Source organism: Microvirga aerophila (assembly GCF_003332305.1).
GTDB lineage: Bacteria > Pseudomonadota > Alphaproteobacteria > Rhizobiales > Beijerinckiaceae > Microvirga > Microvirga aerophila.
The window spans coordinates 1-41,666 of record NZ_QOIO01000050.1 but is presented as its reverse complement, the minus strand read 5'-3'; the positions used below and the strand labels follow the sequence as shown (position 1 = coordinate 41,666).

At 62.6% G+C, this 41,666-nt stretch carries 42 protein-coding genes and 2 pseudogenes; 16 read left to right on the top strand and 28 right to left on the bottom strand.

Annotated features, from left to right (window positions below; translation table 11 throughout):
- The 5 genes and pseudogenes from DRB19_RS22490 to ribA all read right to left on the bottom strand — a co-directional run.
- Positions 1-345, bottom strand: a pseudogene (locus DRB19_RS22490) (transposase); the annotation flags it as partial.
- 16 nt (positions 346-361) lie between these two features.
- The gene (locus DRB19_RS22485; protein ID WP_245439747.1) at positions 362-493 is read right to left on the bottom strand and encodes an IS630 transposase-related protein; all 132 of its coding nucleotides are present in this window, start codon (positions 491-493) and stop codon (positions 362-364) included.
- A 500-nt stretch (positions 494-993) separates the two neighbouring features.
- On the bottom strand, positions 994-1,932 hold the full coding sequence (locus DRB19_RS22480) for a hypothetical protein (RefSeq protein ID WP_114188265.1): 939 nt from the start codon (positions 1,930-1,932) through the stop codon (positions 994-996).
- A gap of 14 nt (positions 1,933-1,946) precedes the next feature.
- On the bottom strand, positions 1,947-4,352 hold the full coding sequence (locus tag DRB19_RS22475) for a hypothetical protein (protein WP_174799958.1): 2,406 nt from the start codon (positions 4,350-4,352) through the stop codon (positions 1,947-1,949).
- Positions 4,353-4,374: 22 nt separating this feature from the next.
- Positions 4,375-5,457 carry a GTP cyclohydrolase II RibA gene (gene ribA, locus DRB19_RS22470; RefSeq protein ID WP_245439746.1) on the bottom strand — a complete coding sequence of 361 codons (1,083 nt, stop codon included), beginning with the start codon at positions 5,455-5,457 and terminating at the stop codon, positions 4,375-4,377.
- Positions 5,458-5,648: 191 nt separating this feature from the next.
- On the opposite strand from ribA, the gene DRB19_RS22465 reads away from it, so the two are divergent.
- Together DRB19_RS22465 and DRB19_RS22460 are read left to right on the top strand one after the other, a co-directional pair.
- Entirely contained in the window at positions 5,649-6,362 is a 714-nt protein-coding gene (locus DRB19_RS22465; RefSeq protein WP_114188263.1) for a RibD family protein, read from the top strand.
- The gene (locus DRB19_RS22460) at positions 6,359-6,898 is read left to right on the top strand and encodes a cytochrome b (RefSeq protein ID WP_114188262.1); all 540 of its coding nucleotides are present in this window, start codon (positions 6,359-6,361) and stop codon (positions 6,896-6,898) included. The genes DRB19_RS22465 and DRB19_RS22460 overlap by 4 nt, the downstream gene beginning before the upstream one ends.
- A gap of 7 nt (positions 6,899-6,905) precedes the next feature.
- On the opposite strand, the gene DRB19_RS22455 is transcribed toward DRB19_RS22460, so the two are convergent.
- The 4 genes from DRB19_RS22455 to DRB19_RS22440 are packed head-to-tail and all read right to left on the bottom strand — an operon-like array spanning position 6,906 to position 10,197.
- Positions 6,906-7,745, bottom strand: coding sequence for an SAM-dependent methyltransferase (locus DRB19_RS22455; RefSeq protein WP_114188261.1), 840 nt, complete (start codon positions 7,743-7,745; stop codon positions 6,906-6,908).
- On the bottom strand, positions 7,742-8,782 hold the full coding sequence (locus tag DRB19_RS22450; RefSeq protein ID WP_114188260.1) for a glycosyltransferase family 4 protein: 1,041 nt from the start codon (positions 8,780-8,782) through the stop codon (positions 7,742-7,744). The genes DRB19_RS22455 and DRB19_RS22450 overlap by 4 nt, the downstream gene beginning before the upstream one ends.
- Complete coding sequence (locus tag DRB19_RS22445; protein WP_114188259.1) at positions 8,775-9,182, bottom strand: 6-pyruvoyl trahydropterin synthase family protein; 408 nt, start codon at positions 9,180-9,182, stop codon at positions 8,775-8,777. Before DRB19_RS22445 ends, DRB19_RS22450 begins: the two co-directional genes overlap by 8 nt.
- Before the next feature lie 19 nt (positions 9,183-9,201).
- Positions 9,202-10,197: a zinc-dependent alcohol dehydrogenase gene (locus tag DRB19_RS22440; protein ID WP_114188258.1), complete on the bottom strand. Its 996-nt coding sequence runs from the start codon at positions 10,195-10,197 to the stop codon at positions 9,202-9,204.
- 47 nt (positions 10,198-10,244) lie between these two features.
- Here DRB19_RS22440 and mdoH point away from each other — a divergent pair, with 47 nt between their 5' ends.
- Together mdoH and DRB19_RS22430 are read left to right on the top strand one after the other, a co-directional pair.
- On the top strand, positions 10,245-12,089 hold the full coding sequence (gene mdoH / locus DRB19_RS22435) for a glucans biosynthesis glucosyltransferase MdoH (RefSeq protein ID WP_147021776.1): 1,845 nt from the start codon (positions 10,245-10,247) through the stop codon (positions 12,087-12,089).
- Positions 12,086-12,838: an FkbM family methyltransferase gene (locus tag DRB19_RS22430; RefSeq protein ID WP_114188256.1), complete on the top strand. Its 753-nt coding sequence runs from the start codon at positions 12,086-12,088 to the stop codon at positions 12,836-12,838. The genes mdoH and DRB19_RS22430 overlap by 4 nt, the downstream gene beginning before the upstream one ends.
- 143 nt (positions 12,839-12,981) lie before the next feature.
- Here DRB19_RS22430 and DRB19_RS22425 read toward each other — a convergent pair whose 3' ends face one another.
- Positions 12,982-13,359, bottom strand: a complete 378-nt coding sequence (locus DRB19_RS22425) for an HNH endonuclease signature motif containing protein (RefSeq protein WP_114188255.1) — start codon at positions 13,357-13,359, stop codon at positions 12,982-12,984.
- 190 nt (positions 13,360-13,549) lie between these two features.
- Here DRB19_RS22425 and DRB19_RS22420 point away from each other — a divergent pair, with 190 nt between their 5' ends.
- A complete protein-coding gene (locus DRB19_RS22420) occupies positions 13,550-13,822 on the top strand; it encodes a hypothetical protein (protein WP_114188254.1) in 273 nt (90 codons plus the stop codon).
- Between the two features lie 40 nt (positions 13,823-13,862).
- On the opposite strand, the gene DRB19_RS22415 is transcribed toward DRB19_RS22420, so the two are convergent.
- Positions 13,863-14,279 carry a PIN domain-containing protein gene (locus DRB19_RS22415; RefSeq protein WP_114188253.1) on the bottom strand — a complete coding sequence of 139 codons (417 nt, stop codon included), beginning with the start codon at positions 14,277-14,279 and terminating at the stop codon, positions 13,863-13,865.
- Positions 14,269-14,499, bottom strand: coding sequence for an AbrB/MazE/SpoVT family DNA-binding domain-containing protein (locus DRB19_RS22410; RefSeq protein WP_114188252.1), 231 nt, complete (start codon positions 14,497-14,499; stop codon positions 14,269-14,271). Before DRB19_RS22410 ends, DRB19_RS22415 begins: the two co-directional genes overlap by 11 nt.
- Before the next feature lie 105 nt (positions 14,500-14,604).
- Between DRB19_RS22410 and DRB19_RS22405 the strand changes: the two genes are divergently transcribed.
- The 3 genes from DRB19_RS22405 (at position 14,605) to DRB19_RS22395 (ending at position 16,154) form a co-directional block, all read left to right on the top strand.
- A complete protein-coding gene (locus tag DRB19_RS22405; RefSeq protein ID WP_245439745.1) occupies positions 14,605-14,973 on the top strand; it encodes a DUF3024 domain-containing protein in 369 nt (122 codons plus the stop codon).
- 325 nt (positions 14,974-15,298) lie between these two features.
- A complete protein-coding gene (locus DRB19_RS22400; RefSeq protein WP_114188251.1) occupies positions 15,299-15,601 on the top strand; it encodes a hypothetical protein in 303 nt (100 codons plus the stop codon).
- Positions 15,591-16,154, top strand: a complete 564-nt coding sequence (locus DRB19_RS22395) for a type II toxin-antitoxin system VapC family toxin (protein WP_114188250.1) — start codon at positions 15,591-15,593, stop codon at positions 16,152-16,154. Before DRB19_RS22400 ends, DRB19_RS22395 begins: the two co-directional genes overlap by 11 nt.
- A gap of 287 nt (positions 16,155-16,441) precedes the next feature.
- On the opposite strand, the gene DRB19_RS22390 is transcribed toward DRB19_RS22395, so the two are convergent.
- Both DRB19_RS22390 and DRB19_RS30120 read right to left on the bottom strand, forming a co-directional pair.
- Entirely contained in the window at positions 16,442-17,650 is a 1,209-nt protein-coding gene (locus DRB19_RS22390) for a trans-sulfuration enzyme family protein (RefSeq protein WP_245439744.1), read from the bottom strand.
- A gap of 213 nt (positions 17,651-17,863) precedes the next feature.
- Positions 17,864-18,091 (bottom strand): hypothetical protein, encoded by a 228-nt coding sequence (locus DRB19_RS30120; protein ID WP_147021775.1) that lies wholly within the window; start codon positions 18,089-18,091, stop codon positions 17,864-17,866.
- A gap of 451 nt (positions 18,092-18,542) precedes the next feature.
- Here DRB19_RS30120 and DRB19_RS22385 point away from each other — a divergent pair, with 451 nt between their 5' ends.
- The gene (locus DRB19_RS22385) at positions 18,543-19,127 is read left to right on the top strand and encodes an NUDIX domain-containing protein (protein WP_162815805.1); all 585 of its coding nucleotides are present in this window, start codon (positions 18,543-18,545) and stop codon (positions 19,125-19,127) included.
- Between the two features lie 7 nt (positions 19,128-19,134).
- Here DRB19_RS22385 and DRB19_RS22380 read toward each other — a convergent pair whose 3' ends face one another.
- Positions 19,135-19,497: a hypothetical protein gene (locus DRB19_RS22380; RefSeq protein ID WP_114188247.1), complete on the bottom strand. Its 363-nt coding sequence runs from the start codon at positions 19,495-19,497 to the stop codon at positions 19,135-19,137.
- A 454-nt stretch (positions 19,498-19,951) separates the two neighbouring features.
- On the opposite strand from DRB19_RS22380, the gene DRB19_RS22375 reads away from it, so the two are divergent.
- The 3 genes from DRB19_RS22375 (at position 19,952) to DRB19_RS22365 (ending at position 21,454) form a co-directional block, all read left to right on the top strand.
- Entirely contained in the window at positions 19,952-20,227 is a 276-nt protein-coding gene (locus DRB19_RS22375) for a type II toxin-antitoxin system Phd/YefM family antitoxin (protein ID WP_114188246.1), read from the top strand.
- Positions 20,227-20,568 (top strand): type II toxin-antitoxin system RelE/ParE family toxin, encoded by a 342-nt coding sequence (locus DRB19_RS22370; RefSeq protein WP_114188245.1) that lies wholly within the window; start codon positions 20,227-20,229, stop codon positions 20,566-20,568. The genes DRB19_RS22375 and DRB19_RS22370 overlap by 1 nt, the downstream gene beginning before the upstream one ends.
- A 502-nt stretch (positions 20,569-21,070) precedes the next feature.
- A complete protein-coding gene (locus tag DRB19_RS22365; RefSeq protein ID WP_147021774.1) occupies positions 21,071-21,454 on the top strand; it encodes a hypothetical protein in 384 nt (127 codons plus the stop codon).
- 404 nt (positions 21,455-21,858) lie between these two features.
- Here the strand turns inward: DRB19_RS22365 and DRB19_RS22360 are convergent, their stop codons facing one another.
- Entirely contained in the window at positions 21,859-22,347 is a 489-nt protein-coding gene (locus DRB19_RS22360; protein ID WP_162815804.1) for a DNA-binding protein, read from the bottom strand.
- A gap of 450 nt (positions 22,348-22,797) precedes the next feature.
- Positions 22,798-23,070, bottom strand: a complete 273-nt coding sequence (locus DRB19_RS30115) for a hypothetical protein (RefSeq protein WP_147021773.1) — start codon at positions 23,068-23,070, stop codon at positions 22,798-22,800.
- A 527-nt stretch (positions 23,071-23,597) separates the two neighbouring features.
- Between DRB19_RS30115 and DRB19_RS22355 the strand changes: the two genes are divergently transcribed.
- From DRB19_RS22355 to DRB19_RS22335, 4 genes are all read left to right on the top strand, one after another.
- Complete coding sequence (locus DRB19_RS22355; RefSeq protein WP_114188242.1) at positions 23,598-23,963, top strand: hypothetical protein; 366 nt, start codon at positions 23,598-23,600, stop codon at positions 23,961-23,963.
- Positions 23,964-24,716: 753 nt separating this feature from the next.
- Positions 24,717-25,037 (top strand): hypothetical protein, encoded by a 321-nt coding sequence (locus tag DRB19_RS22345; protein ID WP_114188240.1) that lies wholly within the window; start codon positions 24,717-24,719, stop codon positions 25,035-25,037.
- Positions 25,038-25,046: 9 nt separating this feature from the next.
- Positions 25,047-26,321, top strand: coding sequence for an AAA family ATPase (locus tag DRB19_RS22340; RefSeq protein WP_114188239.1), 1,275 nt, complete (start codon positions 25,047-25,049; stop codon positions 26,319-26,321).
- A 98-nt stretch (positions 26,322-26,419) separates the two neighbouring features.
- The gene (locus DRB19_RS22335) at positions 26,420-27,388 is read left to right on the top strand and encodes a hypothetical protein (RefSeq protein ID WP_114188238.1); all 969 of its coding nucleotides are present in this window, start codon (positions 26,420-26,422) and stop codon (positions 27,386-27,388) included.
- Between the two features lie 736 nt (positions 27,389-28,124).
- On the opposite strand, the gene DRB19_RS22330 is transcribed toward DRB19_RS22335, so the two are convergent.
- The 11 genes and pseudogenes from DRB19_RS22330 to DRB19_RS31255 form a co-directional block, all read right to left on the bottom strand.
- The gene (locus DRB19_RS22330; protein ID WP_245439743.1) at positions 28,125-28,793 is read right to left on the bottom strand and encodes a class I SAM-dependent methyltransferase; all 669 of its coding nucleotides are present in this window, start codon (positions 28,791-28,793) and stop codon (positions 28,125-28,127) included.
- Positions 28,794-29,388: 595 nt separating this feature from the next.
- Entirely contained in the window at positions 29,389-29,679 is a 291-nt protein-coding gene (locus tag DRB19_RS22325; protein ID WP_114188237.1) for a hypothetical protein, read from the bottom strand.
- Between the two features lie 1,121 nt (positions 29,680-30,800).
- Entirely contained in the window at positions 30,801-31,946 is a 1,146-nt protein-coding gene (locus DRB19_RS22320; protein WP_114188236.1) for a hypothetical protein, read from the bottom strand.
- A gap of 568 nt (positions 31,947-32,514) precedes the next feature.
- A complete protein-coding gene (locus DRB19_RS30110) occupies positions 32,515-33,030 on the bottom strand; it encodes a hypothetical protein (RefSeq protein ID WP_147021772.1) in 516 nt (171 codons plus the stop codon).
- 131 nt (positions 33,031-33,161) lie between these two features.
- On the bottom strand, positions 33,162-34,556 hold the full coding sequence (lpdA, locus tag DRB19_RS22310; protein WP_114188234.1) for a dihydrolipoyl dehydrogenase: 1,395 nt from the start codon (positions 34,554-34,556) through the stop codon (positions 33,162-33,164).
- A gap of 4 nt (positions 34,557-34,560) precedes the next feature.
- A complete protein-coding gene (locus DRB19_RS22305; protein WP_114188233.1) occupies positions 34,561-35,889 on the bottom strand; it encodes a dihydrolipoamide acetyltransferase family protein in 1,329 nt (442 codons plus the stop codon).
- A gap of 1 nt (position 35,890) precedes the next feature.
- Positions 35,891-36,904, bottom strand: coding sequence for an alpha-ketoacid dehydrogenase subunit beta (locus DRB19_RS22300; protein ID WP_114188232.1), 1,014 nt, complete (start codon positions 36,902-36,904; stop codon positions 35,891-35,893).
- A 3-nt stretch (positions 36,905-36,907) separates the two neighbouring features.
- A complete protein-coding gene (locus DRB19_RS22295) occupies positions 36,908-38,140 on the bottom strand; it encodes a 3-methyl-2-oxobutanoate dehydrogenase (2-methylpropanoyl-transferring) subunit alpha (RefSeq protein WP_114188231.1) in 1,233 nt (410 codons plus the stop codon).
- Positions 38,141-39,037: 897 nt separating this feature from the next.
- Entirely contained in the window at positions 39,038-39,556 is a 519-nt protein-coding gene (locus DRB19_RS22290) for a helix-turn-helix domain-containing protein (protein WP_114188230.1), read from the bottom strand.
- Positions 39,557-39,713: 157 nt separating this feature from the next.
- Complete coding sequence (locus DRB19_RS22285) at positions 39,714-41,003, bottom strand: porin (protein WP_114188229.1); 1,290 nt, start codon at positions 41,001-41,003, stop codon at positions 39,714-39,716.
- 570 nt (positions 41,004-41,573) lie between these two features.
- A pseudogene (locus tag DRB19_RS31255) lies at positions 41,574-41,666 on the bottom strand (NAD(P)-dependent oxidoreductase); the annotation flags it as partial.

The window sequence follows — 41,666 nt, the reverse complement described above, 5'->3', positions numbered from 1 at the left end:
CACGGACGGTCTCCTGTGTGTGAGATCTGCAACGACCTCATTCTGGCACAGCGATGCCGTAAGGGGGCCGTCCACCCCAACAGCTTTCGTGCGGGCATAGCGGATCACGGCGGCCGCCCCGACCACCAGCGACGTTCGCAAATAGCTATCGCCCATCTTGAAGATCCGCCCCAACCGTTCTTGGCCGCCAGATGAGTTCGGACGGGGTCTCAGTCCGAGCCAGGCGCCAAACTCCCGGCCGCAGCGAAAGTGGGACGGATCTGTTATGGTCGCTGCGATGGCCGTGGCGGTGATGAAGCCCACGCCCGGGATCGTCTCAAGCCGCCGGCTCTCCTGGCTCTGGCAGTGATCCGGACTGCCGCTAGCGCTGCAGCAGCTTGATGGCGAAGCTGTCGCTCACCCGAAAGTGCCGGGCCGCGGCCCGGCAGGAGTGACCGGCTTCCACAAACGCCACCACGCGCACCCGCAGATCCAGAGAGTAGCTCTGGGTCATGATCCATCTCCTGGCCTCAGAAGGGAATCACTCCTGCGCCCCGGAGGGAACCAGTCGAATCAGCGTTTCTGTCCGACGCTCTAGCAGGAAACACCTCGGCCTAAGAAAAAGTCTTGTCGGGGGAACGGGGCTTTAGAATAGAATAATGTGGCCTCGTCCGGGAGAGGTAAGGCCTTGACGTTCGTGCCCTCGGGATGACTGGCAAAGCTTACCCGAACCTTAACAATATCCGGCTCGGGCCACCGCGGACTTTCCGAGCGCGAACAGCCGTCGCTGCTTGCCCGCCCCGTCAGCTACAACACGCCCCTTGTCGAACGGAATTGATTTGGAGCTGCAAGGCAATTGGCGCCGCTCACGGACAACGGAGACGCGTGTTTGCCTCAGCAGGGTGTTAGAGTGATACCGCCTGCTATCTTGCAGTAACCTCCCGACGCCAATCCCTCTCCCAATTTCGGTTCTACTTGACGGCGCCCCTCAGGCTCTCCACCAGGATTCCTGGTTCATTGTGCGCGGAAGCGGTTGAACATCATGTCGGGCGCACTGGTGTTATGGCGCGACGGCACAAGGCGACCGAACCATGTGTCGGTCGCTGTGGCGTGGTCGAACGCCAGGATGCGCTCCTCGCGCCATCCTTCCTCTCCCTCCTCGCGCACTGCGATGTGGGCGACGTCCGCGTTCCACTCCGTGACATACATCGAGCGCAGCGCCGCGAAGGGCTTGCCTGAGATTGGTGCATCGAACGTGACATCGAGGGCAATGCGATCGGTGGTCAGGTCCTTCACGGAGAGGGTCGCATAGCCTCCTGTCGCGAAGGTGAGTGAGAAAGTCATGTGGGCGGGATCGAACCCGACCTCTCGGATGTCGACGAGGGGGCGCTCCCGAAGCTCCACCGGTCCCACGAGGAACGATGATCCGTAGGCGGTCCAGCCGAGATGCGGCGGCGGCAGCGGTCGGATCCGCCAGTATCCGTCAGCCGGATAGAGTACCATCACCTCCTCAGCACGCTCGTTGCGACGCACCCAGACCTGCAGGAGATGGATCCCCTCCTCCATGCGATCACCGATGCGGACACGCACGTCGCTGGCACGCCAGAAGTTCGAGAAGCGGTAGCCGATAACCCAGAGATCCACCGTCTCGAAGAGCGTTGTCTTACGCAGAGGCGGAACAATGGAGCCGGCCTCGGTCAGCGCGCCGCAGGCTGTCCAAACGGGATGAAACCGATCCTCGCGCAGGGCGCCGAGATAGGCCGGATGGACGGCCTCGATGCGAAAGGAGCGTGTTTCCGGAGACAGGAAATTCACCGTGACATTGTCTTTCTCCGCGCAGCGCACTGAGACGCTGGCATTGCGGATGTCCACCGCAATGTCCTCAAGGGACGCGGCTTCGGCCATCAGGCTGAAGCTGAGGAGGGCAGCCAGTGCAAGGATACGGCCAATCATCGCTCCGTTATCTCCTAAGGATCGCTTCGGCAGGATGCAGTCAAACGGCACCCGTGCAAGGGCAAACCTTTCGCCAGGCTGCGAAGATCCTCCAGCAACCCCTGGAAGGGTTCAAATTGAAAATGAACCATATGGCGGCCCGGAGGCACCGCGACCGCGCGGAACATCACGTTAGCGCGCAAAACGGGAACAGGCTCGTTCCCCCGGCGCGCGTGCCACCACGGGTGCCAGACATCGTTCAGAACAACGTATCCGTTTGTGTCCGACACCGCCTCGATCATGACGTCCGTATTGGAAGAGGACAGAATCCGCACTGACGGCGAATTCGGCCCCGTGGCCGCTGTGCCTCGACCGAGCCCAGGATCCTCAAGCAGAACCGTCTCCCCGTCCATTGAGGGCCACTGCCCGGTCCGGACGAGCGTGTCGAAGGTGACTGTCTGAGCCCGAAAGGCGAAAGTGACGCGCGGACGGGCATTCGGATTCTCGTAAATGAAGGCATCCGTAGTTCGCGCCACAAGCGGCAAGGGGGCGGTTGCCAACGACCCATCAATCTCATGAAGGGGAACACCCGAGGCAATGTAGCGAAGGCCCAGCATTTGCGCGAGCGTGGAGCGATAGCTGGGAAAGAGCGGCGAGAACGTGCGCTGGCTCGGCAGCGCGACGTGATCGCCTGCGCCAGTCGCGTCCGAATACCAACGCAGGCGCACGGGATTGTAGCCGAGCGTATGGTCGAGCGTGTGGGAGATGCTGGCATTAGGCCAATGAAAATCGATCCCGACCAACTCGATGCGGTCTTGCCGCGTCTCCGAGCGGCCCTCGGCAACCCGGGTCTTGAGCCACGCGATCGTTTCATTGCGGGAGTTGTGACCAAGCACAGAGAAGACGCCGGACGGCAGGGCTGTCGACTCGTTGGGGCCGTTGTTCCAGGCGACATCGACCGTGACGAACCCGGCGATCAGCACAGCCGGCGCGGCCGCATGCCACCGGGCCAGGGGACGGGCCGCCAGAAACACGCCGAGCGCGGCTGAGAACAAGACGAGGGCCTGAACCACCGGCCCGAGGGCGTAATCCAGCCTGTTTCGGGAGACCGCGACGAGAAGGGCCGCGCCCGCCGCACCGGCGAAGAGCCCAAGAGCGACGGTCGGCGAGGCTCTTGGGGCCGTCTCGTCGGTGATCCATCGATGCAGGAGATAGGCGACGCACAGCCCCAGCAGAGGGCCAAGCAGGAAGGTCGCATCAGCCGGCCTGCGAAACAGCGAGACACCAGGCATAATCTCGAAAGCCAGGGAGAAGACAGGGGTGTAGCGTCCGAGCGCATAGAGCAGGACAAGCAAGGCCGCGACCGCAATATGCCGGATGTCCCGGTGACGCCAGAGCGGAAAGCGCCACGCCATCGCGCCGAGCACGGCCAGAGGCAGAACTCCGATGTAGAGCTGGGCCATGTTTCGGGCCAGGTACAGGTCACTGGCGCCCCAGAGAGGGCTGGGCGGTCCCCAGTGATCCCTCAACGGGCCCGCCGCGCCAAACAAATTTGGGACAGCAAGCGTCAGAAGGTGAGCAGGATGCAGCGACCCCCGGCCGGCCCCCTCCCCGTCGATGACGACCCTGTTCGAGTCCGCAGCCAGGATCGCACTCATCAGGATGGGAATGATGATGATCGCAAGAGCCGTGACGGCGGTCGCCGCCAGAGGAGCGAGCAGGCGGGCCACCGCTTGGCCGCGCCACCAGGCCGTGACGAGATGCGCGACAGCGTCTCCCGCCAAAACCCATGCCCCGAGATAGGCCACCTGGTCCCGGCCGAGGAGCATTGCCGCCACTGAGACGCCCGCCGCAACGCCCCAGGGCAGAGAGGTGCGATCAAGGGATCGGGACAGACACAGCCAGGCGATGGCCCACATGGCGAGACTGTGGATCTGGCCGACATGCTGAATCCGCCACGCCGCCGATCCTCCAAACCCAAACACGAGCGCTGCGAGCAGGGCTGCGGCGGGATGCCAGCGGCGGTCCCGCGCAACAAGGAAGATGGCCCCTGCGCCGGCGAAAAGCAGGACGAACACCGCGGCATCGGCTGCCACGAGACTTGGTTCCGGCAGGATCAACGCGAGCAGAAGGAAGGCCGGAGAAAAGATCAGCGATTGCGGATCGGCAATCTGGGGATGGCCCGCGAAGACATAGGGATTCCACCAGGGCCATTCCCCACGATGGATCGACCGCGACAGGAACTGCAATTGCGGATAGAAGTGGGCCTTGGCGTCCCAGGGAATGGAGACCTGGCCCGAAAACCAGGGATAGCTCAGAACCAGAAAGACTGCGGCCAACAGGGCAAGATAAGGCCACGCGTGCGTCTCCCGCGCCCCCGCCGAGGAATGGCCGCGCACAGAGGCCGGAACCGGGCTGAAGGCTGGTTGTTCATCCGCCATGTCCGCTCGCACTGCTGGGGGCTCAGTCGTTCAACGGCGCATGAACCGCCAGGAGATCAAAGTCGATCTTGTGGCCAGCCCGATCGCGCTTCGATGCGAGATAGCGGACGTTCTCTGCGGTCGGACGGCCCAGGACCCGCCGCTCGGACACCACGGCAAGGCCTGCCTCGCGCAAGGCTGCAATCTTCGATGGGTTGTTTGTGAGGACACGCACGGTCTCGACGCCGAGTTGACGAAGCATCACGGCCGCAAAATCGAAGCTCCGATGATCGGCCTCGAACCCCAGAGCCTCGTCAGCGTCGTACGTGTCGTAGCCCTGAGACTGCATCTTGTTGCCGATCCCGTTTCCCCGCCCCTCCTGATCGAGGTAGAGCAGGATGCCGCCTTCGCCTTCGGCCATCTGTTTCACCGTGTGGCGAAGTTGATCGCCACACTCGCATTTGAGGCTGCCGAAGAGGTCGCCCGTCAGGCACGCGGAGTGAATCCTCACATCGACTGCTCCCGCAGGATTGGGCGCCTTGACTAGAATCGCCACCTGATCGCGAAGTCCCTCTCCGCCGCGAAAGACGACAAATTCCGTCTCATAGGCACCGTCGAGGGGGACGGGCGCACGGCTGACGATGCGCAGATGCTCGATTCTCCGCCGGCGGTAGGCATGAACCTCCTCGGCCGGGACGCTGAGGAGGTTCTGCAGCGCCGTGCAGGGCGGCGCGAGGGGGATGGCAAGCATGGCGGGCAGCACGAGCGACAGCTGTGCAAGCTCAAGCGCCGCCTCATCGAGGTAAGAGACCGGCCCTACCGGCGCGTCGATGCGTCCGTTGATCCTGAGCGCAAGATGGCCCAGACGGTCGAGGTCGATCACCGGCATGGGCACTGATCCCGGCGCGGTGCGGTCGAGGCCGAGGTAGCGCAGTCGAGCCGAGGTCAGAAGAAGTCGGGCGCAGCCGTCAGTTACATCGGCAAGTGCATCGGCCATGCGCTGATCAAGCCCCTCCACCGCGATGGCAAGCACCATGTCGCCCCCGGCCTGGACAAGGACAGGCCGGCCGGCACGAACGTCAGAAATGGCGCGTTCGACATTCACGCAGGTTGGGTCGGCGAACAAGTGGACCTCCGAGGACAGGTCTGGCACAAGATTACAGCCCCCGAAGGACAAATAATGGCGAAGCTGCGGGTGAATGAAACCCCAAGGTGACGAGACCGTATGACTTTTTGGCAGCTTGGGCCATACTCCTGATGAGTTGAAGCAGTTCGGCCGGAGCATGACACTGAAATCATGAACAGCAGCCCTCTCCTATGACGATCCGCTCTGCGCTTGGTCCTGCCCGGGATCCGTTTGAAGCCATCGACGCTGCGCCCGAGGACAGGCCGTTCGTGGTGGCTCAGCTCGGTCAGAGCCTCGATGGGCGCATTGCGACGCCCACGGGGGCCTCCCGCGGCATCAACGGAACCTGTGCCCTCGATCATCTGCACCGGCTGCGCGCGCATGTGGACGCCGTGATTGTGGGTGTGGGAACGGTGATCGCGGACAACCCTATGCTCACCGTCCGGCGGGTTCCCGGACGCAATCCGACCCGCGTCTTCATCGATCCGCATGGCCGCCTCCCCGACGCGGCGCACTGCGTTCGCTCTCCCTGTGCCCCCCGCATTGCCATTCGGGCAACTGCCTCGGCACTTTGGCCCGGCGTCGAGGAGATCGTCATCGACGCGTGCGACGGGATGATCCCACCGGGTGAGATCATTCGGAGGCTCCACGAGCGCGGCTTGCGCAAGATTTTGGTCGAGGGCGGCGCTCGCACCATCTCCATGTTCATCACCGCGGGCTGCGTCGACAGGCTGCATATGCTGGTGGCCCCGCTCATCATCGGATCCGGCGTCACAGGGCTCTCGCTGCCCCCCATCGCTGGACTCGATGGAGCCTTGCGTCCCGTGACTCATGTTCACCTCTTCGCGGATGGCGACACCCTGTTCGACTGCAACCTGAGAAGCACGGGACAGACAAACCGATGACCAGCGGTCCCGCTGTCTATTCCCGAGGATCCCGGTTCCTCCACTGGACCATCGCAGCACTGATCCTGCTGGGCCTTATTCCGATCGGCCTGACGATGGTCTCGCTTGAGGATGGGCCGCTGAAGAACCTCCTCTACGAGGCGCACAAGTCCTTCGGCATGGTCGTCTTTACGCTCGCGGTGATCCGCGTCGCGGTCAGGGCAGCGCAGGGCTTTCCATCCTTGCCCGACACTATGCCAGAAGGGCTCAAGATCGCAGCGCGTGCAACCCATCTCGCGCTTTACGCGCTGATTCTCGTCATTCCAGTCCTGGGTTATACCGGAACGGCCATGTGCTGCGCCCCGGTCAATCTGTTCTGGACCGTGCCGGTCCCGCTTCCCGTCGAGGGGGGCATGGACCGGGCCGAAATCGTGCTGGCTTGGCACAAGGCCGCGGTCTTCCTCATGGCGGGAATCCTTGTGCTGCATGTCGGTGCCGCCCTGTGGCACCGGTTCGTCCGCCGTGACGGCGTGTTCGAGCGCATGTGGCGCGGCTGAGCGAGCCTCACAGCGGCCTTGCGAAGAGATCGACATGGCCGATCTCGCACCGCACCGGATGCTTGTGCGCCTCCCGCCATGCCGTGAGGATGTCCGCCGGGACAAGACCGGTTTCGCCGACAGCCTGCTCGATCCCGTCCGCCAGCGCTTGGATCAGGCTGTTGTCTTCCTCGGTGACGAGCCAGGAGCTGCTTCCGATGTCGACGGCATAGCCTTGCGCTCGCAAAGCCAGGCTGAGGTGGCGCGCCGCCATCGTCCCCGCCGCGGGCCCAAATCCTTTGTCGCGGGTTTGGTGCTCGTTGAAGGCTGCGTTCACTTGGGCGTCTGCGGGATGGCCGGGCTTCCAGCGCGCATTACCATCATAGGTCAGCACCGCGTAGAGGGGAAGCCGAGCATCGGCCAGGGCATGGGTGAGGCGATCGATCCAGGCGAAGGAGACCAGGTCGAAGAACGCCGCTGCGGTGACGAGGTCAGGCCGGCTTGCAACGAGCCGTTCGGCCTCTGTCCTCAGATCCGCGCGCTCGAAGGAGACGGTCAGGGCTTTTCCGCGCCGCTCGAAGGAGAGGCGCTCTGCGTCCCACCAGGAAGCGCCCGCCCAGGCTGACAAGGTCCGATGCGCTGTTTCGAGCACAATGGGGTCATGGTCGACAAGGCGCCAGTCCTGCCGGGTGGGCAGATGAAGCCACGAAGCCCGCAGGTTGGACCCGGTTCCCGATCCGAGGTCGAGAACCGTGATCCGCTCACGTGCGCCGAAATGGTGTGCGCAGGCGTCCTGAGGCCCCCGCGCGCGGGATCGGTGATCGACCGGCTCGCGCAGGGACAGCCATTGCGGATCGAAGTGGCTCATGTTGTGCTGTTTTTCAGGTGGGCCGCGACGACAGCGACTGTCTGCGACCAGTCCGGAAGATGCTGCGCATGGGAAATCGCAGCCTCCGCCAGTGCGCGGCGGCGCTTCCCGTCGTCAAGCAGCGAGGCCAGGGCCTCTCCCAATGCGATAGGGTCTCCCGCCATGACCTTGAGTATCACCTCGTCAGAAAGGGTTTCTGTGGCCGCCCCAACCCTCGTCGACACGATGGGAAGTCCATGTGCAAGGGCCTCGGTCAGCACCATGCCGTAGCCTTCGAAGTGGGACGCGAGAACGAAAATATCGGCCTCGCCATATAGCGAGGGGAGCGCGTGATCCGAGACAGCGCCGGTGAAGCGGATACGGTCCGACAGCCCGGCTGCATCGATCTGGGCGCGAAGACATTGCACATAATCGGGCGCACGATCCAGGGCACCGACGATCGTCAGCGCCCACGGCCGGTCCCGCAGCCGCGCGAGAGCGGCCACCAAAACCTCATAGCCTTTCCGGGGAATGACGGAGCCAACTGCGAGAATCGCCCCACCCGCTCCGCTGCCTTTTGCCCGACCGGCCTGCATCGTTCCAGGAAGGGCAACGGCAATCACCTCCCGAGGCACATCGTAGTCCGCAACGAGGATCGCGGCGGTGGTGTCACTGGTGACGATGACGGCCGACGCCGCCGTCAGCGCCTCCCGCTCAAGCGTCCGCAGACGTCCGGCATCGTCAGGAGAGAGTCCTGTCTCGAGCGCGAGCGGGTGGTGCACGAGTGCGACAATTCTGGCCTGGATCCGGGACAGGACACTCGCCGGCAGGGCCCCGAAGGCGAGTCCATCGATGAGGAGCGTTCCGTCTAAATCTTCGAGACGCCGTGCCGTTGCTTCGAGGTCAACCGCGCTGGGAAAAGGAAATCCGTCCGGAAGGACGAGATGGCGCAGCGAAATGCCGTAATCACCGATGCGGCGCAGGATCTCCCGGTCGTAGGCATATCCGCCCGTCGGAGTTGCTATATCGCCGGGAATGGCGAAGGTTGCCTCAATCATCGGACAAAGGTCCCTCAAACCAGGCTTTCGCCAGGTGTGACTCGTGCAACGTCACCCGCAGATGCGAAACCCTGTCCGAGCCCGGTCCGAGCTCACCTTTTCGAACCGCCGCAGCGATGGCGTCGAAGACGTGACGGCACAAGAACTCCGTCGTTGTGTTCTTGCCTGAAAATTCCGGCATGTCATCGAGATTACGGTAGTTGAGCGGTGTGAGAAGGGCCTTGAGGACGTCATGCGCACGCCCGATGTCGACGACGATCCCCTCCTCCGTCAGGTGCTCACGATAAAATGCCACGTCCACAACAAAGGTGGCGCCATGGAGAGCCTGTGCCGGGCCGAAGAGCGGGTCACGGAAACTATGGGCAATCATGATATGATCGCGAACTTCGACGGCATACATGCAACCATCCTTGTTGGAGTCAGGAGTAAGCGACGACCGGCGGGATGCCACGCCCGTCGCCGCACAGAATGTCGTGTAGCGCCTCGGGCAATGCAGAGAACGGGACCTCTTCGGCGACCAGGACGTCCAAGCGTTGGTCGTAGAGGAGATGCAGGGCGGCGGCAAGGCGCCGGCGAGTCGTCCAGCGGGCGCGTCGCGATGGCGGGAGGTGCCCGACCTGGGACGAGACGAGCTGCAGCCGCTGGCTGTGGAAGGCGCCCCCCAGGGTCACATTGACGGCGCCGGATCCGTACCAGCTCATTTCGACGACCCGCGCCTCGAATCCCGCGCTCACGAGCGCCGTGCCAAGCCCTTGGGCCGAGGCCGACGCGTGAAACACGATATCGGCATCACTAGGGGCATCCTCGGGAGTGGCAAACGATGCGCCCAAGTGCTCGACGAGAGCGCGGCGGTCAGGATCAACGTCGACCAGCGTCACCTCCGTTCCTGGGATGCGGCTGGCAAGGTGGGCGGTTAGCAAACCGACCACGCCGCCTCCGACCACGACGATCCGATCGCCGGGCCCGCAGCCTCCGTCCCAGATCGCATTCAGGGCTGTCTCGAGATTAGCGGCAAGAACGGCGCGCTTGGGCGGGACGTCCTCAGGCACGGGAACCGTTAGGCCGAGCGGGACGGCGAAAAGGTCCTGATGGGGGTGGAGCGCAAAGACGCGGCGCCCCTGAAGGTCGGGCGGCCCCTGCTCCACGATGCCGACTGTGCTGTAGCCGTACTTCACCGGGAAGGGGAAACGTCCCTCTTGCATCGGTGCTCTCATGCGCCCGGTCTCCGACACGGGAACGCGGCCTTCGAAGACGAGGCGCTCGGTGCCGCGGCTGATCCCTGACCATTGTGTCCTGACAAGGATGTCGCCCGTATTCAGAACCGGTTCAGGGCCCTCCTTCAATTCTGCGCGATAAGCTTCGGTAATCCAAAGCGCTGACGTGGTTTTTTTCGTGCGCTGCTCTTCATACTGCATATCCAGCAGGCCCTTCTAGAACCCCGCTGACCTCTGCGGAGCGAATCGTGACCAATCAGGACCACCCAAACGTCGTCTCCGAGTGTCTGGGTCTCCCTCCAAACCATATGACGCCTGCTGGGCTCCAGTCCACACGCGTCATCGCACGCCGGCGTTGGATGGTGACCGTTCTCAACGTGGCGACCTATCTCGGCCTGCTCACATGGATCGGCGCTATTCTCGCATCCAGCGGCTGGAGTGGGCTCGATGCTCTCCTTCTCGCCGGCTTCGCCATCGGCCTGCCATGGACCGTCCTCGGGTTCTGGAATGCCGCGATAGGATACTGGCTGCTGCGGAACACGTCCAATGGGCTTGCTCGCGTCGCTCCATTCGCGAAGGCTGCCGAAGGCAGGAGCGCTCCCCTCCACATCAAAACAGCGATCCTCCTCACGCTGCGCAACGAGAACCCTTCGCGCGCCTTCCAGCGCCTGTCCGTGATGTGCCAGAGCATCGAAGCGACAGGACAGGGCAAGGCCTTCTCCTATTTCATTCTGAGTGACACCAGTGATCCCGTTATCGGCATCGAGGAAGAGGCACTCGCGGAGGCATTCGCGGTGGAAGCCAGCTCCCGTCGCACCGTCTACCGCCGCCGCACGGATAATAGTGGTTACAAGGCCGGCAACATTCGTGACTTCGGGCGGCGTTGGGGCAAAACCGTCGAATTGATGCTCGTCCTCGATGCGGACAGCCTGATGACGGGCGAGACCATCGTGCGCATGGTCCGCATCATGCAGACCTATCCGAGGCTCGGCATCCTCCAAAGCCTCATCATCGGAATGCCCTCCAAGAGCGCCTTTGCCCGGATCTTCCAGTTCGGCATGCGGCAGGGCATGCGCCCCTACACAATGGGCTACGCATGGTGGACCGCCGATTGCGGAGCCTATTGGGGGCACAACGCCCTGATCCGGACCAAGCCATTCTTCGACGAGTGCGACCTGCCGGTTCTGCCCTCGGACAAGCTGCTCGGCGGGCCCATCCTGTCGCACGACCAAGTCGAGGCGACCTTCATGAGACGGGCCGGATATGAGGTACGGATCTGGCCCGAGGAAGCCGGAAGTTGGGAGGAGAATCCACCGACGATCCTCGACTTCATCCGCCGAGACATGCGCTGGTGCCAGGGCAATCTGCAGTACATTCACTTGCTCTTGGAAAAGGGTCTTCTGCCGACGAGCCGCTTTCAGCTCATCTGGGCCATCCTGATGTTCCTCAGCATCCCTGCCTGGACGGTAATCATCGCGCTCCTACCGTTCATAGCTCATGAGATCAAATCGTCCGCGCAAGCCTTTCCGGTGACCCTGGCGATGGCTCTTTACGTTGTGTTCATGACGATGCACCTGGCACCCAAGCTCGCCGGTTTCTTCAACATCCTTGTCAATCGGGACAGACGCGCACGATATGGCGGCGCCCTGCGCTTTCTCTGTGGCACAGCCATCGAGCTCGTCTTCTCATTCCTTCTCGGCGCCGTGACAACCCTCTGCACGACCATCTTCATGGCGGGTCTCCTCTTCCGGAGAACGATCACCTGGAGCGGGCAAGCCCGTGACGCTCATTCACTGGAATGGGGAACGGCCGTTCGGCGACTGTGGCCCCAGACGGTATTCGGCCTTGCACTGACCGGCACAATTGGGGCCATTTCACCAACCACGCTCCTGTTCTCGCTGCCGCTGACGATCGGCTACGCCGTCGCAATTCCCTTCGCGGTTTGGACGTCCCGGCCTGCGCTCGGAGAATGGATGGCGCGAAGAGGGATCTGCACGCTTCCGGAAGAACACGAGACAGTTGAGGAGATCGAAAGAACGAAGGGTCCAGCAACAGGTCCCGTTGCAGTGGTTAAGGAGATTCAGGACACATGAGGGGATCCTTAAGATCGTGGCTCGCTCTCGTGCGCTCGATCTTGGTCTATCATGGGAACCGTGAGCGCCACCGCCGCATGGATGCCCTTTACGCGCAGTTCGTGAAGCCTGGCGATCTGGCTTTCGATATCGGCGCACATGTTGGCGACCGCACCGCCTCCTTCCGCCGTCTCGGCGCGCGGGTCGTCGCAATGGAGCCTCAGCCCGGCCCTGCGATGATCCTGCGCGTTCTGTTTGGACGGGATAGGGCCGTCACCCTGCTGCGCAAGGCGGCGTCGGGCGCAGATGGCGACCTGACGCTTTACACCAATTCACAGAACCCCACTGTTTCGACCCTATCCGGCGAGTTCATCAAGGCTGCCCAGGGGGTGCGGAACTGGGAAGGGCAGAGTTGGGATGGAGCGATCACCGTGCCGGTCACGACACTCGATACACTCATCGTCACTTATGGCGAGCCAGCCTTTATCAAGATCGATGTTGAAGGCCACGAGAGAGATGTTCTATCGGGCCTGACGACCCCTGTCCCAGCCCTGTGCTTCGAGTTCACGACGATTGCACGGGAGGTGGCGATCGCATGCCTGGATCGCCTCGAGGAGATCGGCGAATATTGCTACAACGTCTCTCTGGGAGAGAGCCAGACGTTCGTCTTTCCGAACGACGTCACGGCCCAAGAGATGAGATTCTTTATCATCGAGGCCCCGCACATCGTAAATTCAGGGGACGTCTATGCCCGCCGCCTGTTGGACTGATTCAGGCTTGAGCGTAAACCCTCAGGTGAGACACCTATGCCGATTATGGCAAAGAACAGCATCCTGTAGACCTCGCTGAGGCATCGGCAGGACGTGCGAGCAGCATTCTTTCACAGGGGTGCCTTTTTGTTCATCCAGTCCTCTCAACGTCGTGGCATGATCTCGCCCGAGAGCTTCCGCTTCCAGGCACTGGCTCGCCCGAATGGCATCGGCCGCTTGGATTCGTCGGCTCCGAGATGCCTGATCTTCTGACGCTTGGCCTGCGCCGCGCGTCGATGATCATCTTGCGTCTTGACGGCTGCGCACGTCTCGTGCACCGGCCCCGTGTTGTCCAGATTATCCGGGCCGCCGAGTTCAAGAGCGCGAATGTGCTCTATAATCCAGTGCTCGCGCACGCCATCAATCTTGCGCTCACACAACACGCAGATGCCTCCCGTTTTCTCCCAGACCCGAAGCCGTCGATGCGGCGTGAGCCTCCGCCGCAGTGTTGTGTTGACATCCTCACTCTGAACAAACGGCATCGGACGTCTCCATCATCGGTCGGATGGAGAAGCGGAGCCATCAGTGTCCCGAACTCCTCGACGCAGTGGGTGTGGAGGGCGCGGGTGTTGCCGGGCCGCTCAGCGCCATGACTTCACACGACAGCATCTGTACCAGTGGCAGCGGGATCTGCGTCGCAAGCCACCTGCCGCGATAGAACATCCAGTCCTGGTGCCGGCGGAGATCTCCGATCATCCTGGTCAAGCGACAGCAAGTCCTGCCTTTAACCGCAACATCGATGGCCAGCGCGTCGAGATCGTCTTGGGCAACGGCCGCATCGTCCGGGCGCGCACCGGATTGTCCGATACGGGATTGATGCGTTGGATCGACGTGGTGAAGGCCGCACGATCGGTCGAAAGTAAATTTGAGCCGTCTTTCAGTTCGACGGTGGGACGGGGTGATCGCGATCCGAAGTGGCTTTTTCGCCACGACCTTCGCCACTAGTGACTATGGTTGGGAAAGGGCTGCGCGACAGCCAAACGAGTCAATTGTGGCTTGCCTGCTTGAACCGGTTGGTGATTGTCAGGTTTGGGCCAATTCTCTGGCCATCCTGCAGGTCTTCGGAGTAGAGGGTTGTACAGCCTGCGCCTGCGGCCGCCGCGACAATCCCGCTGTCATAAATCGAGAAGCCGTAGCGGCGCATGATGCCGAGTGCCTGATCGTGCGTCTCGATCGTGACCGGCTGGACATCACAGGCATACCGGATCCCGGCAAGGACGTCGCACGCCTCGTCCAGGCCCATCTTGAGTTTCTTCGTCATGACATTCACGGCCTCGTTGAGGACCTGCACGCTGATCGTGCCGCCCTGCGCGAGAAGAGCCTCAACCCGGTCTGCCTTGGTCGCATCTCCGGACAGCAGGTAGAGAATGACATTGGTGTCGAGGAATGGTTTAGCGGTCATTGGCCTCGAACCGGTCGAACTTGAACCCGTCGGGAAGGCGGCCGCGGTACTTGCGCAACCTGGCCAGCACCTCGGCCACCTCAGGCTTCTTCGAGACCTCGAAAGCTCGGGATCCCACGACCGTAATCTCGATATCGTCGCCTTCCTTGAGCCCCAAGACCTCAACGACGGCAGCAGGGAGACGAACTGCAAGGGAATTGCCCCATTTCGCGACTTGCATTATACCCTCCATGATACACATTCCGGAGAATGTATATCTAAGCTATTGGCGGCAGAATGCAAGCCATTCCTCGATGGAAGGCAATGGGTCCGTGTTCGCTCCCTGGTGGGCACGAAGCCACCCGAACCGGAGAAGGCGGCGATTACGGCCGCCTGCGAGCGCTTTTTGGCTGAGGTTTTGCGACCGCGCTTCCTGCCCGCAATCCGACCCACCTCGTTCAACTACCCGGTTGCCATCATGGGCAAATGGCATGGCAACAAGTACCGCTTCCTGCAGCGCTTCCGCTCTGACGATCCGGACGCGCTCGAGCCCGAGTTCGACGCGCCATTCGCGCGTCTGGAGTATATCGCCCGTGACTGTTTTGACGTCTCCTGGCATCGCCATACAGGTGAATGGTTTTGCCTCTACCGATCCGTGTCTCTCACTGAGGCCTTGCGCCTGATCGAGAGTGACGGCCACCTCCATCCCGTGTGACGAGCCAGCGAGGCCTGATTGCTGAGATCAAGGCTTTCAGATGCCGGATGCCCGCCGTTCCAGCCTCTGACCGAAGAGAAATCCTTCCCGCCTGAGCTCCAGTCCACGTTTCGCCCTTCTTCACACGCTCAGCCTCGCACGGGCCGGCGGAACCCTAAGGCTGGAAGGAGGCGACAGAGGGCTTTTTGGTCATGCCGCAATCTTGAGAAATGGTCTCCAAAGGAAAAGGTCTTGGTTCGGCGTCTCGGCCACCGCATCACAGAAACCACCGGTTGCCGCCGTTTAACAAAATAGCTATATTGTTGAACAAACCCGAGGTGGCATCATGCCCATAGCACGCAAATCGACGAAACACCCCCGGTCATCTGGCAGTGAGATCCCGCGCCGTCGCCATCAAGTTATCATCGAGACAGCACAGCGAGCAGGCCTGCTCAGCGGAGAAAACGGGCGCATTGCCGGACGGGTTCGCGAGACGCTGATCCAAACGGCGAAGGAGCGGTCGGGGATCACCTCTGACACGGAGTTGCTTGAGTACGCCCTCGCAAAAGTCGCGCTTGAGGATGACTTCGGCCCAAAGATTCTCGCGCGCAAGGGACGTGTCTCGAAGGACGTTGATCTTGAGTTTTGATCTTGTGGCGGCATTGCGCAGGATCAAGGCCCAGCGCAGTTCCTGTGCTGTCTCCCGCCGCGCTGACGATGATTTGCCTTTTGTTCCTGAACAAATCGAGGCAGGCCCCGAGCTGATGCTCGACACCTGCGTCTACATCGACGTCATTCAGGGCAAGGTGCCGCGGAGCGTCGATGATCTGCTTGGAGCACGCATCTCCAACCATTCCTCAATTTGTCTTGCAGAGCTCACGCACCTCTTTGGACGTCTCGATCCACAGCACCCCGAAACGCCCAACACTCTGAAGGAACTGCGAGGTGTGATCAAAGATGATATCCCGGCCCATCGCCTGACCGCGCCATCCACGCGGGTTCTTGGAGAAGCTGGAATGCTGGCAGGGCTTACGACGCGCCTGACTGGCCGATCCAAGGAGCAGGCCCTTCTCAACGACGCCATTCTCTACCTCCACGCTCTAGAGCGCAGCTGCGTCGTGCTCACCCGCAATCTGGCAGACTTTGACGTGTTCCATCAGCTCGTCCCAACGGGCAGCGTGCTCTTCTACCGTCAAGCCTGAAACGGACCGCCTAATGACAGAGCGGTCGCTTACGGCAAGCCAATCATCTAAACATGCGTAACGGGAATGAGCCCGAACGCCACAGCGCCGCCATACGCAGTCGGCGAGCCTGCAACCACCGACGCCGTAGGGAGGCTTGCCGCCACTTGGCGGGGTAATGCTCGATCGCGGCGATGGGCCGTTCCGCCTCAACGCTGCCCCGAACGGCCTGATGTGCATGCCGCCAACAGGCGCTGGTCCACCAGATCCACCTGTTTTAGACCCTTCGTACTCTCGACGTGGTCTGCTCACCCGAGAGCCTGATCAAGATCGCTGATGATGTCGTCGGGGTCCTCCAGCCCAACCGAGAAGCGCAACACCCCATCAGCCGCCCAGTCGCGATAGGAGCGCGCCTCCTCTCCCTCGAGGTGAAACGACGACCGCAGGATGTCATCCGTGGGGATGTAGAACAGCAGGCTTTTGGTCTTGCCCAGCGACACCGCATACGAGACGACCTGCAGCCGCTCGGCAAGCTGGCGGGCCAGGGCCCCGCTCTCCCCTTTGGCCGTGAAGGCCACCAGCCCCGAGAAGGTGCGCATCTGGCGCGCCGCTAGGTCATACTGCGGGTGACGCGGCGACCCCGGCCAGAACACCGACCGCACCTTCGGGTGAGCGGCCAGGAAGGCCTCCACCCGGCGGGCATTGGCTTCGTGCAGGGCCATGCGGGGCGCCAGTGTTTCCAGACCCCGCAGGATCAGCCAGGCGGCAAAGGGCGAGAGGGAGCCGCCGAGGTGAATGAGGCTGCCCTTGCGCAAGGCCGCCATCCGCTCCTGGCCCCCGATCACAGCTCCCCCGAGCGCATCGCCGTGCCCGCCGATGTATTTCGTGAGCGAATGCACCACGTAATCCGCGCCCAGCGTCAGCGGCTTGGTGCCGAGCGGCGTGGCAATGGTCGCATCGACGGAGAGCTCGGCTCCACTGGCATGGGCGATGGCGGCAAGCGCCGCGATGTCAGAAATCCGCAGGATCGGATTGGCCGGCGTTTCGATGTGCACGAGTTTGGTGTTCGGCCGCATGGCCGCTGCCACTGCCGCGGGGCTTGAGGTGTCAACGGGGGTGACGGTAATCCCGTGTTTGGACAGAGTGTCATGGGCGAGTTCTGCCACGCCCGCATAGCAGACATTGGACAGCACCAAGTGGTCTCCGCTCGCCAAGCGGTCCAGGAACAGCGCACTGATGGCCGCCATCCCGCTCGCAAAGGCAAGGGCCGCTTCACCGCCATCCAGAGCCGCAAGGCGCGCCTCCAGCAGGGTGAGGGTCGGGTTGCTCCACCGTGTGTAGAAATGCGGCGCGGCCTCGCTGAGGTCGTGGGCCGAGAAGCCGACGGCGTCCGGATGGGTGAAGAAGCTGGTTGCCATCACTGGCGGCGAGGACGCCGGCGCGCCGATCTCGCGGCGGCCCGCACCGGCGTGAAGGCTCAGAGTTGCGTCACGAGGGATAGGCTGGCGATCAGGCACTTCGCTGGTCCTCTGACATGAAGGGCAAGTGCCTCGTACCATAGAGTACGTGCGCGGTGATACCGAGAGCGACGGTGTGCGGCAGAAACACAGGTGTTGTGGAATGCTCGGCGACCAGGCCGCCTTGGCGCGGCACCGGAGCGCTTGCAGCGACGGGCGGCAGCCTGACCCTTTGCAATCCGCCGTTGCCCCGCGGCGGCTCACCCCCAACTCCTACGGGGAGGCAACCCGCTTGGTGTTCGCCAATTCGCACAGCCTATTGAGCTGCGCCCGAAAGGCGGCCTCCGCAAACCAGCGTTGGGCGGTGTCAAAGCCCTCCACGTCCCGCATCGCCGCGACAATCCCGCTGAAATCGGTATACGATCCGGACTGGGCCAAGGTGCGGGCGCGGTTCAGGACAGTACGACGTTGCTTGTGAACCTTGTTGTGTGCGGATGCCACAGACCCTGTGCCTTTTTCTCGGACGTGGGTCTTGAGGAGGTGCGCCCGCCGCCTAACCGGTCGAGCATGCACCCGTATGACTAACAAGTCGTTAGCAGGACACCGCCGGATCGCCCAGAACCAGCCGAACGCAACGGCTCTGCGCGCCTGAAGCGAAGACCTACAGGCTTGAGGCGCGCCCGGCCGAGGCCGCCGTCAGGACGTGACAGCGGGCCAAACCGCGGCGTCGGTGATGACACCCGGGGATAAGCCCCCTCAATCATGGCGTGTGGACCGGTGTCCGGCACGGTGGGGCACCGGTATCCGCGACCCTGTGCTCAACCCCATCAAGCCGATCTGCCACGAGGTAGCCTGAACGTGCATCAGGGTTCTCCCGGCCGCCCCGCAACCGATCATGTACAAGCCATGTTAACCCCCATGATTGTGCAGCAAACCACCGGACCATCGGATCGTGCCAGATCAAATCAACCCTTGGGAGACCCTGTCCTCCCAGCGCTTCTATGAGAGCCGCTATGTCGATGTGGATCAAGACGAGGTCCGACATCGCTCCGGCAGGATCCACCCTTATACGGCACTCCGCTTCCGCTTCTATGTAATCGCGGTCCTCCCCATCTTCGCTGATGGCTCCACCCGCCTCATCGGTCAGTACCGCTATCTCGCGCGGGATTACACCTGGGAACTCCCTCGCGGGTCAGGGTCGAAAAGCGTCGATCCCCTTGAAACGGCCCAACGCGAACTCAAGGAAGAAACCGGGGCCACGGCCGGGCAGTGGCTCGAGCTTTTTCGTCTGATGGTGTCGCCCGGCGTCACGGATGAAAGGGCGCCCTGCTTTGTGGCCTGGGATTTGAGCCAAGGAGCGGCGGATCCCGACTCACAGGAGGACTTGACCATCCGCCGGTTGCCTTTTCGGGACGCCGTGGCCGCCGCTCTCGATGGCACCATCAGTGATGCTGCCAGTGTGGCCACCCTCCTGGCCGTCCACACCAGAGCCGCCCAAGGAAACCTGCCAGCCGATCTGATGCGTCGACTCCGCTAGACCCAGGCTACCGTATGCATCGACCGGCATCGTCACGAAATCTGAGCGGGCGGGAGGTCTTCGAACCCAAGAAAAAGCCCCGCCGGGGACGGGGCTTTCGAACAGGGTGGCCTCGTCCGGGGGAGGTTAAGGCCGTGACGTTCGTGCCGTCGGTATAACTGGCAAAGTTTACCTGAACCTTAACCATATCGAGCGCGCCCTTCTTCATACCTTGCTGCAATCTCCGGAGCACATCCAGTCGCGCCTTTCTGGTCTCGATTTGAGCGAGGCGTAGAGTACTCACCGCCGTCGGCCCTGCTTTCGCCCCCGCTTCCACCAACAGCGTGTTGACCGTGTTGATGCCGTCGAGACGCTCCTTGAGCTTTGTCACAAAGCACCTCTTTCGAAGCCTTGGCAGGACGGCCCAAGACAGTACGGACTTCCATAAACCATTATCAATGGCCTGTTCCTCACCGTGCGTCCGAGAAGCTCCCGACCCGAACCGCCTTCCGTGGTGGTGCAAAGTCTTGGCCGAATCCGCCCCATACTGCGGTTCATTTCAGGCCGAAACCGTAAACCATAGGCAAAAATTCTCCGGGCTAGCAAAGAGCTCAACGCTTCCTTTAACCAGTTTGGATAATCTTAATGATCGTCACGGAAATCATGCAACAGAGATGCCTGCGTGCCGAAAGAAGCTGCCAATCATCTCAGGTCAGCGTTGCAGGCGAGCAAATTGCGACACGCTGGGCGGTCCCTGTCTCGCCGTCGGGAGACTGGTTCAAAGCTTTCTTGCAATAAGACCATAAAAAGACTATATTTGGCCCTGCCCAATCGTCAGGATAGCCATGCGCTACTCATCCCAAGTCAGGCCGATCAGCTATCTCAAAGCCAACGCCGCCGAGGTTTTGAAAAATCTTGCCGAGCAGCGTGAACCACTGGTCATCACACAAAACGGTGAAGCCAAAGCGGTCTTGCAGGACATTGCTTCGTTTGAGGAAACCCAGGAAACGCTGGCGCTTCTGAAAATCCTGGCGCTGGGCAATCAGGACGTGGCGGCAGGCAAGACCAAGCCTGCAGCTGATATCGTCGCTCGCTTGCGGGCGAAGCGAGCCGCCGACTGATGGCAGGCACGCCTGCGAAATTCCAAGTCCTGCTTACCAAGGGCGCTGAGCAGGACTTGGAGGCGATCTACGACTACATCACTGAGTTCGACTGTGTCGACAGCGCCAACCGCGTGCTGGATCAGTTGATGGAGGCCGCGGAGAACTTGTCACGCTTTCCGGAGCGCGGCAGTTTTCCGAAAGAGCTGGCCGCGCTGGGCATCAAAGAGTACCGGCAGACCTCGCTCAGGCCGTACCGTGTGATCTACCGCGTAACAGGTCGACAGGTCATCATCTACCTGATCGCAGACGGCCGACGCGACATGCAGTCGGTCTTGGCACGCAGGCTGCTCGAAGCCTGAACCCACAGACACGCGATCGATGGCAGCAACATTATCATCGATCTGCACGATCCCCTGTTTCAAAGCTCGGCCCCGTTCGGTCTGTTCGGCCTGCCTTTTCAATAACTCCTCAACAGCACTTGCCATCCAGGCACCGCTCATCTCGAATTGTGTAATGAAACCCGGCACAATTGTTGAGGAAGTTCCAGCATGCGTGTGGCGCGAACAGGTTGCAGATGGCGCGCCGGAGCGTGTCCAAAGTTCGAGCCGCAGCCTTGCGCAGCAGCGCCTTGAATTCGGCGAACACCTGCTCAATCGGGTCCAAATCCGGACCTTAAGCCGTGCCGACCGTCTCGTTCTTTCAGGTTATACTCAGGCAGCCTGATGCGATCTGATGATCTCCATGCTACTTGGCTTCAGGGAGGCACGCCGTGTCCGAGAGGCCAGCGCTTCAGCTTGAGGTCAAGGCCGCCACCTTCCATGAAAAGCCAGGGACCGTGGGCGTATGAGGATGACAGACCATATGAAAGACCGGACGACCAACGGACAACGCGGGCGCCGCCGCAAGGAACGTGAGCGCAGCTTCCAGCAGGAACGCCGCGCAACCCACAAATCCGAGGGAAGGCCAAACCACCGCTTGGTTGCCGCGAAGGCCTTCGAACTTATCCTGGAGGATGACGGCCAGCAGGATAAATCAGAACAAGACCCGTTCTTCGAAAGGCTTATCCTACGCGTCCTGGAGCATCGGCTTCCAGAAGGTAGGCGCTTCGATGAGAAGTTCACGCGAGAGACTATAGAGAACCTGCGCCTCAGGGCCCGCGACGAGCACGATAAAAGGATGCTCCTTCGTGAGGCGCACAGCTCTGAAGTTGAGGATTTGGGCGACCTCGGTCACGACCGGGAATAGCAAGTCGACCCTGTCCCCCCGTTACTCCCAGTGACGGCGTCATGCCTTGGAAATCCATTACAGGGATGTCCCTCGCGGCGATGCGTCCGTCAAGAACAAGGGCGGTTGCGATCCCGAATTCCTAACCGGCAGGTGCGGACGCCCGTCATCATGATCCGCCTTTGTGCGGGCCGCGCACGAACAAGTCGCCAGTCAATAGGTCGAAGCCCCCGACGGGCCGTTGCACGGCGGCCCGTCGGGGGCTTCGATTTTCCTCCAGACCCGTCCGTCCTGGACGAGATCAGGAGTCGATGGCGTCGGCCAAGATCCTGGAAAGGCTATCCGCCGCGGCGATGTCCCCGGGCTGATCGTCGGGCTCGCCACGGACGGCGACCTCCTTGAGCGCTTTTACCAGTCCGGCGACCTCACCTTGCAGGCGAACAACCGTCGGCCTCGGCTTCCGCAACGCGCTGCTCGCAGTCTGCGCACTTGACTTCGAGGGCAGTCACGATGGACTGGCTCGAGGCAAGCGCCCTCTGATAGCGGGTGTTGTCGGACTCAGTGTCTTTCACGGCCTGGAGAAGTTCCTCCACCTGCTGCCTGTATCCGTCGCGCTCCTTGTCGAACAGGGCATTCGCGCTGTTGAACGCGACCGCCCAGACGGCCTTGGCGAAGAGGTTCGTATCCTTGACAAGGTCCACCGGCATGTTCGGCGCCTGCGGCCGCGCCCCAGGCCCCCACGTTTTGACGTACTTCGCGATCGTCGAGTACGAGCCATGGTCGCCGAGCTCGGCCCGGACCAGTTTGTAGGTCGGCTCCACCCCCTTCAGGTTGAGCGAGTCGCAGGCAGCGTGCACCTGCTCCTCGTTCAAGTCCGCCCGCGGGAGGCGCCGCGGCTCCTCATCCTCACCCATAACCACATCCATCCTGAACCCCCTCTGCCATTCCCTGTATGGGACTGTAGCGTAGCGGTGTAGCCTACACCGCGGCAACCCTTTCGACCGGATGGGTTCACGACTGAAAGCGCCCGGGCAAATCCGTTGTTAACTCATCGTTTACCAGATTCGGAAACTTGACAACTGGAATCTTAGCCGCGCAGCAGGATTGATTCGGGCCTTAACCCCTTGTATTTCCTGAGGAGGAATAATCGTCGAGCACAGACAAATGATTTCGTGATGATTCTGAACGTTGTTTCACGAAGTTTGTCGCGACCTGCTTTCGAGTCCGGGCCCAGGCATTGCAGTTGCGCAGCGCTACACCCCCACCCCAGTGCGCAGCGTGAGACAACCGTCCGTCTGTGATGGCTCGCCTGGCTATTCCCGCCCCGTCCGATGAGGCGAGCGGACTTTGCTCCCGCGGTGGGCTCAGTGGCGCACGCGCTGGTTGCCGACTTGCGGGGACGACACGTCGCTCGGCTTGCTGGAGCGGATCCTGTGGCGGTCGTGTTGCAGGTCTCCCACAGGCGGCGTAGCCGTGCGGGACTCCGCCCCGTCGACAACGGGCGCGTTGAGGCCATGCACATCTTTTGCCCTGCTGAGCCATCTGGCGTGCGACGCAGCGACCAGCGCCACATGCTTGAGGGCCCTCCCGCCGCTCGGTTGACTTCCGGGGGCGCGATGACCGGCGGAGGGCCGCATGGGCGGGTTACAATCCAAGCCATTCAGGCCGTCTCGTGTACCAGCGTCAGTGGATGATGGGAGTTTTGCAATTCAGCCGAGGGCGCATCGGAAGGCGGCTTGGCGCCAGACATCTACCCGATGGTCATTGACCCGGAGACGATCAGCCAAGCTCGGTTGCGCGAGAGTTGGAGCGGGGTATGCCGCTGCAAGGCTCGCTTGTGCTCGGTCAACCTACCCGAACAGCTCCATGTTTTGAAGTTTGCCGACATCGTCCACTGCAACTCCCACCACGCTGGCGAGAAGGACCTGGTCAGGACGTGGCAGGCCTTCGCTTCGCAGGGCGCTCTCGACGGACGGCAACCGCCTGTTAACCATGGCCTAAGAGCCGTTGGCATTGGGCCTTGCCAAATCCAGGAATGTCTTCCATCTTCCAAAACATCAGGAACTTGATCCTGATGTCCGGACGGCCGCGCGGCCGTCGGTGCGGGTTCCAGCCGCACCGACAGCCTGACCATCCGGTCCACCTGACTGCACAGGAGAACCACATGGCTAAGAGCCTGTATAGCGAAGCTGCGGCTTCGCGCAATATCGTTTGCGACCTGTCGGTTGCATCCTCCGTTCCCCGCGCCTCGCACACCGGATCCCTGCTCCCCGCCGACGCTCCCTGCGTCCCCGGCGGCATGAGCGACGTGGCGCATTCCGACCTCTGCCCCAGCGTCGTGGTTGCCCTGCTGGCGGCCGCCGGCACGGCCGATGTGGTCCCGCTGAGCGATCTCGTCAGCGCCATCCCCAACCACCCAGCCCCGCTCGCCGCCGTGATGGCGCTCGTGGACCGGGACCTCCTCGGGATGGACATCGGATCTGCCTTCGATGCCGGAATCGGAGTTTGGCGCCTGTCGCCCCTCCCCTAGGCCCAGGGCGCTCCGCGCCTGCCGGCAGGGCCTGTTGTTGCCGGCAGCGCGGCCGAAGGTTTTCCCAGACCACGGGAAGAGCGCCTGCTCACGGTTGACCGCCGCTGCTCCCCCGCGTCGGAGCATCGGCATGCGCGGCTGGGACCATCCTCCGTCATGACCTCATCCGACCGGAAAGGCACGGCGCCTCCGCGCACCGTCAACCTGTTCCATCCCTAAAGCCGCGACCTCGGATCGAACAAGGCCTCTTCCCGTGACCGTTCCGTCGCCGGCAACCCGGCGACGCTGAGTCTTTCCCGCTTTTTGGAGCATCCGCCCCATGTCCACCCCCGACGACCTGACGACCGTTACCACACCACCCCAACCATCCCAGGACATCCCTGATCTCGCCCCGGACACCGAGCTTTCCTTCGACGATTTCATGGGTGCAGGCAGCGAGGAACCGCCACAGGACTTCACGGAGAAGCCCGCCTCCCGGCGCCGGCGGCCAGCATCCGCAAAGGCGCTCCTGGCAGAGCTTTGCCTCGACAAGGCCCTCGGGCGCGACGGCAGAAGACTGGTGCGCCGCGGCGGACCCGTCGCCATTCTGATCCGTGTTCCAAGCACGTCTTGGGTCAGACCAATTGAAGACGCCGCGCGCTCACTTGCAAAGCCAGGGTCGCCGTCATCACCGCAACCAGCCGCCCCAAGCCCGACTATCTCCACGATGAGACGGCCGCCAAGCTCGTCACCACGGGACATCTGGTCATCGGCGTGGCGCCTTCCGTTGATTTCCTTGCTCCGGCTCTCGTCGCGGCGGCGGATCTTCAGGCCATCGTCGGCTTCCCGGACACGGCGATCATGGGCATGGCCATCGCCAGATGGTGCGGCCGCCGCACTCCCACCGACCTCAGTCCAGACGACCTGGCCGAGCTCGACCTGCCCGACCTTGTTGCAGCCATGCGCCCGGGCTCGTCGCCACAGGCCTGCGTCGACCGTCTGCGCCGGGCCGCCCTTGCGCGCAAGCCGCGGCATGCCGGCCAGGACATTCCCCGGATTGAAGTCCTGAGCGGTCTTGGCGAAGCCAAGGACTAGGCGTGCGAGATGATCGGTGAGGTCGAGCGCTCCCGAAGCACAGGCGCTCCATTACAGGCCGAGTCGGCCTTCTTTCACGGTCCTCCGGGCACGGGCAAGACCACAATCGCACGATCCTTCGGCGTATCTGCGAACATCCCTACAGTGACAACAAGCGTCGCGGAATGGTTTTCAAATTCTCCTGGATATCTAGACAGCATCATCAAGCAGTATACTGCTTTTTTTGAGCGCCTTTACTATCTGTCCACTGTCTCTGTCGCAGCGATTGGCTTCATGGACGAAGCCGACGCCATACCAAATCGATCCAGAATGGCGCCAAAGGACGTCGTCTGGTGGACTCCCGCCGTCACCGGCGTGATGCTGCAGATCGACAATCTCAGAAACAGGGCTCCGAACATTTTCTTGATCGGAGCGACAAATCACATCGACAGGGTCGATGCGGCCCTGCTGCGCCCAGGCCGCTTTGACCGCCAGTTCCTGATCGGACCTCCGGACGAGGCCGGCAGGATCGGGATTTTGCAAACGCATCTGAAGGAGGAACTTCCTGGTGCGGATCTTGTCCGTCTGGCGCGCCTGTGTCCCGATGCAACCGGCGCCGTCCTGGCGGCGGCCGTCAAGCCGGCGCGCCGGCGCGCCCGGGCTGCCGGCCGCAGCCTGACCATGCAGGATCTGGTGGCCGAGATCGCACCCGCCGACCCGCGCTCGCCCGAGGAATTGCAGGCGGTGGCCGTGCACGAGGCGGGTCATGCGGTCCTGGCGCTGCGCCTCGGGCTCGGCGTCGATCATGTGACCCTGCAAGCACGCGGCACCGCGGCCGGACACACGCGGGTGGTGCCGCGCGGTTTCATGGCGGATCGGGCCGCGCTGGAAGCTCAGGTCGTGGTCATCCTGGCGGGCCGGGCCGCTGACGAATTGCATGGAGCGCCGACCGCCGGCGCCTTTGCCGATCTGCACGAGGCAACAAGGCTCATAACGGCGGTTCATGCGAGTTTCGGCCTGGGAGCCAGCTTGGCCCACCGCGTAATGCCTGAAGACGCCGAGAAGCTGCTTCGCTTCGATCCAAAGCTCGCCGCCGTCGTCGAGGGAGATCTCCGGCGCTTAATGGCGCGCGCCGCTGCCCTGGTGCAGGCCCACGAGAAGGTTATCCGGGACGTGGCTGCTGCGCTTGTGGCCCGGCGGACCCTGGTTGGTGAGGAGGTCGCAGAGATCATGGCGCGGCATCGGGCATGCGCGAGCCTGCCCTCACGGCACAGAGATGGTGCCCGCCAACCAGGGCTTTCGTGATCATTTCGCCGCCAGCTTCCGTCACCTGCTTTGGCTCTGTCGCGCCGGCGCCCCCGCTGTCGCTGCTACCTGATTCATCAGCACTGAAAGGATGTTCCATGCCCCTTCCGAACCCATTCCTGCTCGGTCTCGAGGAGACCGAAGAACTAATCGTCGAACGAAACCCGCTGGAGCCCCGCATCACGACAGTTTTTCACCGTGAAACGCGCCTCATCGCCGGCGTCGCACCGTGGGAACTCGCCCCAAGCCTCCTGCGCCAAGCAAGATTTCAGAACCCGTCGGTCTATGCGATTACGGGTTACGACAATCTTCCGCTGGGCCCGCGAAATATTCCGGGCGTCCATCTCGGCCGAACCGGCCGCCCTCCTGTCCGGTTGCGGCAGCACCGGAACGCTCCGCCCCTCCAAGACATGAGAGCCATCGCGGTGATCAGCATCAACGACGGCAAAGGCTTCCACATGGAAGAGGCCGCCGCCATGGAGCGGCTGCTCCACATGGCCGCGGCGGAGGGACCCTATCGGGTGGTCAGCCGGGCTCCCAATGACCGGAGGCTCACTCCCGGAGTCATCACACGGGCCGCCCACTGGCTTGAAGTGTTGCGCTGGATGCTTTCCGTCGGGCGATGCGATGTCCTTGAGCCGCAGGATGATGTGGCGGCCGCATGGCCGGTGGATGACCGCCGGGATCGACCGGCACGGGAAGAGATGGTGCTGCCGCCGGGCATGGGATGGACGACAGAACTGCCGCGGGACCTGCTGACACGTCCGGACGTGCAGCGCTACCGCCTCGACGTCGATGAGGTGAGCGCCACGGCGCTGGTGATTGACGGCTGGCACATCCTGGAACGAGGCTCCCGGGCGCGAGCGAACGAGCCCGGCTACATCCAGGAGGGTCTGCGCGCCAAGCGAGAAGCCTTGCTGCAGGAAGGCGTCTTCAGGCCGGTGCGGGGGCGAGAAGGCGATCTGTGGGAGGTCGCGCGCGATGTCAGCGTGCCGTCGCTCACGAACATGGTCCGTATGGTGTTGGGGAACAATGCGCCGGCAGGTCTCTGGCAGCAAGTCGCATAGCCTGATCCGACGGCCGCTGCGAGGCTCTCAGAGCGTCGGCGGCACCGATTGCTGAACCAGATGAAAGGCACGCCCGTTGCCGCCACGCCGAACACTGCAAATGGGCTGACTTGTCACGCGACACCAGGTATCGGGGCCGACCGTTCGGAAACGTGGTCCCGGTGCCCGTCACCGCTTGAGCCCGGAGGCGGCTAGGTCGCGCCACGTTGCGCATGCATGGCCTGAATGATCCGCGGGAGATGGGTGTGATTGGATCTGGTGCGGAGTGCTTCGCCGCAAATCCAAACCCTAAATCCACCCTGATCGCCACCGTGACGCGACTGCATCCTTGCCTGGTAAAATCTCACGCACCCGACGACGAAAGCAGCCACTGGTCATCACGCGAGGCGCTCGGGTCGGAGAGACGGCGACAATCCGATTACGCCGCAGCTTCGCGCAGGAAAACATTACGCCTGATGCTCCGCCCGCATATCCCGAACGGACCCTCCGCCGCGTCCTGGCCAATCCTGCAAAAGCCTTACCCTGGACGCGTTGCTGAAGCGCGCCACGCCCAGGCCTTGGGCCCGGAGCGACGCGTCCTGGAGCCAACCAAAAGTCGCGGACAGAGTTCGATGAATGCATTGGACTTCAGCGGTGACGCCCCAAGCCGATGCAAGACCCGTAAGGGAGGTGATGATCGGCCTGCCAGATCCCGCAATCGCCGGTGCCGCCGCACAAGGATGCGCCGGGGTGTTCTCTAGGGTGCCTCCGCGATGCCTCGGCATAGGAAAGCCATAGGCCTCGGGGCGCCATCAAGGTAGTAGTGATCAATGCTGCGGATCGTGAACCCCGCATCATTGAGCAGCCGTCCGACAGGGCGCGTCAGATTGCATCCGACGGCCAGCCTGCGCCAGATCGGGTTCAGCCGACGCTGCCAGGCCGCCACGGCGGCATCGCCCGACAGGCCGTGCTCAAGGAACAGCACGCGTCCCTTTGGCCTTAGCACGCGCCGCACCTCGCTCAGCGCCTGGGCCGGTTCATCCACCGAGCACAGGGTATAGGTGATCACCGCCGTGTCGATGGACCTGGTCTCCAGCGGCAGCGCTTCTGCAGGCGCCTGGATCATCTCCAGAGGAACCGGTGACCGCCGGCGACGCTCTACGCCGAGGCTCACGAACGCTGCGATGGGGTCGACGCCGATGACGCGCGTCACCCGGGCGGGATCGTAAAGGTGCAGGTTCAACCCAGGCCCGATGCCGATCTCAAGGACCACCCCGGAAGCATGCGGCACAACCTTCTTGCGCTCATTGGCGACGGCTGCCATCGAGCAGACGCAACTGACGAAACGTGGACCAATGTGACGTGCATAGAACCCCACGTCCTCATCCTCCATGGACAGGCCAGGCGAAGTTGCGACCGTGATCATCAGTACCTTATCCGCACGCCTATGGCGGTGCCGCAGCACACGTGATGGCACCCATCCCCCATCGAGCGCGTGAACCCGTGGTCATGCCGCAATGACCGGACATTCACTCCAAGGTGAGCGGGACACGCGCCGGACGTCCTAATCAGGTTCGGTGCCAGATGGCGGCGGCTGCTTCCCGAGCCCTGGCCAAAAGGTACCTATTCGACAGCACCCGGAAGGCACGGTTGGAAGATCGTTCGCGTGATGGGAAAGGGAGCGTCAGGAGCGGCGGTCCGCAGGCCATTCAGCGGGTCTTTGCGGGCCCTGCCACTCCGGGTCGGATGTCGGTTCAACATGATCAGGAGGGCGCAGCAAACCGGGACCTGCTCCTTCTGTCGGCACTTGGCCAAATTTCGAAGCGCGGCAGATTGCGAGCCTTTTCCCTAGACCCAGTGCATCGCTCTATCGAGACGTTGATCATCGAACCGTGCGGGCCCGCACCCCCCATGACACCGGAAGGCGGGCATGGCGAACCCGCATGGCTGGCCGGCTCGGGGCTTTTTCTCGCGGGTGGCGTTGGACGGTCTCGCTATCCATCCGCTCGCCCGTGGTTTCATCAATGGCACTGGCTGGCGCGGGGGCGAATTTCCATTTTGCTCGTGACAACCTCATACGGAGGCGCGGATCCGCGAAGGGAGTACTCGGCCTCGATGTCAACCCGGCGGGGATCCTTTTCGCTCTCCGGCGAAGCTACCCTAGCGCGGATCAGAACAATCCAAGCGGCAGCCAATGCCAGTTCCGGAGTGCGCTTGAGGCGACGCCCGCGACTGACATAATCGTGGATTCCGGGCATCCAAACCTCGGTGGGCTGGGAGCGCGCAATGGGTTTTACGTCGTTATCATTCATGGGAATCTTCAGAGGTCCGGTATGGAGCGCCACCCAACCACATCCCTGTTCGCATCGGCAATGACAAGGATCAGGAGGCGGAATGTGCTGGAGTGTCCTTTAGGTTGATAAACCAAAGCAACGGCCCGCTCCTCCAGCGGGTGGGATCGTTCGCCGGAACACTTGGGTGCGCGCTTGGCCCATCCAGGACAGGCAGGGGTGGCACCCGTCATGAGCGTGCGGGCGCATCCCAGGGAATTGATCAGATCAGCCCAAAAGGCTGCCGGGACTCGTTGCCCTGTCTCCGAACAATTTCCTCAGGTATCCCTGGCCCTCGCCTAAATCACTTGGTCGGGGCCGCGGGGCGCAAAATGCGGGCTTATGCAGGAAAGACCGGCTTTCACGATGATGAGCAACCGCAGACTGTATGGTTTTGCTGGGCAAGGGGCGGTATCCGCTGGCCCACCTCAGTCGTTGAACCGCTGTCTCGACAGGCGTCGGCAGGCGCTCGACTGTTCTCGACGTGTCCGTCATTACAGCCTGAGACAATCTACCCACTTCCAGGAGACTGCTACCAGGGTATGAGTCGCCCCAATCAAGACATTGCGGGAACAGCGGTGGAATACGATACAGACCAGGTTTCATGCCCAAGGTGGTTCCCGGCTTTCTTGCTGGGCATGGGCGCGCTCTGCGCGGCTGCTTGTCAGCTCATCGCCTAGATGTTCGGTTTTAGTATTGGGCAGGTCGATCAAGCCTGTTGCCTGAAGGCTGCCGTGCCCACAGACCAGCCATGCTTCATGCTGGACCCGGCCGTGTACGGAAGGCCTCGCGAGCCCAGCACACGATTGCGGCCCAGCGCGTGGCGACATGGTTAGGGCATGGCCTTCATGGCAATTGATAAGGAGGCTGTGCTCCCGTTCGGGATGTTCGGCAAATCCGCACAGTCCCATCCTGGCCTGAGGCGAATGACTCGCTGAGCTGAGCGGGCTGACTGCTGCCGCCGTTGGTCGGCGTCGGCGTCAAAGACATTCGATCCTCTCGCTGGCGGCGGGAAGATATTGACCATTATCTTCGCGTCGGGCCGGTCGCAAGCAGCGTCGGCTGGAGTTGACCTCTTGCCCGGGATTGTCAGGCCGGGCTTCCTACTGCTCAAGCGGGATCGCACCTGAACGGAGGCCCGCCAGGGCGTCCCGATCAGCCTCGTCGATTTCGTCGGCTTGGTCAGCCAGTTCGACAATGTCGCCCTCGATCTCGAAGCGCCACTTCTGGGCGGATGCGATCATCTCGATAGACTTCGCCCAAGACCTCGAATTGCCGCCGGCAGGCTTGGAGGCGATGATCATGTCAATGGCCTCAAAGGCCTCCGCAACGATGCTGTCCACCGGCCTCCGGAGAGGATCGTCCTGCAGCTCACGGCCGGCCTTGCTCAGCGTCGCATAAGCCTCATAGAATGAGGTCGGCAGGTCACGGTGCAACACGCCTGCAAGCCTCCTCCGCAGGTGGTTGAAGGTTCGCTGAAAGCTGGGGATCCGTTCGTCCGGAAACGGGACGTCCTGATGCACTGTCCACCGGGTGTTGTTCAGTGCCTGCCGCGAAATTCGGCGCTGAGCCCGGGCGCGGCAGTCGGACGGCCTCTCAGCGGCGAGCCGGCGTGCAAACTCCAGGGCGCAGTCTTGCCGGTCAAGGCTGAAATGCGCTAGGTATGTCCCCGGACAGAACTCGGGCGCCGTCAGGCAGACCGAGACTTGATCCGCCTCGCAGACCGGATCCCCTACGCCGAACACGGGAGGAGGTGAGCGCCGGTGGAGCATTCCATCCACGATGATGAGCTCCGCATCGGCCAAACGTTGGGCGGCATCGCAGGCGGCCTCCCGTCCGTCGTGAAGCACGCGGCTGCGCACAGGAATTTCACGTTCCAACCGGAACGGCCCGACAGAGGTTTCCTCATCCGGCAACCGAATGCGAAACGGGTAGTCGCTCCACCAGAGATCGCCCCGCGCGTTGCGCGCTAGATCTTCGAACCCGGTCCTAGTGGGAATGATCCTCTTTCCCGGATCCAGAAAGGGACGCCAGAACGCTCCCGCGGAATACCGCCAGCTCATTTCCGCCGGGGCGTGGCCCGGGGGCCAACGCACCTCGATGCAGGTCGGCGCATCTTGTGCAGTGACCCGCCTGACATGGATGGGAGCCATCACTTGAAAGGCGTCCGTATGGGGGTTGCGCCGCCGGTGGCCGATCAGCACGGCAGGGTAGGCAATGGGAAGCCAGAGGATTTCGGATGGGTCCATAGCGGTGTCCTTACATAGGAGCGAGGTGAGGATCGCACGCCTGCAGAGGATCCGGTCGGCGTGCCGATTTGAGACGCACGTTTCGTAAGGACCCTTCCCGCATGGTGGACCCTGGTCAAAAGTGCGGTGCCGGGAGCATCGGCGGTTCACTCCCGCCCGTCGATAGGCTCAGGCCGTGGATGGTTAAGAGGTGAGGATCCAAACCCCCATGCGGAGCTCGATACCGTCATCTTGCCAGAGGCTTATCCACGCCGGCCCGGGTAACCATACCCACACATTGGTCGATTGAATCCGCCGCTTTGGGCGCCAGCGACCTTGACCGGCGCACCGTCGCACGCTGGAGCGATGGGAAACCCGCCGCGCCGATGCCTGGGGCTTAGGCCAAAGAATGCCACGTCGAACGGCGTGACGTGCGGCGACCCATACGCAGATGGGAGCTTGGTCATCGTGGCCCGACCAGATGCCACGGCACTCTCCTCAGGTGCTGGGTCCTGCTCCGACTGAGAATCGACGACACGATGCTGTGCCGACATCTCGGAACGGCGGTCATTGGAGCGGGCAGGCCTGCTCAACGGAAAGAACGGTCACCTTTCGAAGTGAATCCCGAGATGCTGATTCGAGTGGCGAGAAGACGATTGGGCATGACGTTGAACATGAAGCGTCTTGATCCGCGCTCGCTCACGTCGCGCTCGAAGGTGACTTCGGCCCAAAGCTCCGCGCTCCTTAGGGACGTGATTCGATGTTTATTGGCCTTGGGGTTCGATCTTGAGGCTGCATTGTCAAGGACCGAGGCATAGCCTATCCCGGCCTCTGCGAACGCTTGACGGATCACGTCGAGCCGCGCCACAACGCCGTGAAACTGGTGCAGGAAAGACGCGCAGCCGAGCGACCTGGTATATCGAGGTGTCTCGTTCGTGAATTGTCTGTCTGCGTCTGCGCTGATGCGACTTCCTGAATTCGATAGATCCGCAATGATTGCTTTAGCTGTCGCACTTGCCCTTGCTTGTTTCACTGTGCTGTTTGCAGTGGCCTTTGCGCTGGGCGTGAACAGGAACTGGAGTTCTTCTCCTTTTCGGCCGAGCAAGGTCAGCCCAAGGCAGCAACAAAGCGCTGACGAAACTCGATTTTCAGTAACTGGTCAGCCCAGGCATAGCAGGAAGACATCCTTCGAAAACAGCGCCCCAGCTCCGGTCGCATAGTCATGGACAGGCACTGTCAATGATGGAGTTCGCGCCCCAAGCCTTTGAGAGCAGCTTCCTGGAAGGCTTCGCCCTGCGTCGGGTGCGCGTGGATCGTCCCGGCGATGTCCTCGAGACGCGCCCCCATCTCAAGAGCCAAACCAAACGCGGCTGCAAGCTCGGACACGCCCTGCCCCACGGCCTGGATCCCCAGAACCAGATGATTATCCGCCCGGGCGACGACGCGCACGAAGCCGTCCTCGCCGAGCCTGGTCATGGCCCTGCCGTTGGCGGAGTAAGGAAAAAGCCCGACCCGTACCTCGCCGCCCCTGGGCGCCTCGTCCGGGGTGAGACCGACGGTGACGATCTCCGGATCGGTGAAGCACACGGCCGGAATGATCCGCTTGTCCCAGACGCGCTTGTGACCGGCGACGATCTCCGCCACCATCTCCCCCTGCGCCATAGCGCGGTGGGCCAGCATCGGTTCGCCGGTGACGTCGCCGACGGCATAGATCCCACGCATCGAGGTCTCGCATCTCTCCCCGATCCGGATAAAGGGACCGTCCATGTCGAGAACCAGTTCTTCGATCCCCCAGCCCTGGGTGACGGGTTTGCGGCCGACCGTCACGAGGACCCTGTCCACAGCCAGCGACACCTCCCTGCCATTCCCAGCCTCCACCAGCAGCGCATCACCAGCTCTCGCCAGCCCTTTCGCCTTCGCGCCGGTCAGGACCTCGACCCCCAGGGCGTGCAGACGCTTGCCGACGGGTCGGGTCAGCTCAGCATCATACAGGGGCAGGATTCGATCCTGCGCCTCAACGATGGTCACCGTGGCTCCCAGCTTGGCGAACGCCGTTCCGAGCTCCAGGCCGATATAGCCGCCACCGATCACCGCAAGCCTCTGAGGAACCGACGTCAGCGCCAGCGCCTCTGTCGAGGAGATCACGCGATCGCCGAGCGGCAGGTTGGGCAGCGCGACCGGGGCCGATCCCGTGGCGATCACGATGGTGTCAGCATGGATGATCTGCCGACCTGTTTCCGTCTCCACCTCGACTGTCTTGCCGTCGCGGAAGCGGGCCCATCCGGCAACCATCTTGACCTTCGCCCGCTTGAGCAGCGCCGCCACGCCGCCGTTGAGGCGGCGGACGATGCCGTCCTTCCACTCAATGGTTTCGGAGAGATCGATCTCCGGCTTCGCCGTCCTGATCCCGAGAGGGCTCTGGCCTGACGTCAGATGGACGATCCTGTCATATTCCTCAGCCGCATGAATGAGGGCCTTGGAGGGGATGCAGCCTACATTGAGGCAGGTTCCGCCGGGCTTTCCGGCATCAACGATCACGGTGTCAATCCCGAGCTGCCCCGCCCGAATCGCGCAGACATAGCCACCCGGCCCCGCTCCGATGACGAGCAGCTTGCAGGAAATATCCTTCATCCGATCAAGCCTCCAAGAAGATCATGGCGGGAGCCTCCAGCAGCGTCTTGATGCGCTGCACGAAGACCGCCGCGTCCCAGCCGTCGATCACTCGGTGGTCGAAGCTGGAAGACAGGTTCATCATCTTGCGGGGGGTAAAGGTGGCCCCATCCCACACCGGCCGCACCATGATCTTGTTGACGCCAATGATGGCGACCTCCGGATAATTGATCACCGGCGTCGTGACGATGCCGCCCATGGCACCCAGCGACGTGATCGTGATGGTCGACCCGCTCAACTCCTCACGGGTCGCCGTTCCGGCTTTCGCCGCTTCGGCAAGGCGGCTGAGTTCGGTTGCGCAGCCCCAAAGGTCGCGTCCCTCCGCATGCTGCACCACCGGCACCATGAGACCAGCGTTCGTCTGCGTCGCAATTCCGATATGCACGCCGCCATGCTGGTGGATGACGCCGGCATCATCGTCGTAGATGGCGTTCAGGTGGGGATACTCGGCAATGGCTTTCACCATGGCCTGCATCACGAACGGCAGCACAGTCAGTTTTGGCCGATCAGCTTGCTTGCTCGTATTGAGCGCCGCCCGCAGGTCCTCCAGCGCCGTGACGTCGACCTCCTCGACGTAGGTGATATGCGGGATGCGCGAGTTCGAGATCGCCATCTTTTCCGCGATCTTGCGGCGCAATCCGACGACCTTGATCTGTTCGACCGATGTTTTCTGCGCCAGGCGGGGTGCCTGGCTGACCTGCCGTCCGTGGGTGATAAAGGCGTCCAGATCCTCATGGGTGATGCGGCCCGCGGGGCCCGTACCGGATACCTGCCGCAGATCGATCCCGGCCTCCCGCGCCCTGAGCCGCACGGCCGGTGAGGCGATTGGCCTCTCGCCCTCCGCGCGCATGACACGAGCGCCATGCAGCTGCGGTCCGGGACTCCGCCGCACGTCATCAGGGGCGCGACGCGCAACGCTCTTGGCTGGCTGATCGGCCCCGGCGCCGGGTGCCTTCTTGGCACCGACGGCATTGGTGACAATCGCATCGGGCTGCGCCTGCTCCTCCGCGGCTCTCGCCTCCTCGTGTCCGCCCAAAGGAGCCGCGCCCTCGCCCTCGACCTTCAGTCGGATCAAGGGCGACCCGATGGCCACCACATCCCCGACCTCTGCGCCGAGCCAAGCGACCTCGCCATCGACCGGAGACGGGATCTCCACGGTGGCCTTGTCGGTCATGACCGCGGCCAACACCATGTCCTCGCGGACGAGATCGCCGACCTTCACGTGCCACTCGACGAGTTCGGCTTCGGCAATGCCCTCACCCACATCGGGCATCTTGATCAGGTGCTCGCCCATGTCAGGCCTCCATCGTCGCGACAAGGGCGCGCCCGACGCGTGCCGGTCCCGGGAAGTAGTCCCATTCCTGCGCGTGGGGATAGGGCGTATCCCATCCGGTCACCCGGGCGATTGGCGCCTCAAGCTGGAAGAAGCAGGCCTCCTGGACAAGGGCCGCCAGCTCAGCTCCGAAGCCCGAGGTGAGTGTGGCCTCGTGGACGATGACGCATCGCCCCGTCTTGCGGACGGACGCCTTGATGGTCTCCATGTCGAGCGGGATCAGCGTTCGCAGATCGATGATCTCGGCGTCGACGCCCATCTCCGCCGCAGCCGCCTGCGCGACATAGACCATCGTCCCATAGGCCAGCACGGTCATGGCCGAACCCTCGCGAACGACCGACGCCTTGCCGAGCGGAAGTGTGAAATGGCCATTGGGCACCTCGCCCAGATCGTGCTTCGACCAAGGCGTGACCGGGCGGTCGTGATGACCGTCGAAGGGGCCGTTGTAGAGCCGTTTCGGCTCGAGGAAGATGACCGGGTCTGGATCCTCGATCGCAGAGATCAGCAGGCCCTTGGCGTCATAGGGGTTGGACGGCACCACCGTCTTCAGCCCTGCCACGTGGGTGAACAGCGCCTCGGGGCTCTGGCTGTGGGTCTGCCCGCCGAAGATCCCTCCGCCCGTCGGCATCCGGATGACGAGCGGACAGGTGAACTCGCCGTTCGAGCGGTAGCGCAGCCGCGCCGCCTCGGACACGATCTGGTCATAAGCGGGGTACATGTAGTCCGCGAACTGGATTTCGATGCAGGGCCGGAGACCATAGGAGGCCATGCCGATGGCGGTTCCGACAATCCCGGCCTCGCTGATCGGAGTATCGAAGCAGCGGGTCTTTCCGTATTTCTGCTGGAGGCCTGCCGTGGACCGGAACACTCCGCCGAAATAGCCGACGTCCTCGCCAAAGACCACCACCTTCTCATCGCGCGCCATCATCACGTCCATGGCGTCACGGATGGCCTCGATCATCGTCATGCGCGCCATGGCTCAAACTCCCGCCTGCTGACGCTGACGACGCAGATGCGGCGGCATCTCGGCATAGACGCCCTCGAACATGTCGCGGGCGGAAGGCTTTGCGCCGGCATGAAGCGTACCGTAGCTCTCCGCCTCCTTCTGGGCGGCGATAACCGTATCGAGGATCTCGGCCTCGGCCTGCTTGTGTCGCTCCTCCGACCAGACCCCGCGCACGATCAGATGGTTCTTCAGGCGGATGACTGGATCGCCGAGCGGCCACGCGTCGGATTCCGTCTTCGGGCGATAGGCTGACGGATCGTCGGAGGTCGAATGCGCGCCCACGCGGTAAGTCACGTATTCCACCAGCGTGGGTCCGAGATTGCGGCGGGCGCGTTCAACGGCCCATTTGGCGACGGCGTAGACGGCGAGATAGTCATTGCCATCGACCCGGAGCGAGGGAATGCCGAAGCCCAGGCCACGGGCGGCGAATGTTCCCGCCCCGCCCCGAGCGATGCCCTGGAAGGTCGAAATCGCCCACTGATTGTTGACGATGTTGAGGACCACGGGCGCCTTGTAGGTCGAGGCGAAGACGAGGGCCGCGTGGAAGTCCGATTCCGCCGTGGAGCCGTCTCCGATCCAGGCAGCGGCAATTTTGGTGTCGTTGCTAATCGCCGACGCCATCGCCCAACCGACCGCCTGTACGTACTGGGTCGCAAGATTGCCTGAGATCGTGAAGAACCCGTGCTCCTTGGAGGCGTACATCACAGGCAGCTGGCGTCCTTTGAGCGGATCGCGCGAATTCGAGTAGATCTGGCACATCATGTCAACCATCGAATAGCCGCCGGCGATCAGGAGTCCTGCCTGCCGGTAAGTCGGAAAGTTCATGTCCCCTGGCGACAGTGCCCGGCGGAAGGCGCAGCTGATGGCCTCCTCCCCCAGATGCTGCATATAGAAGGATGTCTTTCCCTGCCTTTGGGCGATCAGCATCCTGGCGTCGAAGGTGCGCAGCGTCATCATGTGCCGCAATCCCTCGAGGAGTTCCTCATCGCTCAGCGGGCTGGCCCATGGCCCCACCGCCTCGCCGCTGCGGTTGAGAACGCGGATGATGGAAAATGCGAGGTCGCGTATGCTCTCGGGCTCCACGTCGACATTCGGCCGAGGCACCGCCCCTGCCTTAGGGATCTTGACGTTTGAGAAATCCGGGGCTCCGCCCGGTCGAACGGCGGGTTCGGGCACGTGAAGGGTCAGCAGTCGGCGTTCAGTCATGGGCTTTCTCCCACAGGAAATACTAGGGGAGAAACGTGCTTCGGCCATGGGAACGCCGCTTCTTCGTAGAAGATGAACAGTTCCAGCCCCGAGCTGGTACATATACGAAATATCGCCAAGTGTTCGGCAAATCTCCGTTCAGGGTCATGCTCTGAGGGGCCTCTGGCCTCCAGGAACCTCTGCTGCTTGCGGTTCGGGCTGACATTCAACCTACGTCAGAGCGGTGCCAGGGGAGGTCGTTCCCTACCCGCTCACGGACGTCGATCCACCTCAGCGCACCTCATCCGGATTAAGGTTCGCCGCCCACAAGGACGGCCGGAGACATGAACAATAAAGTATGCGCCGTGCCGAGCCAGCATGGTCCTGTGCACCGAGACCTGCCGTTGTCAGACCGTAGATGCCGCCCGGCTGTATCCCCATGAATGCCTGCTGGCCCGAAATGACCACTTGGGCGCGGAGCAGACGGCGTAGATCAGACATCAATGCTGGGTGAGGTCACCCGGCGCCCTCGCTCGGCCGTCGCGTGGGGTAATCGGGCCTAGTGAGCATCACGGCACGCGCCTGCGGCGGCCTCAGCATCATGTGCCTCCGAGTTCCTTGGGGCTTGGACTCCTCGACACAAAAGCAGGCGTGGACCTTGCTGCCCTCACTGCTCTAAAGGCTTCCGCAGCAACGCCGCGAAACTGACGCCACTGTCTGATCGGAAGCAGCACTCTGAGCGGCTAACCATCGCATGGATGGCATCGGCGAAGGCTTGCGCGATGCAGCCAGAGCCAGAGGCAACCATGGCGAACCATCAGCTGAGATCATCGCATCGAGAACGTTGCCGAGATGCTCGGCCTGCCCTTAACGGGGCCAAGGTTCTTTGGCCAGCATGGCTTGGTAAACGCGGATGCTTTAGCCAATCCAGAGCAGTTCAGCTCCTTCAGATGCTACGGCGAAGTAAGTATGTTTGATAATGATCGTGCAGTCGATTGTCGCCCCTGGGGTCAGATTCTGTCGAAAGCCATCGTTTGTGCGTAACTGCATGTTGCCTTGCAGCAAAATCACTTGCTGGTATGAGCCCCGTGCTGCGATTTTGCTAAGGTTGCGCCGAATACCAGGCTTGAGAGTGGTGACAGCAATGCTGCTGTACTTGACTGGACATCCGATTGCGGGAGGGCGGCTGTCCTGCGACTCGAAGGCTGAGATAGAATCGTCATGGGAACTATCTTGTTTGGGGGCAGCCTGAGGCAGTGGGACCTGTAATGCTGAGGCGAGCTTTGCGGCATTGTCGAGAGTGGGTGAAAAGCGGCCTCTCTCGATGCGCGAGATCGTTGAAAAGGCAATTCCGGTAATCCGCGAAACCTCGCGCAGCGAAAGGCCCATTTCCTTGCGCCGTTGATAGATCGCCCGAGCAAAGTTCAAGTCGGACACTGGGTCTCTCCGCCTTCTCGTGGGTTGCGACTGCCGTACGGTTGTTCCGCGCCAGTGTCTAGCGTCTTGAGCCAAGGTCTGTTGAACAGACCGTTTCTGCGCAAAAAAACCCCGGTGTTTCCACCGGGGTTCTCTCTAACCAATCGATTTGAACCGATTAGAAGTCGCGCTGGACGCGCAGGCGGCCTTCCCAGCCGTTGCTGTCGCGGACCGGCAGGCCAAGCGCATCGATCGCACGCGAGTCGACGTTGGCGTAGATCACCTCGACGCCGAGATCCAGGCCGGCAACCGGCTGCCAGAACACATTGGCGCCCAGGCGGTACTCGCGGAAGTCGCCGATGGTGTTGACCGGCTGGCGGCTGTCCGAGTCGAGGTACGAACCGAAGAAGTTGGAACGCACCTGCGGGGTCCAGTAGTGGCGCAGGCCGGCGGCGACGGACCAGGCGCGGCTCTTCTCGAAGTTGCCGGTCACCGGGTCGATGGTGCCGTCGGCCAGAAGAACGGTGCCGTTCTCGAAGGCAGAGAACGGGCCGATGATCGTGCCGGCGTTGCCGCCGTTCAGGTAGGCCGGAGCGCCGTCAGCATAGGTCGCCATGATCCAGGCTGCGTCGCCCGGAGCGAGCGCCGGAAGATTGACGCTGGCCGAAGCCGCAATGGCCCAGCCGTACTCGGTATCCGGGAAGTCAGCGCCGCCGCCAACGAACGGAACCAAGGTGTTGCTGCGAACCTGGTGGACCGCACCGGAGAGCTGAGCCGTGCCCCAGGTGCCGGCATACTTGATGTTGCCGACCACGTCCGGAACGCGCTGACCAGCGTAAGGCGCAGGGAGACCCGTCGCGGCATTCACGAGGCCGGAACGACGCTCAAGCCCGTCTTCGAGCGACAGGGTGGCCGAGAAGCCGTTGCCGAACGAGAAGGTGTAAGCCAGGACAGTCACGTCCGGAGCGTCGTCGAAGCGCAGCGTGCCCATGTGACCGGTGGGCAGGTCGCCGTTCGAGAAGAACGAGGTGACGCGACCAGCAGTGAGGCCGCCGAACTGCACGAACGCCTGAGCGACGTTCGGGCTCGTGGCGATTCCGCCGTCAGCCGGGAAGCCGAACGGCGTGCCGGTGGAGCGGGTGATCTCGTAGCGGATGTAGGCGCGCAGCAGGCCGTAAGCGGTCGCCGTGCGGGTGTCGATGTTCAAGCGGCCACGGGCGCGGAAGCCGATGGCGTCCTCAGCGCGGTCGAGCGGCTCGCCGTACAGATAGTCGGCGCGAACACGGCCGCCGACGCGGAGGCAGGTTTCGGTGCCGGGGATGTAGAAGAAGCTTGCGCCGTAGGTGGAGCAGACGCGAACGTAATCGACAGGCGCAGCCTTCGCGACGGGAAGATCTGCAGCTTGAGCGCCCGCAACGGCGGCGAGACCCGCGACCGATCCGAGCAGAAGGCTCTTAACGAGCTTCATGGTTGACCTCCAAAGTTTTTGAGACCCTTGGGGGGCCGGGTTTTGTGCCTCGAGAGCTTCTGCGAAGCCTAAAACACGTCCCATTTCCCCTAGGACTTGGCGCTCCCAGCCCTCGCGGCTGACAATCACCAAATCACGACCGGGGTGCCCCCGTCGCTGAAGCCACATTACCCAGCACGAGTTTGTGATCAAGCAACCAGGGCGGCTTTTCTCCCTAACAGAGCCCGATACTCGACACAGTGTGGCCAAATTCCAACACTTCGCCGCACACGTGGCGGTATCTGTTAAGCACTCGTTAACCGAAAGAAATGGCATCCGCCTGGAAAGGCGAGACTGATGTTACCAGGGCGTGAGGGCATCCCTCCGATTCTTGATCCATCAGTCGGGTTCGGTTAACTGCTCTCGAAGCTGCTATGGCCTCTCATTGTACTGGTAGGATTGCCGGACGAAGGTTTGTCAGGGTACGGTCGGTAATGGATTTTCCATATGGCTCATTTCTAGGGAGCTCGTCGTCGCTACCATGAGCACTTACGCCTGGATCCCACCTGCCCGGTCTGATGCCAAGCGCTCCTACAGCGGGGTTCCTCCGGTCACGGCGTAGATGCCGCCTGTCATATAGCTGCCCTCCTCGGAAGCGAGCAGAACGTAGATGCCCGCCAGCTC

Coding starts and splice junctions, on each gene's coding strand:
- DRB19_RS22485 (WP_245439747.1), bottom strand. CDS start 493: ATGACCCAGAGCTACTCTCTGGATCTGCGGGTGCGCGTGGTGGCGTTT.
- DRB19_RS22480 (WP_114188265.1), bottom strand. CDS start 1,932: ATGATTGGCCGTATCCTTGCACTGGCTGCCCTCCTCAGCTTCAGCCTG.
- DRB19_RS22475 (WP_174799958.1), bottom strand. CDS start 4,352: ATGGCGGATGAACAACCAGCCTTCAGCCCGGTTCCGGCCTCTGTGCGC.
- DRB19_RS22465 (WP_114188263.1), top strand. CDS start 5,649: ATGACGATCCGCTCTGCGCTTGGTCCTGCCCGGGATCCGTTTGAAGCC.
- DRB19_RS22460 (WP_114188262.1), top strand. CDS start 6,359: ATGACCAGCGGTCCCGCTGTCTATTCCCGAGGATCCCGGTTCCTCCAC.
- DRB19_RS22455 (WP_114188261.1), bottom strand. CDS start 7,745: ATGAGCCACTTCGATCCGCAATGGCTGTCCCTGCGCGAGCCGGTCGAT.
- DRB19_RS22450 (WP_114188260.1), bottom strand. CDS start 8,782: ATGATTGAGGCAACCTTCGCCATTCCCGGCGATATAGCAACTCCGACG.
- DRB19_RS22445 (WP_114188259.1), bottom strand. CDS start 9,182: ATGTATGCCGTCGAAGTTCGCGATCATATCATGATTGCCCATAGTTTC.
- DRB19_RS22440 (WP_114188258.1), bottom strand. CDS start 10,197: ATGCAGTATGAAGAGCAGCGCACGAAAAAAACCACGTCAGCGCTTTGG.
- DRB19_RS22430 (WP_114188256.1), top strand. CDS start 12,086: ATGAGGGGATCCTTAAGATCGTGGCTCGCTCTCGTGCGCTCGATCTTG.
- DRB19_RS22425 (WP_114188255.1), bottom strand. CDS start 13,359: ATGCCGTTTGTTCAGAGTGAGGATGTCAACACAACACTGCGGCGGAGG.
- DRB19_RS22415 (WP_114188253.1), bottom strand. CDS start 14,279: ATGACCGCTAAACCATTCCTCGACACCAATGTCATTCTCTACCTGCTG.
- DRB19_RS22410 (WP_114188252.1), bottom strand. CDS start 14,499: ATGCAAGTCGCGAAATGGGGCAATTCCCTTGCAGTTCGTCTCCCTGCT.
- DRB19_RS22400 (WP_114188251.1), top strand. CDS start 15,299: ATGCCCATAGCACGCAAATCGACGAAACACCCCCGGTCATCTGGCAGT.
- DRB19_RS22375 (WP_114188246.1), top strand. CDS start 19,952: ATGCGCTACTCATCCCAAGTCAGGCCGATCAGCTATCTCAAAGCCAAC.
- DRB19_RS22370 (WP_114188245.1), top strand. CDS start 20,227: ATGGCAGGCACGCCTGCGAAATTCCAAGTCCTGCTTACCAAGGGCGCT.
- DRB19_RS22365 (WP_147021774.1), top strand. CDS start 21,071: ATGAAAGACCGGACGACCAACGGACAACGCGGGCGCCGCCGCAAGGAA.
- DRB19_RS22360 (WP_162815804.1), bottom strand. CDS start 22,347: ATGGGTGAGGATGAGGAGCCGCGGCGCCTCCCGCGGGCGGACTTGAAC.
- DRB19_RS30115 (WP_147021773.1), bottom strand. CDS start 23,070: ATGCGGCCCTCCGCCGGTCATCGCGCCCCCGGAAGTCAACCGAGCGGC.
- DRB19_RS22355 (WP_114188242.1), top strand. CDS start 23,598: ATGGCTAAGAGCCTGTATAGCGAAGCTGCGGCTTCGCGCAATATCGTT.
- DRB19_RS22340 (WP_114188239.1), top strand. CDS start 25,047: ATGATCGGTGAGGTCGAGCGCTCCCGAAGCACAGGCGCTCCATTACAG.
- DRB19_RS22335 (WP_114188238.1), top strand. CDS start 26,420: ATGCCCCTTCCGAACCCATTCCTGCTCGGTCTCGAGGAGACCGAAGAA.
- DRB19_RS22330 (WP_245439743.1), bottom strand. CDS start 28,793: ATGATCACGGTCGCAACTTCGCCTGGCCTGTCCATGGAGGATGAGGAC.
- DRB19_RS22325 (WP_114188237.1), bottom strand. CDS start 29,679: ATGAATGATAACGACGTAAAACCCATTGCGCGCTCCCAGCCCACCGAG.
- DRB19_RS22320 (WP_114188236.1), bottom strand. CDS start 31,946: ATGGACCCATCCGAAATCCTCTGGCTTCCCATTGCCTACCCTGCCGTG.
- lpdA (WP_114188234.1), bottom strand. CDS start 34,556: ATGAAGGATATTTCCTGCAAGCTGCTCGTCATCGGAGCGGGGCCGGGT.
- DRB19_RS22305 (WP_114188233.1), bottom strand. CDS start 35,889: ATGGGCGAGCACCTGATCAAGATGCCCGATGTGGGTGAGGGCATTGCC.
- DRB19_RS22300 (WP_114188232.1), bottom strand. CDS start 36,904: ATGGCGCGCATGACGATGATCGAGGCCATCCGTGACGCCATGGACGTG.
- DRB19_RS22295 (WP_114188231.1), bottom strand. CDS start 38,140: ATGACTGAACGCCGACTGCTGACCCTTCACGTGCCCGAACCCGCCGTT.
- DRB19_RS22285 (WP_114188229.1), bottom strand. CDS start 41,003: ATGAAGCTCGTTAAGAGCCTTCTGCTCGGATCGGTCGCGGGTCTCGCC.